At 47.0% G+C, this 41,025-nt stretch carries 31 protein-coding genes; 27 read left to right on the top strand and 4 right to left on the bottom strand.

Features of this window, described 5'->3' with window-relative positions; all coding sequences use genetic code 11:
• Positions 1 to 521 precede the first annotated feature (521 nt).
• The 10 genes from ACQSGY_RS29310 (at position 522) to ACQSGY_RS29355 (ending at position 13,890) form a co-directional block, all read left to right on the top strand.
• Positions 522 to 1,865, top strand: a complete 1,344-nt coding sequence (locus ACQSGY_RS29310; protein WP_427182098.1) for an ROK family transcriptional regulator — start codon at positions 522 to 524, stop codon at positions 1,863 to 1,865.
• Between the two features lie 123 nt (positions 1,866 to 1,988).
• Positions 1,989 to 3,011 carry an ROK family protein gene (locus tag ACQSGY_RS29315; protein ID WP_427182100.1) on the top strand — a complete coding sequence of 341 codons (1,023 nt, stop codon included), beginning with the start codon at positions 1,989 to 1,991 and terminating at the stop codon, positions 3,009 to 3,011.
• 43 nt (positions 3,012 to 3,054) lie between these two features.
• Positions 3,055 to 4,281, top strand: a complete 1,227-nt coding sequence (locus ACQSGY_RS29320; protein ID WP_427182102.1) for an MFS transporter — start codon at positions 3,055 to 3,057, stop codon at positions 4,279 to 4,281.
• Positions 4,282 to 4,371: 90 nt separating this feature from the next.
• Positions 4,372 to 6,615, top strand: coding sequence for a helix-turn-helix domain-containing protein (locus ACQSGY_RS29325; RefSeq protein WP_427182104.1), 2,244 nt, complete (start codon positions 4,372 to 4,374; stop codon positions 6,613 to 6,615).
• Positions 6,616 to 6,804: 189 nt separating this feature from the next.
• Positions 6,805 to 7,176 (top strand): hypothetical protein, encoded by a 372-nt coding sequence (locus ACQSGY_RS29330; RefSeq protein WP_427182106.1) that lies wholly within the window; start codon positions 6,805 to 6,807, stop codon positions 7,174 to 7,176.
• 410 nt (positions 7,177 to 7,586) lie between these two features.
• Positions 7,587 to 9,191, top strand: coding sequence for an extracellular solute-binding protein (locus ACQSGY_RS29335; RefSeq protein WP_427182108.1), 1,605 nt, complete (start codon positions 7,587 to 7,589; stop codon positions 9,189 to 9,191).
• Positions 9,192 to 9,298: 107 nt separating this feature from the next.
• Positions 9,299 to 10,201, top strand: coding sequence for an ABC transporter permease (locus tag ACQSGY_RS29340; RefSeq protein ID WP_111272472.1), 903 nt, complete (start codon positions 9,299 to 9,301; stop codon positions 10,199 to 10,201).
• A gap of 57 nt (positions 10,202 to 10,258) precedes the next feature.
• Positions 10,259 to 11,131 (top strand): carbohydrate ABC transporter permease, encoded by an 873-nt coding sequence (locus ACQSGY_RS29345; protein ID WP_216513693.1) that lies wholly within the window; start codon positions 10,259 to 10,261, stop codon positions 11,129 to 11,131.
• Positions 11,132 to 11,152: 21 nt separating this feature from the next.
• On the top strand, positions 11,153 to 12,844 hold the full coding sequence (locus ACQSGY_RS29350) for a hypothetical protein (protein WP_427182110.1): 1,692 nt from the start codon (positions 11,153 to 11,155) through the stop codon (positions 12,842 to 12,844).
• Positions 12,845 to 12,918: 74 nt separating this feature from the next.
• A complete protein-coding gene (locus ACQSGY_RS29355; protein ID WP_427182112.1) occupies positions 12,919 to 13,890 on the top strand; it encodes a sugar phosphate isomerase/epimerase family protein in 972 nt (323 codons plus the stop codon).
• A 1,003-nt stretch (positions 13,891 to 14,893) separates the two neighbouring features.
• Here the strand turns inward: ACQSGY_RS29355 and ACQSGY_RS29360 are convergent.
• Positions 14,894 to 15,484, bottom strand: coding sequence for an AAA family ATPase (locus ACQSGY_RS29360; RefSeq protein ID WP_427182114.1), 591 nt, complete (start codon positions 15,482 to 15,484; stop codon positions 14,894 to 14,896).
• A 200-nt stretch (positions 15,485 to 15,684) separates the two neighbouring features.
• Here ACQSGY_RS29360 and ACQSGY_RS29365 point away from each other — a divergent pair, with 200 nt between their 5' ends.
• Together ACQSGY_RS29365 and ACQSGY_RS29370 are read left to right on the top strand one after the other, a co-directional pair.
• Positions 15,685 to 16,014, top strand: a complete 330-nt coding sequence (locus tag ACQSGY_RS29365) for a PadR family transcriptional regulator (RefSeq protein WP_427182115.1) — start codon at positions 15,685 to 15,687, stop codon at positions 16,012 to 16,014.
• Positions 16,015 to 16,018: 4 nt separating this feature from the next.
• A complete protein-coding gene (locus tag ACQSGY_RS29370; protein WP_427182117.1) occupies positions 16,019 to 17,419 on the top strand; it encodes an FtsW/RodA/SpoVE family cell cycle protein in 1,401 nt (466 codons plus the stop codon).
• Positions 17,420 to 17,501: 82 nt separating this feature from the next.
• On the opposite strand, the gene ACQSGY_RS29375 is transcribed toward ACQSGY_RS29370, so the two are convergent.
• The gene (locus tag ACQSGY_RS29375) at positions 17,502 to 19,256 is read right to left on the bottom strand and encodes an ABC transporter substrate-binding protein (RefSeq protein ID WP_427182119.1); all 1,755 of its coding nucleotides are present in this window, start codon (positions 19,254 to 19,256) and stop codon (positions 17,502 to 17,504) included.
• A 129-nt stretch (positions 19,257 to 19,385) separates the two neighbouring features.
• Here ACQSGY_RS29375 and ACQSGY_RS29380 point away from each other — a divergent pair, with 129 nt between their 5' ends.
• From ACQSGY_RS29380 to yidC, 3 genes are all read left to right on the top strand, one after another.
• Positions 19,386 to 21,005 (top strand): DUF4153 domain-containing protein, encoded by a 1,620-nt coding sequence (locus ACQSGY_RS29380; RefSeq protein WP_427182120.1) that lies wholly within the window; start codon positions 19,386 to 19,388, stop codon positions 21,003 to 21,005.
• Positions 21,006 to 21,109: 104 nt separating this feature from the next.
• Complete coding sequence (locus tag ACQSGY_RS29385) at positions 21,110 to 21,460, top strand: hypothetical protein (protein ID WP_184190037.1); 351 nt, start codon at positions 21,110 to 21,112, stop codon at positions 21,458 to 21,460.
• Positions 21,397 to 22,329 (top strand): membrane protein insertase YidC, encoded by a 933-nt coding sequence (yidC, locus tag ACQSGY_RS29390; protein ID WP_427182122.1) that lies wholly within the window; start codon positions 21,397 to 21,399, stop codon positions 22,327 to 22,329. The genes ACQSGY_RS29385 and yidC overlap by 64 nt, the downstream gene beginning before the upstream one ends.
• Before the next feature lie 141 nt (positions 22,330 to 22,470).
• Here the strand turns inward: yidC and ACQSGY_RS29395 are convergent, their stop codons facing one another.
• The gene (locus ACQSGY_RS29395; RefSeq protein WP_427182124.1) at positions 22,471 to 23,679 is read right to left on the bottom strand and encodes a helix-turn-helix transcriptional regulator; all 1,209 of its coding nucleotides are present in this window, start codon (positions 23,677 to 23,679) and stop codon (positions 22,471 to 22,473) included.
• Positions 23,680 to 23,837: 158 nt separating this feature from the next.
• Here ACQSGY_RS29395 and ACQSGY_RS29400 point away from each other — a divergent pair, with 158 nt between their 5' ends.
• From ACQSGY_RS29400 to ACQSGY_RS29450, 11 genes are all read left to right on the top strand, one after another.
• Entirely contained in the window at positions 23,838 to 24,575 is a 738-nt protein-coding gene (locus ACQSGY_RS29400) for a class I SAM-dependent methyltransferase (protein ID WP_427182125.1), read from the top strand.
• A complete protein-coding gene (locus ACQSGY_RS29405) occupies positions 24,559 to 25,662 on the top strand; it encodes a saccharopine dehydrogenase family protein (protein WP_427182127.1) in 1,104 nt (367 codons plus the stop codon). The genes ACQSGY_RS29400 and ACQSGY_RS29405 overlap by 17 nt, the downstream gene beginning before the upstream one ends.
• A gap of 91 nt (positions 25,663 to 25,753) precedes the next feature.
• A complete protein-coding gene (locus tag ACQSGY_RS29410) occupies positions 25,754 to 26,047 on the top strand; it encodes a hypothetical protein (RefSeq protein WP_427182128.1) in 294 nt (97 codons plus the stop codon).
• A gap of 75 nt (positions 26,048 to 26,122) precedes the next feature.
• Positions 26,123 to 27,415, top strand: a complete 1,293-nt coding sequence (locus ACQSGY_RS29415; protein ID WP_427182129.1) for an amidohydrolase — start codon at positions 26,123 to 26,125, stop codon at positions 27,413 to 27,415.
• A 200-nt stretch (positions 27,416 to 27,615) separates the two neighbouring features.
• Complete coding sequence (locus ACQSGY_RS29420) at positions 27,616 to 28,659, top strand: hypothetical protein (protein ID WP_427182130.1); 1,044 nt, start codon at positions 27,616 to 27,618, stop codon at positions 28,657 to 28,659.
• 81 nt (positions 28,660 to 28,740) lie between these two features.
• Entirely contained in the window at positions 28,741 to 30,702 is a 1,962-nt protein-coding gene (locus tag ACQSGY_RS29425; protein WP_427182132.1) for an S-layer homology domain-containing protein, read from the top strand.
• Between the two features lie 200 nt (positions 30,703 to 30,902).
• Positions 30,903 to 32,864, top strand: coding sequence for an ATP-binding cassette domain-containing protein (locus ACQSGY_RS29430; RefSeq protein WP_427182133.1), 1,962 nt, complete (start codon positions 30,903 to 30,905; stop codon positions 32,862 to 32,864).
• Between the two features lie 28 nt (positions 32,865 to 32,892).
• Positions 32,893 to 33,561: a response regulator transcription factor gene (locus tag ACQSGY_RS29435; RefSeq protein WP_427182135.1), complete on the top strand. Its 669-nt coding sequence runs from the start codon at positions 32,893 to 32,895 to the stop codon at positions 33,559 to 33,561.
• Positions 33,558 to 34,892: an ATP-binding protein gene (locus ACQSGY_RS29440; protein WP_427182136.1), complete on the top strand. Its 1,335-nt coding sequence runs from the start codon at positions 33,558 to 33,560 to the stop codon at positions 34,890 to 34,892. Before ACQSGY_RS29435 ends, ACQSGY_RS29440 begins: the two co-directional genes overlap by 4 nt.
• Before the next feature lie 351 nt (positions 34,893 to 35,243).
• Entirely contained in the window at positions 35,244 to 37,079 is a 1,836-nt protein-coding gene (locus tag ACQSGY_RS29445; protein ID WP_427182137.1) for a UbiD family decarboxylase, read from the top strand.
• A gap of 315 nt (positions 37,080 to 37,394) precedes the next feature.
• Positions 37,395 to 38,501 carry an HD-GYP domain-containing protein gene (locus tag ACQSGY_RS29450; RefSeq protein WP_427182138.1) on the top strand — a complete coding sequence of 369 codons (1,107 nt, stop codon included), beginning with the start codon at positions 37,395 to 37,397 and terminating at the stop codon, positions 38,499 to 38,501.
• A 142-nt stretch (positions 38,502 to 38,643) separates the two neighbouring features.
• On the opposite strand, the gene ACQSGY_RS29455 is transcribed toward ACQSGY_RS29450, so the two are convergent.
• On the bottom strand, positions 38,644 to 39,858 hold the full coding sequence (locus ACQSGY_RS29455) for an MFS transporter (RefSeq protein ID WP_427182139.1): 1,215 nt from the start codon (positions 39,856 to 39,858) through the stop codon (positions 38,644 to 38,646).
• A gap of 436 nt (positions 39,859 to 40,294) precedes the next feature.
• Here ACQSGY_RS29455 and ACQSGY_RS29460 point away from each other — a divergent pair, with 436 nt between their 5' ends.
• The gene (locus ACQSGY_RS29460) at positions 40,295 to 40,876 is read left to right on the top strand and encodes a TetR/AcrR family transcriptional regulator (RefSeq protein WP_427182141.1); all 582 of its coding nucleotides are present in this window, start codon (positions 40,295 to 40,297) and stop codon (positions 40,874 to 40,876) included.
• The last annotated feature ends 149 nt before the right edge of the window (positions 40,877 to 41,025 follow it).

A 41,025-nucleotide genomic window follows, 5' to 3' on the forward strand; every position in this document is an offset into this window, starting at 1 on the left:
GATTTTTTTATGGTTTGGAAGTCTAAATTCACTTTTTTTTGCTGATTATTCATGTCAGGTTTAACGCATGACTAGTGATCACAGAGACGTTATATGGCTGATTTTGCAATTATGGAGGTTATTTTCTCGTTTTTTTCCTATAATAAGGTTCCTGGGAATCGTTAGAATTCGGATAACCTGATTTGAGAGCGAATAAGGCTTCTGGGAATCGTTAGCCTTTCAGGCCGGGAGATAACGGACCAAAAAGCTTTCGGAAGAAAGCTGCATAAGAAGCATAACTCCATAAACTTCACCTGTATCAACGGAATTTCTCCCCTTAGCAAAATAAAACCAAAAAAATCTGAAGAACAATGATCTTCAGGTTAATAATATTATTCTGTCATCGGATTAACCTGTGTCAAATCTTTCGTTCAACTTATATAGGTGCTGACGGAAAATATGCTGTACACGCAGCAAGCTGAATGATATATTGATAACAATTCGTTAAGAAACTTAACTAACTATAAAAAGGAGGTGATATGATGGCTGGCACACCGCAATATATCCGCAATCTGAATGAAAATCTGATTATGGATGCCTTGATTACTCAAGGTGCCATGTCAAGAGCGGATATCAGCCGTCAGACAGGACTTAGCAAACCAACAGTATCGTCCGCAGTAGAGCATCTGATTGAACGCAACCTGGTCAAGGAAACGGGGCGCGCGGATAACGCCCAAGGTCGGAAGGCAACGTTGATTCAATTTAACGAGACAGCGTATTATGTCTGCGGTGTTGATATCGGGGCCACGCGAATTCGGGTTGCTTTGGGAGACCTGAACGGGCAGATCGTGGCTTATGCTGCCTATCCGCCAATTATCCGAGACATGCACCAAGAGCAGGAATCACAAGAATCGAATGAATCATCTGAACGGTCTGTGCTGCTGCTGTTACAAGGCTATGTTAACCAGATGCTGCAGAAGAACGGGCTGGAGTGGAGTAATATACGTTGCATCGGATTCGGGATTCCGGGGGTTGTCCTGCCCGGGTCAGGCAAGATCAGGCGTATTGTTGAACCACTCACAGGAATGGAGAGCGCATTCTCTCGAGATGCGTTAGCTCGTGCTTTTCCGTGTAATGTCATTCTCGACAATGATGTGAATCTGGCTGCACTTGGCGAGTACCGAAGCGGTGCTGCGGTGGATTCCCCATTGTTTGTTTTTTTCTCCATTGGCGCAGGTACGGGAGCCGGCATTATGGTTCAGGGTCAATTACTGCACGGATTGGGCGGAATGACTGGTGAAGTGGCCGAGATGCTGCTGGAGAATGGAAGCCGGCTCGAAGATGTGCTGTCTGCTGACGGACTTCTACATCTGGCAAAGCAACAAGGGTTGGCGCTTGGTTTGAAGACTTCAAATGAATTGAAGAATTCGAATGAATTGAAAGAATCGAATGAAGTGAAAAATCCGAAACATTCAGATGCCCTTCCTTTCAGTGCAGAAGAAGTTACAGGTGACAATACAGATGACAACATAGATGCGGCTGCAGATGGGATGCAGGCTCTGACTCCCGAGATGATTTTCGAAGCTGCACGCAGCGGAGAGGTTCAGGCCATGAGCGTTATCAAGCAGTACAGCCAGATGATTGCCTCGGCGCTGCGTCAGATCAGCACGGTGCTTGCTCCTGAACTAATCGTGCTGGGAGGCGGTATTGGCGGGAACGGTGATGTGTTATTGCCCCTATTAAGGCAGATCGCTGCCGAGCAATTTCCGGTGAAGCCGCAGCTGATCTGTTCCGCTCTTGGGGAACGGGCCGTCGTTACAGGTGCTGTACAGGTTGCATTGCAGCGAACCTTGCTGAATCTCCAGCAAGGAGAATCAGAAGAGTAGATTAACAGTATCGACAATACTGCAACAGGCAAAAACAGAGACAGCTTTTGTGAAGCTCCAGATGAGCGTATAAAGGTCAAGACATGCATTTCATGGTGTTAAGTCGAATAAGGAGGACATTTTATGAGTGAAACGGTTCAAGGTGAGATGCGGGAGAAGGCTTCCTGGGTCGCTGGCATTGACATTGGCGGTACCAAAATATTGATGTTATTATGCACCCGAAATGGGGATGGGCAAGTTTACGAATGCAGATTACCGACACAAGCCGCTGATCAGCCCGAATCCTTTTTTCGCTGGCTGTTTACCGAATTAAAAACATTTTGCGAGGAATCAGGGTGTCAGTGGCAGCAACTGGCTGGTGTAGGACTGGGATTCCCTGGTGTTATCCTGCAGGATGAGGGAGTATTGCGAAATGCGCCTGCCTTCCAGTGGCCTGAAGAAGATATCCGGCCGATCATTGCCCAGTTTTACAGCGGAAATATCGTTCTGGACAATGATGTCAATATGGCAGCGATGGGAGAAGTGGATCAGGGTGCGGCTCGTGGACATCGCCATAGTGTCATGGTCACCGTGGGCACGGGCATCGGCGCTGCTCTGGTACTTAATGGAGAATTATACAGTGGACAGCACGGAGCCGCGGGTGAGATAGGACATTTTGTTGCAGGTGATGAAGGGCTTGACCCTAGATATGCAGCAGATGCAGATGCGTTCGGGGTGTTTGAGCAGGTCACGTCAGGCACGGGCATTACCGAGCGGGCAAGGAACTATTTTACAGCTGGAAAAGGGAGTGAGCTTTCCTTGATCTGGAGCCTTGCCGGAGGGCAAGCAGAGCAGATTGAAGCAAGGCATGTATTCAAAGCCGCGGAATCAGGTGATGTGGCTGCACTTGAAATTCTGGATCTGCCCCTGCGTTATATGGCCAGAGGGCTCGCTAATATTACGGCACTGCTTAACCCATCGATCATCGTGCTGGGAGGGGGCGTTGCCGCATCCAATCCAACCTATTATCTCAACGAGGTTCAGACCCGGTTGAAGCGTTACGTCGTACTTCCGGTACAAATTGTTATTGCCGAGCTTGGCAATAAAGCAGGAGCTATCGGAGCACTGGCATCTATCAGACGTAACCTTCAACGTACGGAGCGGTAGAACCAATACACAGAGACTAAAGTAAAAAAGGATGGAGATCCGGATGAGAGATAGACATATGATGGCTGATACAAAAAATAGAACAGCCGATTCTTCTTCTGAAGCAAGACGTGTGTTAATTAAACTGCAGGGCTTGTACCTGTTTATGGGACTTGCGGGAGGTATTTTTAACCCTTACATTAACCCCATATTGGTTGCACAGGGTTTTTCAAGTAAAGATACCGGATTTATAATGGCTTTCGGTACATTAATATCCATCATTCTCCAGCCGGTATGGGGAATTCTGGTGGATAAATTCAGGAAAACACGCCTGGTGCTTGTGATTAGCCTGATGATTCCGGCGCTGCTGGCGTACTTTTATAATATTCAGGTGTACATTATATTAATTTTGATTTATACTTTATGCACTATATTTCAAGTGACACAGATACCTGTAGCTGATTCCTACGCGGTAACAGCAGCAAGAGCGGCGAACACCTCTTATGGCATGATTCGGCTCTTCGGAAGCCTGGGGACAGGACTTGGCGGATTCGCTGCAGGGATGTATCTTTCCCAGTTTTCCATTCATATGTTATGGCTGCCTTTCCTCTTCTTTAACATGTTGAGCGCAATACTGGCGGGCACACTCCCCAAGCAGACGAGCATCTCCTCGTCCTCGGTAACCTTCTCCGTAGGTTTGGCAAGATTGCTTCGAAATCGTACGTTCCTTCTCTTTCTCACCGGTTGTTTTCTGGTGAATCAAACGCTGACGGCGTTTAACTCCTTTTTCGTTATTTCGTTTCAGATGGCTGGCGGTTCTGTCGCTCTGACAGGTACAGCGCTTTTGCTTGCATCGATCACAAACGTTCCATCCATGCTGGCAGCTGCTTACGTGCTTCGCAAGTGGGGGCATGAGCGTACCATGCTGCTTGCGGCGGGGGCATATATGCTGCGCTGGGGAATTCAGTGGCTGTGGCCTACCCCGGAAGTAATGCTCGGTGTTCAGGTGTTACATGGATTATCCTTTGGATTTTTCTATATTGCGGCGGTGGAATACGTGGCTTCCGTGACAGGGCGTGAGATGCAGGCGACAGGCCAGAGCTTGTTTAACATGGTGTTTGCCGGACTTGGCGGCATTGTGGGCAACATGCTGAACGGGTACCTGCTGGATACGGGTGGACCCTCCGTAATGTATTTATCCTGTACAATTAGTGCTGCATTGGGCGCAGTCATTTTGTATATCGTCAGCAGACAAGCGAGAGAGCAGAGAAGGGCTTACTCACTGGAATAGCATTATGAAGGAGATATTCTGTCATCGAAGTCGACATTGTAAAATCTTTAGTTCAAATTATATAGATTTGATAGGAAGGAGCTGAGGCCCATGAAGGTGAATCTGAAGCGGAGCTGGCACACCAAGTTGATTTATTCGTATTTTCCCCTCTTTCTGCTTACGATCTCCATTCTGATTTTTCTCTCCTTCCTGATTGTGAACGAACTGTCACGGAATGAAACCAAGAAAGCGGATATGATCTCCACACGTTATATTGTAAGTACACTGGAGCGTTCATTAGGTGATATTGAGATGAGACTGCTCGATGATATCGGCACCAACAAAATGTACAGTCGATTTCTCGAAGCCCAGGAAGGACAGCTATCCAGTGCGTTTCTCTATGATGCAGCGAGTGGTTTGGGACGAATGCTGGATCAGCAGGGCACGGTGCAGTCCATTTATCTATATCGGCTCGCAGACTCCCGTATTCTGACGCCCAGAGGTATGGTGAATCTGGAGGAATTCGAAGACCGGGCTTATATTGAGCAGGCTTTGAAAAACAGACAAAATCTGGGCTGGAATCAGCCCAGATCCTATAAAGAGCGTTCCTTTGATGTGCCTTCACAGGTCATCAGCATGAACAAATGGCTGCCGCTCCCTTGGGGCGGGGAGGGCCTGCTTGTCATCTCTATCCGGGTGTATGCGTTGGAGAGACAGATCGACAATATGACGGATGCCAATCTTTCCTTTTTGCAGGTGAAGGACAGTCATAACCAGCTTGTCTATTCGGCTCATCAGATTGCGTCAGGCGATGGAAATATACTGAATCGTGTGCAGTCCGAGAAGCTGGGACTTACCTTCGAAAGCGGCATTCAGACGGGACATTTATATTCATGGGTGTCGCTTGTTTCGTATGTATGGATTGGTATTGGTATTCTGACGATTGCGGGTGCCGTTGCGGGTCTGATCTATATTACACGACGAAATGTGCGGCCTATACAGCTCATGATGAATCGCATTCAGGAGCTGCAGCCTCGTGTACAAGAGGAGGAGGCGGCACCGTCTGTCAAAGATGAGCTGGCCTTGATTGACCGTGCACTTGAACATCTCATCGCTCAAACGGTGGACTATGAGAAGCAGCATCATGAGAATCTGCTCATTCATCGCAGGCAGCTGCTGGTGGATCTGATGGAAGGGGAGCGTATGGATTCATTCCGTCAGCGCCTTCGTCATTTGCTTCCGCTGGAGGAGCGATTTCTGGAGCCGAAAAGCGCAGCGGTACTGGTGGCGGAGATGAATGGAACAGATCTGCCCGGCAATCAGAATATTTTGAAAATGGCGTTGATGAATGTATTCAAGGAACTGGTACAGCGGGAGAACGGGCTCGGCGCGTGGGCAGAATGGTTCGGTTATCGTCGTCTCATCATTGTGGTTGCTTCGGATGAAAAGGAAGGACTCAGCCGCGAGCTGCTGATCGAATTGTCCAAACAGATGCATATGTGGATCGCTGAGCATTTCCGCATTCGATTTACGTTTGGCATCGGACAAACGGTTAGTGGATGGGACGATATTACCCGATCTTATGCGAGTGCTGATGCGGGATTGCAGCACCGGCTGACACTCGGTCAGGATGCGATTGTACTTAGTGAGCAATTGCCTGATCAGACCGAGCTGCATTCCTACAAATATCTTCAGATGCTTGCAGACATCGTTCGTGAATTCAGATTGACCGGAGATGAATGGCGAACGCAGCTGGATCAGATGTTTATTGCGTTCAGCGAGGATCAGATGAATGACAAGGATATTCGTATGCTTGTTCAGTCGCTTATTCAGATGTTAGCACGTGAATTTGGCGAACTCTCTGAACGTTTGCAGCATCAGTTCGATGAATCCACTCTGGCAAGGCTTCGTGCACAAATTCAGGAAGCCGACACACTCGAGTGCATCCGTGAGATTTTGCTGGAGTGGCTGAAGGAGGTCTATCGCAATTACGTAGCGGTGAACGAAACCAAGAGTCATCGTGCGATGATTAATGAACTTCGCGTATATATCGAAGAACACTTCGATGATCCGGACCTTTCGCTGAAACATCTGAGTGATCGATTCCAGATATCGGGTAAATACGCAAGTTATCTCTTCAAGGAAGAGTTCGATATGAAGTTTGTTGACTTTCTGGTGAAGCTGAGAGTAGAAAAGGCCTGCCGAATGCTGGCCACATCCGATACAGCGATTCAGGATATTGCCCAGCAGGTCGGTTATGCGAATGCAATCTCTTTTGGCAGAGTGTTTAAACGTGTCATGAATGTGACACCAGGAGATTATCGGAAGCAATTTGGCAGACCGGAAGAGAAATAAACGTTGAATGTGAACATTTGTGAGTTGAATCTAAGTCTCCTATGAAAGCATAAGGTGTAATCCTGCTGCTTGACATAGGGGATTTTTTTGTTATGAAATGATCGAAATGTATTCATGGAATATCGTTAGAAAAATAAGGACATGCACTATACTACACACATATATAAAAACGCAAGGGGGATTTACATTATGAGTCGATATGGGCAACAAGTTTGGGGTTCAGTGGAGCTTGGAAGTGAGACTAATGTTACAGTAGATAACAATTTATTTGATTTCAATGTGGATGGTTCGTCATTTTCGCTGGCCATTCCACCAGGGAACTACAATACCAGTAGAGAGCGACATGAATCGGAGCTTGTAGAAGTCATGACAAAGACAGCAGCGAATCTGAATCTGCCTGTACAGTTCAAGTTAGGCGGTATGCACTATGATCAGAAATATAATGTTTTAATTGTAGAACATCTCGATAATCGCCAGGAGCATGTGGTGGATGGATTCAAGGGAAATGCGGCAGATCTGCTATTTGGAGACGTGCGCTTTAATCTTTTACCGAGGGACTAAACTGCTGTGACAAATCCGTAATAATGATCATTACAAACGGAATCGACCACCAATAGCGTGGTCTTTTTTTATTTTATGGGGAGAGGATCATCGGGAAAATGGATTAACACTGTCGTTTTTTGTCGATCCGAGGACAGATTACCATTGAAAAACAGTGAAAACAATCAAAATATGTGTTAGTTTATATAACATTGAACGGTTGAAAACAGTTTATCAACGGGAAAATGGTTTATAAGTTCATTTTTTTGACGTAAATTCAACGTTTTATTCATTTTGAAAATAGTTTATTGTCGGTTTTCAGAAAACAATGTAATAATTAGTGACATTCACAGGTGCAGCAACATGGGCAACCATAACGGAGTGGCGATCATGTGAATCATTCAGAAGGTGTACGAAAGGGGAAAGGTCAAATGAGATTATTTCAAAGACGCAAGACAGGCAAGGCAAGTTCGGTTCTCGCAGTGGTAACAGCGTTCACTCTATTATTATCCGCGTGTTCATCCGGGAGTGATTCAGCAGCTTCATCATCCGGTGGAGCGGGTGCGGGGAACAGAACAACTTTGAAAGTAGAAATTTTTGACCGGGGCAATACACCGGCAGGATACACCATCTCGGACAGCTATTTGACTCGCTTCATTCAGAAGCAGTTTGGTGATCCCAACAACATTGATGTTCAATTTGTACCGGTGCCACGCTCGGAAGAAGTGCAGAAGCTTAATGTACTGATGGCAAGTGGCTCAGAGGTGCCTGATATCGTCTTTACCTATGATTCCGGTACATTCAACCGCTACGCTGAACAAGGAGGTCTGACCGAACTGACCGACCTCATTAATAAAGACGGCACAAACCTGAAAAAGCTGCTGGGTGATCAAACGCTGGCATACGGTCAGTATGACGGACAGCAGCTCGCCATTCCGGGAAAACGTCTGGTGCTAGGGAAATATGCTTCATATGTACGGCAGGACTGGCTTGATGCTCTTGGCTTGCCGGTACCACAAACAGCTGAAGAATTGCACACAACATTGAAAGCATTCAAAGACAAAGACCCCGGCAAGGTGGGCTCAGCGCTCATTCCAATGGGCATGTCCATTGCTCCTGCACAATATGAGCCGCTGATCTGGTCCTTCATTCAGCCGCTGACGGAAGAACAAAAATACACACTGACACAGCAGCTTGGTTCCAATGACTATCCGACACTCTTGCCTGGGTTCAAGGATGCTCTGAAATACATGAACACCTTGTATAACGAGGGATTAATGAGCAAGGACTTTGGCCTGGATAAAGACAAGAAAAAGCTGTGGGAAGATGTATCTAACGGCAAAGTCGGTTTCTATACGGAAGATGCAGGTGAGATTTATATTTCCGGTACGTATAAAAACTTGCAAACGAATAAGCCGGGTGCTGTCATGACACCGATTGATGCGTTCAAAAACTCCGAAGGCAAATTCGCCAAACCGGCTTATGCTCCAAATGCCATGTATGTCATGATTCCGAAGACCAGCAAAAACGCTGAAGCAGCGATGAAATATCTGGACTGGATGGCATCTGGAAACAATCTGTTTGACCTGCAATTCGGCGTAAAAGACGAGAACTATGAACTGGTGGACGGCGTACCTCAGATCAAAGAGGATGCTTCTCCTGAAATTGCCGGTCGGATCTACAACTCTGGTGACATCGCTATTATCGTGAACGGTAAATATGTTGGTGATGACAAGAAAAATGAAGAGGCATATGTCGTTCAGGTTGAATCGAAATACCGGGATGATATGCGTAAATCGGTAGCGATCTCGAATACAGATACAATTCAGCCTGTACGTTTCTCCAAACCTATTGAAGCTGAGGCGCGTTATGGAAATGGTTTGCAGGACAAATTCATGGAGTTCATTGTGAAAACAACGATCTCCAAGCCATCTGATTTTGAAGCAGTCTATGACAGCATGATGAAGGATTATATGGCAAGCGGAGGTCAAGCCATCCTCGATGAGCGTACAGAAGCTTACAAAGCAATGAAGTAAGCCGGACTGAAAGCAGGTGCATGGGTACAGCATAGAACAGGATTTCATGGGGGCGATGGTTGGATCGTCCTCCATGGTACATCCTGCATGACTTGGGGGGAACATTTATGAAGACGAGCACCTATTTCCGCAGAAACTGGCAAATGTATGCTTTGCTCGTGCTGCCAATGATCTATTTTATCATTTTCAAGTATGGTCCGATGTATGGTGTACAGATTGCGTTTAAGGATTTTAACTTCTTCCAGGGCATCTCCGGCAGCAAGTGGATCGGGTTCGATGCCTTCAAAGAAGTGTTCGAAAATCAAGGGTTCTACACGGCACTGCGCAACACTATCGTTCTGAATTTCCTGGATTTGCTCGTATCGTTTCCGGCACCATTGATTCTGGCAATCCTGCTTTTTGAATTACGAGTGGCCTGGTTTAAAAAGATGGCGCAGACGCTGCTGTACATTCCGCATTTCATCTCATGGGTCATCATTGGCGGGATCGTGTTACAGGTGTTCGGCACACAGTCTGGCTTCATTAACAATATGTTAATGAGCATCGGGCTTGATCCGCTTCCATTCCTCACGGATAAAAACTATTGGCTCTTCACATATCTTGCTGTAGGGGTATGGCAAAGTGCAGGCTGGGGCACCATTCTCTATCTGGCGTCTCTTACGGGTATCAACCGCGAGCTGTATGAAGCTGCCGAGGTGGATGGAGCAAGCCGCTTGCGCAGAATCTGGCACATCTCTCTGCCAGGAATCAAAACAACGATTGTTACCCTGCTGATCATCAATGTCGGCAACATGATCTCCATCAGCTTCGACCGTCCATTCATTATCGGCAACGTAGCGGTTCGTGAATATTCGGATGTTCTCAGTACATTTGTATACCGCATGGGTTTGCAATCCGGTCAAGTGACGCTGGCAACCGCAGTAGGTTTATTCCAGGCTGTTGTTGGACTGATCTTCATCCTTGGTGCAAACTATGCATCGAAAAAATTAACAGACGAGAGCATTATGTAACGGACGGAATGCTTGATCAACACGGAGTTCATCTATGATCTGTAAGGAGTGAGTGAGATGTCGGAAAACACGGCGAATCGAATATTCAACACGGTAAATGTCATTCTGATTGTGATTGCAATGGTGCTGTGCCTTGCACCGTTTATCCATATCATTTCCATCTCGCTAAGCTCGAACCGGGCGATCGGTTCGGGAGAGGTCTCCTTTTTCCCGAAAGAGATTACCTGGGAGGCCTACGGCAAAGTATTTGGTGATGGTTCCATGATTCGATCCCTGTTCTATACCATCTGGCTGACCGTTCTTAGCACAGTGCTGAGTATGGTTATGACGATTGCGGCAGCATATCCTCTTGCCAAAAGCAGTCTCAGAGGGCGCAAATGGTTTATGATGGTGATCGTAGTTACGATGTTTTTCAGCGGAGGTATTATCCCGGAGTATATTTTGATCAAAAACTTGCATCTGCTTGACAGCACATGGGGATTGATTCTGCCCGGACTGATCAGCCCGTTTTATATGATTATTCTGATCACCTTCTTCCGCGGAATTCCCGAAAGTCTGGAGGAGGCTGCGGATATTGACGGCAGTACACAGATTGGCACGTTAATTCGAATTATTTTGCCGCTGTCACTCCCGGTGATGGCAACACTCAGCCTGTTCTACGCCGTCGGCCGCTGGAATGGCTTCCAGGATGCGTTAATGTATATTACCAAACCGGAGTTGTATCCGTTACAATTGAAGTTATATCAGATGATACAGCAGAATCAGATCACAGAGCTGATGCAAAATGAAGGCATTGGTGCAGTACATGTGTTGCCTGAAAGCTTGAAAGCAGCCAGTGTTATATTCTCGACGTTGCCGATCCTGCTTGTATACCCTTGGCTGCAGCGGTACTTCATCAGCGGTGTAATGGTTGGTGCTGTTAAAGGTTAACGTCTCAGGAGGTCTTGTGGCATGACACAACCCATGGTAAAACAAATGTCAAATGAACAGCAATACCTGGTGAACCAATCTATGGTGATGATGGATCGTTTGTATGATGAAGAGCTTGGCTTGCTCCGCAGCGCTGAAGAGAATGCAGCGGAGCACGAGACACGAGGCAGTGCGCATTATGCACTCGGCTTGCTGATTCGTCAGGAGCCTGGTGATGTGGAGCGAGCGGCTCGGGTGCTGGATAAGGTGCTGGACTATCAATATGATGCGCCGGAAGAAATCTATCATGGAACCTTCATGACCCAGTCAAATGATGTGCATCCACCCGCGGGTCATTATGCATGGAAATCATTTGCGCCAGGCACGGCATATTTCCTGGAACGCACCTTTGAGAAGGTGTCTGCGCAGTTTATTCATAATCTGCAGCAAGAGCATGATGTATTAAAGGAAGGTGCGGATGCCAAGCGGTTAAAGCAGCTGTTCCACGAAGCGGTTAACGCTATACTGCCACCGGTCTGGATCAGTTATGATCCAAACTGGCGGGAGTTTATCGCATGTGTCTGTGCGATTGCCACAGCGGAGTTTCATGAGCTGCTGCCTGTTTCTCTTGTCCGGCGAATGGATGAGGCAATGGAGCGAGCTGTTCTGGGCTCTGTGGAACGCAGGCTGTCCGATGTGATTCCGATGAACACCAACATCGAGCTGATGCATATTTTTATTACCCATTATTATGGTCACCGGTTCAAGCGGGCCGACTGGATTCGGCATGCGGAGAAGCAGGCCGAAGGGCTGCTGAAGGAATTTGATCAATATGACGGTACGTTTGCGGAGTTTAATACAACCACCTATTACGGTGTTGATCTCGCGGTACTGGGAATGTTCAGACGGTATGCGCTCACGGGACAGATGAAACATTTTGCTCATCGGATTGAGCATGGACTTTGGAACAATATTGCCCTGTATTACAATGCAAATCTGGAAAATCTGTCAGGCCCGTTCGCGCGGGCATATGATATGGAGATGAGGGAGCACAGCTCCATCGGAGTGTTTCTTTATCTTTTGCTTGGAGAGGGCTACGAGTATTTAACGGGTATAAACTGTGAGTCCGGGCATGACCCGATGATTGCACTGCTCGGCATTGATGTGCCAGCTGAGGCTGTACCTTATTTTAAAGCACATCAGGGTGATCGTTTGGTGCAGAAACAGTTCCTGGAGCTGTGCGAGCGTAATGATCCCAAAGCGAATCGTAATCTGTGCACGGCTTCGGCCTGGATCGGTGAGAAACGAATGATGGGTGCAATGTCGGGCAGCCGCAATACCAACGGCCAGATGCACCCCGCAACCATTCATTGGCAGACAGAGGCGGGAGAGCGGTATTATCTGCGTCTGGTGCGCCGCGAGACGGGCGGGGACTGGAACAGTCATCTGCGGGGCATTACCTTTGAAGCAAAGGTGACCCCGGAATCGTTGTGTATTGATGTGCAGCTGGATACTGAGGATGAGATCGAGGTTTATTTTGAGATCAAGGGACCGGCCCTTCGTCTTCAGCAGTTACAGCCAGAGCGCTGGAATCTTCCGGGACTGACCTGCTCGGTAAAGGCCGAAGCACCTGATCCTACAGTCCTGATGTATACCGATTATGCGGAGATTATATATCGTTATGTTCCAGGTGTGAGCGAGAATCGGATGAGATTTGAACTTGGAATTTGGTGAATAAAGAGATGAGATTGTATGACATGAGATTAAGAGACTATGACAGGGCAGCGGAACGGAAGGAGGCAGAAAGAGTGCAGTATACAGATAAAAAGGAATACTCATTCTCGACTTGCTGGAATATCAAGCGGCATACGACGGGACAGGGCATGATCGAAGAAATTTTGTCAATTGGATTCAAACAGGTGGAGCTAAACTACAATGTAACTGACGAGCTATTACAGACGATTGAACCGATGATTGAACGTGGGCAAGTTGGCATATCGAGTGTGCATAACACATTTCCGCATGTAGCTGACCCGGATTATGGTACAGACTCGGTACTGCTTGGATTCGACGATGAGCCGCGGCGCAAGCGGGCGATTGAACTGCTGCTGCGTTCTGCCGAATATGCTCATCGCTATGGTGCGAAGGCGGTTGTTGTTCATCCGGGCGAGGTGCCTTTCACGTACAACATTGATGAATCCTTGAAAAAAATCTATCACGACGAGGGCAAGGATTCACCGGCCTATCGGGCCTTGTGGCAGGAGATGCTGGAGAAGCGTGAGGCGGGAAGTCAACACTATCTCAAGCGGATTCAAGAGAGTCTGGAAGAGGTCTGTAATGTGTCGGAGCAGCGCGGATACGGTGTGAGCTTTGGCATCGAAACCCGTTCGCGCTGTTATCAGATGCCTACGCTGCAGGAAGCAGGTACGATTATTGGTCAGATGAAGGGGGCTCCCCTTGGACTGTGGTACGATATCGGCCATGGCATGATGATGGACCGAATGGGGCTCTATGACAACGTACGCGAGGCCAATGCGCTGATCGATCACGTTGTAGGTGTGCACATTCATGAAACAGTTGGATTGTCCGATCACTGGTGTCCGTATATTCATAGCAAAGATATGAACTTCTTTGATTCATTTCTGGATATTATCGACCGATCTCCTGTGAAGGTGTATGAGCTGAAAGCTGCCTGTACACCTGAGGAGATTGATGAAAGTCACAACCTCATTGTAACTCGCATTGCTGAGCGCCAGAAGGCGAGGCAGAAAGCGGAATGAGGGTGAAAGGTTGGATAATGGGTGTGGAAAAAGAAAAGTAAATGAGAGGAAGAGAAGAAAAGTAAACAGGTGAAAGAAAAGTAAATGGAGAGTAACAGATAGAGAGTAAGAAGTAGAGAGTAATAGTATAGCTATAAGTCCGTGTGTGTGATAAGCCGGAGGTAGAACGGGATCGGTATCGTCAACCTTGCAGGTTGGATGAAACGGGTCCTTTTCTATCGCAGCTTTTCACTGAATTTATTAGCGTTTTGAAGACATTTTCGCCAACAACGACTTGAGTTTGAGCCGCTCGAATAATTTGCAAGCCACAGACCTCGCCTCCGAATTCTAACGATCCCCAGAAGGCTTATTTACAGCATATTCACGAAAAAGAAAACCTAACGATTCTCACAGACCTTATTTCGTTGTCACAGTGACTTTTTGAGCGTATTTTGGCCTTTTTTTGAGGAATAGCGTCATTTGAATTCGTTAGAATTTTAAATGTGCCCAAAAGGCTTGAATAAGGTTTCTACGAATCGTTAGAGTTAAGACAGTCTGCACACCAGATCCAGGCTGCGTAAACTGAGAAGGAAAGCGTATCTTGCAGATGTTCAGGCGCCAAAACGCTCAACCAACCAATAACCCATCATCAACGAGTCACCGACCGATCATAACCGAGTCACCAATCCATCATCTGTGAACCTTCTCTCCTACGTTCCCGGACCAAATTACATCACCAAACGCATCCAAAATTACGACCCACGCATCTCGCCAGCATTTCCCATAGAGGGGCGTATCTCACACGACTCACCGTCACAGATTCACTCTACCTCGCAAAACGACGTTACAAGGACAAATCTCCCATCTAACCTCGCTACTAACCCACCAACCTACTAACCTACCTGTTTGCTCACTTCCTCACGCCTACTCGCAAAACAACACACGGAGCTTCCTCCAACATCTGAATTTATACCAGCGTCCCCCTTCTAATATGCATCTCTGTCTTAAAAAGGAACCCTGTACTTTACTTATACATCCGCCGTTCCAGTTCAGCAAAGGCGATGGCAGCATCGTCGCTGGAATTGTCGATATACGCCACAGCTTCGGCGGGAAGCGGCCAGGCTACGTTTTTCCGAGCAAGAGATGCGCGGAACGCTTCCCAATTTGCCAGCTTCCATGCATCGAGTGGAGATTGTCTTCCGGCAATACGCTGATGATAGAGCGATTCGTCCCGTAAATAGATGTAAGCAACCCGAACGTCGGTATCATCCAGAGAGCGTCCGATCCGAGCCAGTTCCTGCCCGATCCAATCGGGATTTTCAATCTCTTTGGTGAAGGGGCCAATGACAAGTGTATCCACGCCAAGCTGCACGTTATCCAAAGCTGCGTCCATCGTAATTCGATATCCGAGGTCGCGGCATAACTGTTTGTACTCAGGTGAGTCGCGGTCTGACGGGTCAAGCCCCTGTAATGTCATAATGGCTTCAGCGGCAGGGCGAAGCAGAATATCCATATCCAGAAAGGCGGCTTTATATTTGCGGGAAAGCGCTTTGGCAAGAGTAGTTTTGCCGCTTCCCGCACCGCCGAGGAAGAAAATCAGTTTACTTTTGCTCATGAGCGGGTGTCTCCTTCATTAGTGATATCAATCAATTCTGTTGCCAATGTTGCTAATCAAATGAAAACAAGATATGAGTAGTATTCTATCATAAATAGCTCAAACAAGGACTGGACATAAAAGGAATAAAAAGGTAAAATAACACCTAGTTTAACAATGCATAGATTTCCGATGTATGAACATATGAAGGAGGCCTACGTTTGCAGATCAATAAACAGATGATTAAAGGAAGCACAGAAACGTTAATATTAACGCTGCTTCATACCCAGCCCATGTATGGTTATGAATTGATTAAAGAACTGCATCGCCAGTCAGAGGGCGTGTTCAGTCTTAAGGAAGGTACACTGTATCCGATACTCCATGCGATGGAGATAGAAGGATGGGTGGAGGCTTATTGGGCTGAAGTAGATGGTCGAAAGCGGAAATATTACTCTATTCGGGAGCAAGGAATACAGGCATTGCAGCACAAGAAAGCAGAATGGTCTTTATTTCGTGGCGCTGTAGATCGTGTACTTGGGGAGGGGGGGTGAGCTGATGAATAGGAAAACTGAGAATGAAGAGATTGAATGGAAGGAACAGATAGAACATCAAGAACAGAGAGTGAGGAATGAGAAGGTTGACATCTATCTGGATCAAATCTGTGGACAAGTCAAAGCGCGTGAAGTACATAACGATCTGCGTGAAGAGCTGGAAAATCATTTACATGAGATCATATGTGATAAGGAACAGGAAGGTTATAGTCCGGAACAAGCGGCTGCGTATGCCATCGAACAGATGGGTGATCCAACCGAGTTAGGCAAAAGCATGCACAAACTTCACCGTCATCGTATGCACTGGGGATTGCTGGTTGGAATCATTGGACTGGCTATGGTGGGAGTAATATTAACGTTCATTTACACCATTACCTCGCCAGACGCCCCAAAACAATATTCAGCTTCCCATTTAATCTATACAGGTCTTGGTGTAGTGGCAATGTTGTTCTGTACTTTTTTTGACTATCGTAAATGGATCAGGTTTGCATGGTGGATATATATATCGATCAATGCCCTTTTATATATTAACCCGATGTTATCAGAGTCATATGGCAGCATGAATAGATTTCTGCATTTACCTTTTGGAATTGCCCTCGATGTAACTACATTTGCAATATCGATACTTCCAATTGCCATCGGCGGCATCATGTCTGACAGACTTCGTGTGGGCTTGAGTCTACAATCCATATGTATTTATGCTGCATTAGTCGTTTTACCCATGGTGCTCTTATATCAGATTTCGGATTGGGTTAGATTATCATTATTTGCATGTGTAGCCGTGCTGCTATTCGGATGGATGACAAAAAAATGGTGGTATACGGTGATTACCGGCTTCTCATGTGGCGTTGCGGCAGTCCTGTTATTGCTGGTAACAGATAAGTATAGTCGATGGGAAAGATTATCGATTGTGTTTCATTTGGATAAGGACCCTCAAGGCAATGGTTTTACCTATAATTCTATCATCGATATCGTCAAAACAGCAGGGTGGTGGGGGAATGGGTTAGGTACCCCAATGGATTCGCTTTTTAAATATTTTTACCTCAGTTTCCCCGGGGTTATGCTGGTTGATATGTTTGGATGGTCGGCATGTGTGCTGCTCATTGTAGGTGTTGTATGGTTAATTCGTACAATGACAAAAATGCTACCGCGTATAAAAGATACATTTGGAGCAATTATTGCAGTCTATGTAACGATAACGCTTGCACTACAGATGCTATACTCTCTGGCGGCCATGACTGGAAGGGTTCCAATCTTGAGCATTTCATTCCCCCTCCTCGGTTATGGCTCGCATGTGATACTTGAATACGCCATGTTCGGACTGCTTCTCGGTGTCTATCGCCGTAAGGACACGGTTTCTATTAACGGTAACAGAAACCGTACCCGGATACAGGGCAGAGCATAACAGTACCAAGCTCCAGTCATTCTATCGTTCAGTCTATTAATACTGTTACTCCATCTTCATATCATTTTCACTCTAGTTCCTTCTATGGGAACCAGATGTGCCGCAGATTAACCCAGCCCTGGCTGTTGAATGACAACCCGCGCACCGTCGGTAGATACGCTGTTTCAACAGGTTTGTGAGACAAACTGAACATGAGATGTTCAGTAATAAGGAAGCGTTCCACTTCATCCAGAACCTGCTTGCGATCCCCGATATGTGGTGATACCGCGATGCTTTGCATCATTTGTCTCACCTTAGCTTTGGAAAAGGGATCCAGATGCTCCGACATGGTGGCGTACATATCATATCTGCGAAGCTCCTCGTCACGATCCTTGATCAGGGAGAAGAGAATCAGATCGGACTCAAGCCGCCAATCGCCCTTGAACTGTTCCATGCCGCCTGTATAGATGGCGCAGGAGAAGCCGTATGGATGCAGAGCCAGTGCAAGCTGTTCTGCGTCCAGTCGGTATTGAGGAATGGTCGCAATGTTCAGCACGATCTCTTGCTTGTCCGTTGAGCGTGCGAAGGAATTCATCATGTCAGTTGTGCCAACGAGTGAAGCCGAGATTACATCAATGCACTGCTGTAAATATGCTCGTACACCCGGATCGTTTAACGGTCCGGGTTTTTGGGTGTTACACGTAAGCAGCTTTGTCACGGTTACACCTGAGCTGGCTTGTGTCCAGTCTGTGCCGGATGTGCTGGACGGATTGTGCATAAGATGGAAGAAGGGTGACTCTACCGCTTCGTTTGTGCTGTAATGCAGGTCCTGATTTTCCCCACGTTTATCTGCAGTGATCCACGGAATTTGCAAAATATCCACCCGATCAATGAGAGCTCTGCCTTGAAAATACATGGGATAAGCCTCCAGCCTGCACATATGGTTATCCCAAAATGTTACCTTGAAGGGTCCGGTGCCAACGGGGATTTGTCTTGACTGTATGCGTTCACGTTCAGACTGACTCGCAGCTGTATGGGCGCTCAGGCCTGAAGGCACGATGACTGCACGGCTGGTCGTCAAGAAGGACAGAAACAATTCATGCGGTTTATTCAATTGAAACCGTACAGTTAGAGGGGCGACTGCTTCAACCGAAAGAATATGTTTACTGACCTCGCGATATAATGTCCGGCGTTCTGTGGTTTGCAATCGTTCAAATGTAAAAACTACATCCGAAGCAGAAAGTGGTTTGCCACTGTGAAAATAAACCCCTTTCCGCAAATGGAAAATCCATGTTAGCCGATTGTCTGACACATCCCACGTATGTGCTAATGCAGGCAAAATCTGTCCGTGTTCGTCCCGCTGCACAAGGCCATCATAGACATGGCTGGTCACAAATGACTCGGCAAGCAGGTTAATATACAGCGGGTCGAGTGCGTGAAGCTGCTGGCGAATGGGAAGACGGAGCGTATCAATGGATTCATTGTTGGTCCCGGACTCGGTATGATGACCTGAATAACCAAGCAGCCACTGGTTGAGATAATGCTGCATTGACGGTGAGCTGGAGAACGCTCTGACCTGATCGGCAGCCTCCTGTAACTCCCGGCGATTCATCGCCTGCATCATATATTCAGCGGCAATCTGATCGGCTGGAGCCAGCAGAGACAGAGCCGAACGCCGTCCGCGTCCCCGCTGTGCATGCCAATGTATCCAGCCAAGGGCCGCCATTTTTTTTACAATCGTCAAGGTGTTCCGATGGGTGCAGTCCAGCAGCTCGGCGAGATCCGCCAGCGTCAGTGTATGCTCTGTTGTATCCCCGAGCTGGCTGTGAAGCAGCAAATACTGCTGATGAAGTTTCAACGAAACCGTCCTCCTCCGCATTTTCAGCAACATGTCTAAAATAAGAAGTTATATTCATCCATCTTTCTATTTATCTTCCTATTTTATCACCTAAAATAAAAAGTAGATAGAATAATGGAGGTATTTCCCATGATTGAGAGAATAAAGTCTTCACCACACCGTGCTTTAATCACGCTGCTCGTGGCTGTTTTACTTGCTGTTATTCATCAGTATTTGTTTTACGGTCATGAAATCGGGCTGTCTTATCCGCTTTTTGTGACTGTTTTCTACAGCTTTATGTACATATTCGCCCAGGATCGTATGAGAGCATTAACCCTTTTCGATGCCTGGATCGCTGGTGTTGTACTGTTATTATCACTGACCTATCTGTTATTTGATAACTTTCTGTTTCAGGTGCTTAATTTTCTGATTATTCCTGTGCTTATTATGCTGCATTTAACATATGTGATGGGGAGAAAGCAAAGACACTGGTGGGAGATCGGTTTGATTGGCACAGCGTTAGATCATCTGCTCCCGCAGACGATTCGCCACATCGGAACGGCTGCTTCCATAATGGTTCGGGCAGGAGCACGCAAAATGCATAAATCGCAAAAAGCTGTCGTTTTCAAAATTTCAATAGGTCTCCTTGTTTCGATACCTATTCTGTTCGTGGTGCTCACTTTATTGACTTCCGCGGATGGTGTGTTTCATGAATTTTTGTCAGGTTTTCCGGCTTGGCTGGATCAGTTGGCGTTCATGCCCATGCTTCCGAGAATAATCTGGATCGGGGCGGCCGGTTTATTGTTTTTCGGATACGTGTGGGGATTTGTGCAGCCGATGCAATATGAGGCAGAGAAGCGAGAGAACGCGCATTGGAAAAGCAGTGCACTGCCTCCGTCCGTTTCACAGCATCCCGATTCTGCCCAATCGGTTGCTGAGCCGGAGACAAAAGCCAGGATTACTCCCGCCTTCACTCCGGTAACTCCCCGCACGCAGGCTCAAGCACTATCGGATCAGGAGCCGATCCGGCTCGATCCGGTCATTGCCGGCACGATATTAACCGTCATCAACATGGTTTACATTTTGTTTGTGCTTGTGCAGTTCTCATACCTGTTTGGAGCAGGGAAGGGAGGACTGCCGAACGATTTATCCTATGCTGAATATGCAAGAAGCGGATTTACCGAGCTGATTCTGGTTACAGGGCTAAACTTTCTGATGTTAATTATTGCACTTGAGTACACCCGGCCGATGCAAAGAAGGGGCACAATCGTACAGCGAGTACTGCTTCTTATTCTGATAAGCTGTTCAGGAATTATGTTATGTTCGGCCTTTGTGCGATTGAATCTGTATGAGCAGGCATATGGATATACCTATATCCGGTTCCTTGTGCATGCATTTATGATCTTCCTGGCCTTGCTGTTAGTGATTGCGGCACTTCGTCTTCGTTATACTCGCTTGCCGCTGCTTCGTTGTTACATCGTGCTGGGCATTACAGCATATACGGCCATTAACTACGCAGGTATGGACACGCGAATAGCAGAGCTGAACATTGAACGTTATCACCAGACAGGCCAGATTGATACCGCTTATCTGGCAAGCTTATCTACGGATGCAATGCCATTGTTGGTACAGTTTGCCGATCAAGAGTACCCTGAGCTGAAAGAGAATTTAATGGATCGTAAAGCCCATTTGGATAAGTTTGCAGCCGACTTGGAATGGCCTTCCTTTAATCTGGCGAGGTATCGAGCGCAGCTGGAATTGTCCAAATGATGAACGGAATAGACCAGCGTTTGTTTTTGCCAGCAGTTCCTTTATGCAAACCTCATATGTAAGTGCTATAATGTAAAAACAAACGTATGAAGGGGGTGAATCTCTTGTTTGAATTACATGAACTGCTGCCGTATATATTCTCGATTGGGCTCATCTTCACAGTCAGTTACGCTTACATTGCCCACCTTCACTGCGGCATGACAGAGTACTGGATGGAAGGCGGCGCCGGGGATGGCATTGAACCGGTATTTCCAGCGTTGGGCTTGAACAGACAGCACAGGTCGGAAGACTGGAGTCGCATGGTCAGACGAAAAGAAGCACCGGATGAAGATGAACCAGACTGTTATTCCTCGTTGAGACGTGAATCAACCCATCAACGAGGAGGATATATATGGAACATAAGACAAGCAAGGGGTTCACTTTTACAGCTGGCAAGGGACGGATCTATGGCCTGATCGCGATGGTATTCGCGGTCATGCTGCTTGCCGGCTGCAGTAATAACGTATCGGAGATTAATTCATCGACACCGGGTTTCTTTAATCACTACATCGTATTTCCGCTGTCCTATCTGATTCAGCATATTGCCAGCGCATTTAACGGCAGCTACGGGGTAGCGATAATTATTATAACACTGGTCATTCGACTTGCGTTGTTGCCGTTGATGATGCGTCAAGCGAAGTCCCAGCAGGGGACACGAGTGATTATGAACGCAATGAAACCCGAACTGGATGCGCTCAAGAAAAAATATGAAGGCAAAAATGATGCAGCCGATCGGCAGAAGCTGTCCGAAGAGACGATGGCTTTATACAAAAAACACAAGTTTAACCCGCTTAATATTGGCTGTCTGCCCTTGTTAATTCAACTGCCGATTTTGTCAGGTATTTATACCGCGATCCGGCTTACGCCAGAACTGTCGTCCCATTCCTTTTTATGGTTCAAGCTGGGCGCACCAGACTATGTGCTGGCCGTTGTTGTGGCGGTGATCTATCTGATTCAGGCCAAAATATCACAAGCCAACATGGCACCAGAGCAGCGTAAGCAGTTTGCGATTATGGGGTACATTTCACCGCTAATGATGGCGTTTTTCTCCTTGTCTGCACCGGCAGCGATGCCGCTGTACTGGACTGTAGGCGGATCATTCCTTGTACTCCAGACACTGCTGTTCCGTAAGCTGTATCCAGTGGAGCATCCGCAGGAAGCGGCGGTGGTGAGCCAGACTACGGCAAAGAAGGATCATAAACCAGTTTCTAAATCAAAGAAAAATGCCAGCAGTGACAAAAATGCCACTTCCTCCAAACGAGCTGCTAAACCAGCCAAGTCCTAGAGAGGAAGCCCTATGTTTCAAGATGGTAAGGCAGGAGAAGGGAACATAAAGCTTCCGCTCCTCTTAGTAAAATAAATTGATCCAAACAAAAAACCTGTCCTTCGGGACAGGTTTTTTGTTTAAACTCCTATAGTTTCGCCGCTACAGCTCCCCCGATAATTGGAAGCGGGAAACAAAATGCCAGATCAATTCTCGGCGAGAGGACACCTCTGTTTTGGCAAAGATGGACTTGAGATGATCCTGAACAGTGTATACCGAAATATGCATAGCCGCGGCGATTTCCTTTGAGGAGAAACTGCGCAGTACGTAAGCGAGCAGTTCACGCTCCCGTGCAGATAATCCGTAACGTTCGCACAGGAGGGGCAGTACGTCCTGAGGCATAGCCTGCTCCAGCCAAACCGCGATATGATCCGGTTGAACGCAGGTTTGAATGTCTTCTGGCTGCTGCATTCGACTTGCATGAAGCATGAGATATCGTCCGTCTGACAGCTGAACACAGACTTTGGACAAAGGATGAGCTGCATGATCAGGTGCGGAAATAGCACTGGCAATCGTTTTATTATCTTTTTCAGCACCGTTCTCGGCAAAGCTTTCCGCACTAGCTTCAGTAACAGTCCTCGTTCTCGTGTGAGTCGATTGCAGCAGATGAGAGCATACCGCTCGAATGGGCCTTGGCAGCACATCATGTCCCACTTGTTCCAGTCTGTGAAGCTCAGATATCCAGTAACGTGCGGCAGCATTGTTCATCACAGGTTCAAATGACGTATCCAGAAGCATAATACCCGGTTCATCTGGACTTTTACCTGTCAGCTCATCCGTAAGGGACAGGCGGGTGGTGCGAAGCATAAAGGCGATTGAAGCTGTCCAGTGCTGCATAAGCAAACGCTCTTCTTCCGTGAATGCAGGGGAATCCTGTTTGCGATACAACGTAAGGTGTCCCCAGCAAGCATCCTGATCTACGAAAACAGTGCGTAGCTCATCATGAATTCCGGCAGGCAGCAAAATGTTTGCATAACGAGAACTGATCTCAGGTTGTGAATGAAGAGGTAGCGAAGCCTGTAAAATCGCTGTATATTGGCCGGATTGAATTAAATCTGCATATTTATGAACATCATCTTCCATATATTCATTGAGAAACAGCTGCTTGTGAATGGCTTCGATGCCATCCTCCGTAACTGCACCTGTTGAGAGAAGCGTTGAAGGGTCTACGGTGTTGAAGCAGTAGGCATCGTAAGCGATGAGCGTCCTGATTTGTTTCAAAACAGCTTCCCGGTAGGTGCGGGAGGTCCAGCTTCCTTTTTCAAGTGAAGTCATTCGGTTTAGATTCTGGTAAGTAAGCAGGGTTGACAAGCGGATACGCTCCTTCCCGAGTTCTTATGTATCGCAATTCCCACAAGATCGTATATATCCCATACTTCTGGGATGGTGGTCTGTCGGCTTCCTTTTATAATGAAATTAGACGAATGTACAGTCAAGTCTAACTTCAAATTCAGAGGAGTGCAGAAGCGATGGAAGAACATATATATGATAAAGCTACACAGGTGAACGGAAGCCCGGCTATGAGCTGGGATACGGCAGATTTATGTCGATATGAACAATCTATTTCCCTCAAAATTCCGGGTTACGACCATATGCACCATATGATGGAAAAGCTGCTTGCAGCTTCGATTACGGATAACAACGATATTCATATCCTTGTAACAGGTGCCGGGGGCGGCAAGGAACTTACGCTGCTTGGTGCAAGTCATCGGGAGTGGCAGCTGACAGGCATGGATACGTCTATTCAGATGTTAAAGCTGGCACAGCAAAAGGCAGAGGAAGCAGGTATCACAGCCCGCACTACACTGCTCCAGGGTACAATCGAAAATTTGCCTGAGGCAGCTTTGTATGATGGTGCAACGTGTATGCTCATGCTGCATTTCATCCAGGGTATGGAGGCCAAAAAAACATTTTTGAAGCATCTGTCCCAAAAGCTCAAGCCCGGCGCACCTCTGATCATTGCGGCTGTTAATGCGGACCTTGCATCTCCGGTCTATCCGGTTATGATGCAGGCGTGGAGGGAGCATATGCTGCAAGCAGGTATTTTTGCTGAGGAATGGGATCGATTTGCGGCTTCACTCGGTGAACAGTCTGACCCAGTATCGGGTGAGCTTATGGTGCAGCTGCTTGCAGAATGCGGTTTTTCCCGGATGAAACGCTTTTTCGGAGCGTTCTGGGTGGAGGCATATTATGCGATCAGAGACTGAACAACAATTCATGAGTATGAAAGATCAGATTTGGGTCATCGGGGGGTACGGCCAGGTTGGACAGATGATCTGCAAACAGCTTGCACATGCATTTCCAGGAAAGGTGTGGGCAGCAGGGACCAGGTGGGAACGAGCTGAGCAATTCAGCCGCCAAACGGGCGGAGCTGTTAAACCGCTGCAGCTGGATATTACGAAACCGGTGGACTCTGGCATGCTTCGAAACGTTAAACTGGTCATCATGTGTGTGGATCAGCACGATACCCGGTTTGTTGAAAGCTGCGCCAAGGCCGGAACGGATTATATGGATATATCTGCGAAGGTTGATTTTTTGACGCAGGTAGAAGGATTGAATTCGATGCTGCACGCTTCCGGCTCCATGGCTATTCTCAGTGTTGGATTATCTCCGGGGATAACGAATTTGCTTGTGCGAGAAGCGGCAAGTCATATGGATCAGATGCAGGAAGCGAATATCTCGGTACTGCTAGGTCTGGGAGAAAAACATGGCAAGGCGGCGATTGAATGGACTGTGGATCAGATGAACACGACGTTTGACGTCATGCAGAATGGGCAGCTTGCAAGAGTGCAGAGTCTGAGCGGCGGTAAATGGATTGATTTTGGCGAGAAGCTTGGACGGCGAATGGCATATCGGTTTCCTTTTTCTGATCAACAGGCAGTAGCTCGAACGCTAAACATTCCCAGCGTATCCACTAGAATTTGTCTGGATTCCCGTTGGATTACACGAGCATTGTCGGTTTCTAGACGAGCAGGACTACTAACGCTTTTACGTTGGAAGTGGATTCGAAATGCGGCGGTTAAGGCTTTTGCCTGGATGCCGGGTGGTGAGCCGATGTTTGCGGTAAAGGTGGATGCTAAAGGATTGAAAAATGGGAAGCACATCTATGTAGAGCAACGTATCATGGGTAAGAAGGAAGCGGTGATCACTGCGGAAGTGGCTGCAGCTGTGGCGAAAAAAGTGTACACCAACCCTCTCCGGCCTGGGGTACATCATGTCGAGCAGTGTTTCACTTTACAGGATATTCAGAATGAACTAGCTCATAAGCTGAAGGTTATTACGAAAATTACGTAAAGCGAGCCTTACAATAATAAAGGCATTTTTGCCAGCGGACTCCAATCTGCTATGATGGGACTATAACATCTTGCACGATTGGAGGGGGAATATGGAGCATATCGCCGTATTGCCTTATTACAGAGTACAGCGAGAAGTGACTGGCCTTACACAAGAGATTGAGATGAACGCCCGTACCATGACCCTTTATTCGGATCGAATCGTGACCAGGTACAGGGAGTTCCTGATTACCGAAGTGTTTGATATGTCTTTTCGTCGCATGGGAGATAAGGGTGGCTTTTTCTATTTGCATACAAGCACCGGGGTTTACCCGTATATGGTCGAGATTGATCCAGGGCCGTTTATGCAAACTTTTCACCAAGTGGCGATTGCCCGTTTAAAATGATTGACCTTACCGCTGCGTCAAGCCTTACGCTGGATTAGGAATAAATACAACCAATCCAGAGGAGCTGTATGTGATATGAGTATTTTGATTCAGCAAGCTACAATTCTAACGATGCAAGATAACGAATCCCCCTTTATGGGGGATATTCGTATTGAAGGAGATCGCATTGTGGAGATCGCAAGTCATGTTGATCCGCAGCCGGGGGATGATGTGCTGGATGGGCGGAGTAAACTTGCCATGCCCGGTCTGGTTAACGCGCATCAGCACTCACCGATGAGCTTGCTTCGCGGTTTTTCCGATGATCTCAAGCTGATGGACTGGCTGGACCGCAAGATGCTTCCCGCGGAAGCAAGAATGACATCCGAAGATATTTATTGGGGCGCCAAATTAGGCATAGCGGAGATGATTCGTTCGGGAACAACTGCATTTGCGGACATGTACATTCACATGAATGAAATTGCAGAAGCCGTTACGGAAACAGGCATTCGTGCATCGTTGACGCGTGGTATGGTCTTTATGGAGGAAGATGGGGGACGCAGACTGCAGGAAGCGGTTGACCTGGTGCAGCGCTGGTCAGGCAAAGCGAATGGTCGAATTACTACGATGTATGGGCCGCACTCTCCTTATACTTGTCCAATGGAGCCGCTTCGTGACGTGATTGCGATGGCGGTTCGGGACGATATTCCCCTGCATATTCATCTGGCGGAAACGATAGAAGAAGTGCAGAAGATCCACAGCCGTTACGGGTTGACACCAACGGAGTATTTGGTTGAAGCGGGCATGTTTGACCATGCACATGTGCTACTGGCTCACGCGGTTCATCTTAATGAAAATGATGTGAGCAAATTGAAGGGCATGCGCGGCGGTGTGGCACATAATCCGGTGAGTAATCTCAAGCTGGGTTGCGGCATTGCACCGATTGAAGCGATGAGAACCGAAGGAATTACTGTGGGGCTTGGCACAGATGGAGCAGGAAGCGCAACGACACTCGACATGTTTGAGGAGATCAAGGCGGCATGCTGGCTGCAAAAGCTGGACTACGGTGATCCAACCCGGATCCCGGCGCGTGAAGTGCTCAATATGGCAACCCGCGGAAGTGCAAAGCTGCTGTCGCTTCACGATGAAGTAGGAGTGCTGGCGCCTGGATATAAAGCCGACCTCATTCTGATTGACCTTGCTAAACCTCATCTCCAGCCCATTCATAATATGGAGTCGCTGCTGGCTTATAGTGTGAATGGAGCGGATGTGCACACCACCATTGTGGATGGACGGATTCTGATGCGTGATCGAAAGCTGCTTACGCTGGATGAGGATGAGCTGTATCGTGAGGTAAATGTGCGTGCGAAGCGGATTGTTGAGGGCATTTAAAAATATATTTTTCGACAAATGAATATAAAATGGGAATTTTTTGATGATGAAAACGCCATGGGAGCTTATACCATGGCGTTTTTTGTCGATTCGGAACTGGGAATAGTTCGTTAGACCTGTTCAGAATCGGTTCAGAATACATCGTTATACTCAGTGCATAGTCTTTTCAAATTTTAGATATACACGAGGAGGAACATGAATTGAAGGGGAAAAACAAACGTAATACATTAAAGCCGATTATGAAAAAAAGCATGTTGGCCGCACTCGGACTCGGCATAGCCTTGCCGGTAGCAGGTTCACTTCCTCAAGCCAATGCATCACTGCCTGAGTCCAACATTGTGATTTCAGAACCTGTACTTAGTTCGGGAATCCCTTGGTTAGATTCCTCATCAAAGCAGCCTAATATGAATTTAGTACCAATCGCAGTTGGAGATGACAACAGAATAACGGTTGATTTAAGCACGCATTTCCCATCCGAAATTTTTAGTGGAATTGATGCAAATTCCAGTAGTGATATCGCCAATGTAGTTGTGATTGATAATAAACTGGTCGTTACTCCTTATCGTAGTGGCACCATTAATATTGAATTAACAGCGCAGTACAATGCTTCGCAAGAACCGAATTCCCAATCAGAAACGATTACAGACAACATCGAGCTTTACATCAGCAAAAAAGGGGATTTCAATAATGACGGCTATGTGGATTCTGCCGATGCAGTCGAATTATTCAGTTACCTTCGTAACATACAGTTCGGTAGAGGTATCTCCTTTTCTTTAGTAGAGATGAACAAAGCGGATATCGACCGAAACGGTGTACCTGATAAGACTAATGACATGAGTGCTTTCATGCAAGGATATATTGGAGGGACGCTTGGCGCGAAGGATAACAGTTATGTGCTGACGTTTAAGCAAGTGGATGATGCTCCTTATGCGTTGAATGGCAAGTTAAATGGAACAATGCAAGTTGGACAAACGATTACTGGATCATTTACACAATTAGATGTAGATGGTGATTCTCTGGCTACTGCCAAATATCAATGGTATACGGCTGCAGATGTGAACGGAACAGACGAATTAGCAATTGATCAACCCAATCCTGATCAATATACGATTCAAAATGCTGATGTGGGTAGATATCTCATACTTAAAATAACACCAGTGTCCATTTCGAGTCAGTATCCTGAAGGAAAAGCTGTAGTTATTCGTGGAATGCAAGCGATGGAGGGACCGCCTCCCCCACCTTGATCATAATTTAATAATTTCATTTTTCTGATGAATTAATCATTGAGTCTCAAAACATTTGAATTATGACATGGAGGTTATACCATGCTTCAACCGAAAAAGAAACGTGCAAAAATGAGAAAAACGATGTCAGGCATGATCATGTTAACATTATTATCTTCGCTTATCTTACCTGGTGTGGCTGGGGCCAGACCAGCTGTTACATCTCAAATCGAATTCAGCAATGTTAGTGTGCAGGCTGGACAATCCGTTAAGGTTCCTGTCAAATTGACACAGAATGAGTATCCGGTTAACGCTTATAATATGCAGATTGATTATGATAAATCGACGTTGGAAGTGGTACGTATTACACCAGCAGCGTCCGGCATTATAGCCTCTTCTGCAACGGAGACAGGTGTGCCTGACTTCCAATACCAAATTAATAACGCCGAAGGCTGGGTACGCATCATCTGGGTGAATTCGAAAGACCGTTCTCAAGAAGATTCAGGTCTGATTGATGCAGGTCAGTCACTATTCGAGATGGAGATTAAAGCGAAAAGCAGTGCCGCTCCAGGCACGACACACCTCACTGTTGATCAGAATGATACAGAACATTGGCGCTTCAATAATCTGGAGTACAGTCCGCCTGCCGAGTTGTCAGGTGGATCGATTACGATTACAGCAGCCAGTTCAGGAGGGAATTCCAGTTCACCTTCAACACCGGACTCTGGCAGTTCATCAGGCGGGGGCACCTCTGTGTCATCACCAGTGTCGTCTCCTGTATCATCTGCACCTTCAATTCCAGCCGCGACTAAAGGCGTTGACATCTATGTGAATGGGCAAAAACAGGAGCAGTCTGCAACGGCCTCTACTTCTACAGCAGGCAATAAGGTGACAACAACAATTCATGTGGATAACAACAAAGTGATTAATCAGGTGGGTAACGGGCTTCGTACGCTATTACTCCCGGTTACGGGCACAGGCACGAACACAGTTGTGGGTGAATTAAACGCTAAGCTGGTTAAAACGATGGAAGGCAGCAACGCTGAGGTGGTTATTCAGACAGATACGGGTACATACACCTTGCCAGCGAGCCAAATCAAAGTAGATCAGGTTGTGAAACAGCTGGGCGGTACAGCACCACTGGAAGACGTAACCATCCAGATTGCCATTGCACCGAGCAATGAAACCAAGAAAGCTGCAATTGAAGCAGCAGCAAGCAAAATCGGAAATACCACGGTAGTTGCGGCTCCGGTCGATTTCGAAGTGAAGGCTGTATACAACGGCCAGCAGGTTGATGTGAATCGTTTCAACGCCTATGTAGAACGTTCGATTACGCTGCCTGAAGGCGTAGACGGCTCCAAGATTACAACAGGGGTTGTGCTTCAAGCGGACGGAACGATGCTGCATGTGCCGACCAAAGTCATCAAGGGCACAGTAAATGATTCAGCCGTCATTAACAGTTTGACGAACAGCACGTACGCTTTGATCTACCATCCAACGACCTTTAACGATATTTCCAGTCACTGGAGCCGTGCGGATGTGGAGGATCTGGCTTCCCGTCTCGTTGTCGAGGGTGAGGGGGATCAACAATTTGCACCGGATCGCAGTATTACGCGTGCGGAGTTCACGGCTGTGCTGCTCAGAGGTCTGGGTTTGCATTCACCCGAGAATGACGTAACAACCGCATTTACTGATGTGAAGGCAGACAGCTGGTATGAAAATGAAGTTCAAACCGCGGTATCTTACGGATTAATCTCCGGTTATACCGATAATAGCTTCCGTCCGAACAGCGAAATATCTCGCGCTGAAGCGATGACAATCGTTTCCCGTGCTATGAAGCTGGTGGAGCTGGCACAGGCAGATGCTTCCGAAACTGCGAATCTGCTTGGCACATACAGTGACGGCAACAAAGTTCAGCCGTGGGCGGCTGAATCTGTAGCATCGGCAATCAAACAAGGTTTGGTACAAGGTGATGAGGGCAGGCTGATGACGGATGCAGACGTTAGCCGCGCACAGACAGCAGCGATTGTGAAACGTTTGCTGGCCAAGGCGGGATTGATTTAATTTTCCTGAATAACAAATAAGCTTTTACTTTCTTGATTCTGTAATCCATGCACCTGTGGTGACTTGAAGATGTACTTCAAGCCGCTGCGGGTGCTTTTTTGTGCTCAGATGGGGCAGTTCATAATCAGTTCACAAATGAGTGATAGGATGTGTTCACAAGATTATGATTTTATTTTACAGAAACAGGAGTGGAAGAATAAATGAAAATACTGGAAGTGGAAAATGTACGTAAATCATACACGTTATATGGCAAAGAAAAGGTGCCCGTTCTTCATGGCTTGAACCTGAGTTTCCAGACGGGAGAATTTGTGTCTATTCTTGGTGAATCGGGATGTGGGAAATCCACGCTGATGAATATCATTGGGGGAATGGACTCCGATTATGAAGGAAATGTTGTAGTTCGCGGGCAAAACTTGAGTGAAATGACCGAGAAAGAGATGGATGATTATCGCAAAAATAATGTAGGATTTGTTTTTCAAAATTTCAATCTGATTCCCCATCTGTCTGTGCTCGAAAATGTAACCATTGCGATGCAGATGACAGATACCGAGGTTAAGGAGCGGACCCGGCGAGCCATTGATATTCTGACTGAGGTCGGGTTGAAAGAACATCTGCATAAACGTCCAAACCAGCTGTCCGGGGGACAGAAGCAGAGAGTATCGATTGCCCGCGCTCTGTCCAATAATCCTGATATTATTCTTGCTGATGAGCCCACAGGGGCGCTGGATCGGGAGAATGGAGATCAGATTCTGAAGCTGCTGGATAACATTGCTCAAAAAGGGGTGCTGGTTCTGGCGGTAACACACTCCCAGAAGGTCGCTGATTCCGGCACAAGAATCGTGAGAATGGAGGAAGGCAGAGTAGCAGATGATATTCAGTTGAGGGAACGCTCCAGCGCAGTTAATGAGCCGGATCGGGCCACTTCACGCAGTCTTGGTCTCTTAGCATCATTTCGCATGGCGCTGCAAAATATGAAGCTTAACATGAAACGAAATGTTTTGGTTGCTTTAGGCGGCTCCATCGGCATATTAAGTGTGCTTCTCATGTTGTCCCTCGGTAACGGCATCACAACATATATGAACGATGAGATCAATGCAAGCATGGACCCCTTACTTGTGGATATGACTAAACCAAGCGCGGCGTCCAAGGACTTGCAGGGACCGCAGGCTTTAATGGCGCCGGGAGAATCGTTTACCAAAGACGACATCGAAAAGATACGTCATTTCCCGAATGTAGATCATATTGAAACAATCACTTCTATTACAGGAAAATCAACCATGGTGTATGATGAGCAAAGCATGGCACTTTCACAGCTTACAACACTTACTGATTCGTTCGACTCTGCCTTGATTGAGAAGGGCGCAATGCCCGCTGATAATCAAATATTGCTGCCGAAAACTGCTGCAGATCAGTTAAGCGGGAACCAGGCTGAATCCATGATCGGCAAGACGATCACTTTGTATATCAACGAAATGGATGCCAATCATAAACCGGTTACTTTAGAGAAAAAATTGACCGTTTCCGGGTTGTATGAAGCTGAGGAGCCAAGATCACCTATGCAGCAGACACCGGGATATATCCCCGCTCAGACACTTGAGAGCTTGTATTCGGGTCATGATATTACGATAGGGCCCATTCAGGTGAACGCTTATGCCACCGATATGAAATATGTCAACGATATTAATAAAGCTGCAGCAGATGCAGGGTTTACAGGCTCACAGAAGGCCAAAATCATGGAGAATATTACAACATACGTGAGCATGGCGACGATCGTACTGGCAGGCATTGCAGGCATTTCTCTGATTGTATCCGGCATTATGATCCTGGTTGTGTTATACATCAGTGTGGTGGAACGCACCAAAGAGATTGGAATTTTACGAGCGATCGGTGCAAGGAAAAAAGATATTCGGCGAATCTTCTTCTCCGAGTCTGCCCTGTTAGGTGCATTTAGTGGTATCATTGCCGTAATCGCGGCGCTTGGCCTCAGTTACGTGCTTAACATTTTGCTGGAACAGGCGTTTGGGGCAGAATTGATTCATCTATCGGGCAACTATATGCTGTTTGGTTTTGCTGTAAGCACAGGAATAAGTGTAATTGCTGGCCTGATGCCATCTTCCAAGGCAGCAAAGCTGGACCCGATGGAATCTCTGCGGTACGAATAAAGCTTATATCGGGAAGGAAAATGTACAGATGAACACCGTACTTGTCGTGGATGATGACCCGCATATCCGCAAATTGATGCGAATCTATCTGGAGAAAAATCAGTTAGCCGTGCTGGAAGCCTCTGATGGGGAAGAGGCACTGGACCTCCTTTCCACTACCAAGGTTGATCTTGTGATCGTGGATGTGATGATGCCCCGGATGGACGGAATTGAATTGACTCAGGACATTCGTTCCTATACGGATATTCCGATTCTGATGGTGACGGCCAAGGGAGAATCCAAAGACAAGGTTAAAGGCTTCCATGTTGGTACGGATGACTATGTAGTTAAACCGTTTGATCCCGTGGAGCTGGTTCTGCGGGTACAATCGTTATTGAAAAGATATAACAAAAGTCTGTCGCATATCATTCAGATTGGCGGAGTGACGATTGATCTGGATCGTCTGATCGTGGAAGCGGAGGGAAGAACAATCGATCTGAAAAAGAAGGAATGTGAGCTTCTGTTTTCGCTCGCCAGCAAGCCTGGTAAAATATGCACGCGTCATCAGCTCATCTATGATATCTGGGGTATGGATTACGAAGGGGATGAGCGCACCGTAGATGTGCATATCAAACGTCTCAGGGAAAGGCTGGAATCCGTCTCGCAATTTACGATTTCGACCGTCCGCGGACTTGGATATCGTCTGGAGCTGACATGAAGTTTATCAGGAACAGTTTACGTTTTCGCATTGTGGTTACGTTTATCGGTATTGTGATTGTGAGTCTGGTATTAACTTTTATTTTGCAGAATGATGCTGGGAAAAACACCCCAAATGACGCCATGGCAGCAGTAGCTGAAGACGTTGCGACTTTGATCCATCTCATAGATGATCCTGAAAAATTGCAATCGAGCTTGCAAATTTTTGAAAAGTACGGTATGAACATTACGCTGGTGAACAAGCAAAGTGAGGTGCTTGCGGCTTTACCTAAGGAGCAGGTGCAGGCGTTGTTCGAACCTGGCAGGACGAAGGCAGTCATTTTTAATAACAAAAATGGTACAGCTGCAGTGGGAGTTCCGGGGGGGACAGGTATGGATGCCGTATTGATGCAAAATGATTTCGCACCCCTGTTTCATACGTTAAGGGAGAGGCTGCTCACTTCACTGTTAACCGTACTGATCATTGGTAGTTTATTGATTCTGCTGATGTCCAGATTTATTGTAAAGCCGATTAAACAGCTGACGGCAGCGGCACAGAAAATGTCCTCAGGAGATTTGACCGTGCGTCTGAAGTACAGAAATCATGATGAATTCGGAGAATTGATGGAGAGCTTCAACCAGATGGCAAGAGAACTGCAGAAGATTGATTCCATACGCGAGGACTTTGTCAGTAACGTTTCGCACGAGATGCAGTCTCCGCTGACGTCGATCCGGGGCTTCACCAAGGCGCTTCAGGACGGGCTGATCCCTCCGGAAGAACAGAAGGAGCACCTTGAAATCATCTACGAAGAGACACTGCGTTTATCGAGATTGAGCGATAATCTGCTTCGCCTGGCGTCCCTCGATTCTGAGCATCATCCCACGAGCTTCAGCTCGTTCCAGCTGGATGAGCAATTGCGAAAAATAATTGTGTTGGCAGAGCCGCAATGGTCCAGGAAAAATTTAAATATGGAACTGGAGCTGCTGCCCTGCACCATGCAGGCGGATGAGGATTTATTCGATCAGGTCTGGCAAAATATAATAGGCAATGCCATCAAATATACGGATGCGGGCGGAAGCATTTATGTTGATATGAGGGAGGGGCCGTCCGGTGTGAGCGTACACATTCGGGATACGGGAAAAGGCATTCCGCAGGAGGCGCTGCCGCATATCTTTGATCGTTTTTATATGGTGGATAAAGCGCGAAGCAGCTCTCTCAAGGGCAATGGACTAGGCTTATCTATTGTCATCAAAATTTTGAAACTGCATGAGTGCATCATTGATGTCACAAGTACTGTGGGTGAAGGCACAGAAATGGTGGTAACGATCCCGCGAAAACGATTGACTTCATGATGTCTTGTGGGAATGAGCAATAACCATGAAATGAGAGGTACCGCTTTTTTATGATGCAGAATCGCAGGTTCCGATAAACCGGTACCGAGCTTGGTTCTGCATTTTCTATGCTTTATTTAGCAGAATGGCGCATCCTTAAGGATTATTTAATGGAAGAATAGTTTTCTTTGTTTAGCGGCAGATCATTTGATAAAATAGAAGAGACGTGCAGTGCATAGTTTAATAGACTTGGCATAGAAGAAAAATTAAAACCTTGTGATCATAGGCGTTCTTGTCCTATCATACTGCATGTGTATGTGAATATATGAACATAATCAAGCGATTTTATTATATACAGAATGGAGCCATCCGATGAAATATCATAATATGGAAGATTGCATTAATGATCTGGAGCAGCATGGACATCTGATCAGGGTGAAGGAGCAGGTCGATCCGAATCTGGAGATGGCTGCCATCCACATGAAGGTACATGAAGCCAAGGGCCCGGCGTTGTTATTTGAAAATGTAAAAGGTTCCAGGTTCAAAGCCGTCTCCAATCTGTTCGGCACAGTTGAACGCAGCAAGTTCATGTTCCGGGATACACTTGAAGGTGTACAGCGTGTTATGGCCGTTCGGGACGATCCAATGAAGGCGCTCAAAACGCCGTTAAAACATATCCGTACGGGTCTTGCGGCCTGGCAGGCTCTGCCTAAGGAGAAATCGATCAGCCTTCCCGTGTCAGCTCAGGAGATTCAAATCTCCGATCTGCCGCTCATCAAGCATTGGCCCATGGATGGAGGGGCGTTTGTGACGCTGCCGCAGGTGTATTCGGAAGACCCGGACAAACCGGGTATTATGAATTCCAATCTGGGCATGTATCGTGTTCAGCTGAGTGGTAATGATTACGAGATGAACAAGGAGATTGGCTTGCACTACCAGATTCATCGGGGAATCGGTATCCATCAGGCCAAAGCGGTGAAAAAAGGCGAGCCGCTCAAGGTCAGCATTTTCATCGGTGGGCCGCCTGCGCATACGCTGTCTGCGGTGATGCCGCTGCCTGAAGGGCTGAGTGAGATGACCTTTGCAGGTCTGCTGGCTGGACGCCGTTTCCGTTACAGTTATAAAGATGGGTACTGCATCAGTAATGACGCGGATTTTGTCATCACGGGTGAGATTTACCCAGGGGAGACAAAGCCGGAAGGACCGTTCGGGGACCATCTGGGGTATTACAGCCTGACCCATGAATTCCCGCTGATGCGTGTGCATAAAGTGTATGCCAAACCAAATGCGATCTGGCCGTTTACAGTTGTAGGTCGCCCGCCGCAGGAGGATACCGCATTTGGTGATCTGATTCATGAAATTACCGGAGATGCGATCAAACAGGAAATTCCGGGTGTAAAAGAAGTTCACGCTGTAGATGCTGCGGGTGTTCATCCACTGTTGTTTGCGATCGGCAGTGAACGCTATACCCCGTACACAGATGTGAAGCAGCCTACAGAGCTGCTGACCATTGCCAATCGCATTCTGGGTACAGGCCAGCTGAGCCTGGCAAAATATCTCTTCATCACAGCTGAGGACAAGCAGCCTTTGGATACACATCGAGAAGTCGAGTTTCTAACCTATATACTGGAGCGTATGGATTTGCAGCGTGATATTCATTTCTATACCCATACGACCATTGATACGCTGGATTATTCGGGGACGGGACTGAATAGCGGCAGTAAAGTAGTAATGGCGGCATATGGAGACAAAATTCGTGAGTTATGCAGGGAAGTGCCGGAAGCCTTACGGGATGTGCGCGGTTACGAAAATCCACAGCTGATTATGCCAGGGGTCGTTGCCGTTCAGACCTCGGCCTTCACCTCATATGAGCACACAGCACAAGAAATGAAAGAGTTCGCTGCTGCTCTCCAAGAACGTGGCGGGCTGGAGCGTTGTCCGATGATTATCGTATGTGACGACAGTTCATTTATGAGTGCAAGCCTCAGCAATTTTCTGTGGGCTACCTTCACACGCAGCAATCCATCCCATGATATGTATGGGGTTAACAGCAGTTATGCTCACAAGCACTGGGGCTGTGACCAGGTCATTATTGATGCGCGAGTGAAGCCGCATCAGGCCCCACCACTTGTTCCCGATCCTTCTGTGGAGAAGGGTATTGAACGCTTTTTCGCAAAGGGTGCAAGTCTTGAATCGATTAAACTGTAATTTTATATATCAGGCAGTGCAGTGCATTTACAGAGGAGTCCAAACCAGGTTTGGGCTTCCTTTTTTATGGATTTATGCCGCAGAGAAGCTTGAAAATGAGAAGAAACCTCCTTCTTTGTGTAAATAACCGGGATAAAACGACGTTTTACCTATAAGGATAAAGTCTTAGTTATTCATATTTGCCTATATGATTAAGGTCGTTTGGACTATGTAAAAAAGCTGGAATTTAAACGATATTAAGAAGTATAGGTATGTCTTGGCCCCGTTCCATCCGGGAGCTGTTAACTATAATCATGTGTTCAGGGGGAGTTCCGATTGAGAATCCATATTATGAACCTGCAGGACGGGGACCGTCTGACAGCAGATACGTTCAGCGATGCAGGGTTGCACATTCTCGGAAAGGGGACTGTCATTCGCAGCGAGGATATTACCTTGCTTATGCAGCATCGGGTAGATTACGTAGATATCGAACTGCGCGATGAAGAGATCAGCGAAGCAGAATTTTTCGCAGCTTCATTGAAACATGCAGCTGGATCAAGCAGTACAAGCACCAGCACCAGCAGTAAAGAGCAACCTCCTGAAGAGGAAATGAAGCCCCAATTCCTTCAGACTGTACATAATTATCAAAATGCGTTTCTGGAAGCGCTGACTGTAGGCAAGTTTAACGCAACAATGGTTGATGATGCATTGCAGCCAATGGTTGAAGGACTTGATGAGCAAAAGGACGTCGTGCATCTCCTGATGATGCTGGAGCGGGATGACGTGAACAACTACACCCATTCCATTCAGGTAGGTCTGTTATCCTTTTATATCGCAAACTGGATGGGGTATTCCCAGGCCGAAAGCTATAAGATCAGCCGCGGGGGTTATTTGCATGACATCGGAAAATGTAAAGTCTCCCATCGGATTCGCAATAAAACAGAGCCTTTGACGCCAGAGGAGCAGCTTGAACTGCAGCGTCACACAATATATGGCCATGAGATTATCAAAAACTCCATGACAGATGAAGCGACTGCTTTGGTAGCTTTGCAGCATCATGAGCGGGAGGACGGCTCAGGATATCCGATGCAGCTTGGAAAAGGAGAGATTCATCCGTATACTCAAATCGTCTCCGTAGCAGATATTTATATTGGCATGCGTTCCGGCAATCATGGAGCAAGCAATCCGAACCTGATTAACAATCTTAGAGATATTTACGCAATGGGCTTTGGTAAATTAAACGAGAAGGCGGTTCAGGCGTTGATGCAGCATTTGCTGCCTAACTTTATCGGCAAACAGGTGCTGCTTAGCAATGGAGAAAAAGGTGTCATTGTCATGAACAATGCTTCCGACATTTTCAAACCGCTGATCAAAGTGGAGTCGGAGGAGTACCGCGATCTGTCTAAAGAACGTTCTCTATCCATCAATGAGCTGTTGATCTAATTACCGCTTCAATAGCGTGTTCCGTAACGGTCTTCAAAGACGTGTTTAATCAAATAAGTAATGCAAACAAACCTCTTGTCATCCGATAAGAGGTTTGTTTGGTCTGTTTTGTTATTCATTATTCATCCAATCCATGTGAGGGTCATGCAAGGTGATCCGACTTTCGATCGACAAGCCATACCAGCAGAGCTATTGCGCTAATGCCTGCACCTAACCAGCATACACCTGTCCAGCCTGCACGTGCATATACTTGAGTGGATGCGATGGAACCTGCCGCACTGCCGATAGAATAAAAGATCATATAGGAAGCAGTCAAACGGCTTTGGGCTTCGGGTCTCACCCGGTAGATCATGCTCTGATTGGTGACATGCACTGCCTGAACAGCAAGGTCGAGTAAAATAATGCCAACGATGAGGAACCACAATGAAGTGTGTAACAATCCGATACATGCCCAAGACAATACTAAAATAACGAGTGAGATGCCTGTTGTTCTCTGACCATATCCACGATCGGCATGTTTCCCTGCACTCGCGGCAGCGAGTGCGCCAGCAATACCAGCAAAACCCAAGGCTCCTATAGAGGTGTGTGATAACGATAACGGAGGTGCGCTGAGCGGCAGCACGATGGAAGTCCATAAAATGCTGAACGCCGCAAATATGAACATGGCAAGCAGTCCGCGCATGCGAAGGATACGTAATTCTGCATACAGTCGCAGGGTGGAACGAAGCAGCTGCAAGTAGCTGAGCTTGGGCTGGCTGAAGGATTGCCGAGGGAGCATGCGAAACAATACGACAACACTGATTAAAGTCAAACTGGCTGACAATAAATAAACGGATCTCCAGCCAAGCCAGTCATTCATTACACCTGCCACGGTTCTTGCCAGCAAAATGCCGATAACTATGCCGCTGGTCACCCGGCCGACAATAGCTCCCCGCTCAGATTCGGCCGACAGATGGGCTGCATACGCAACAAATGTCTGGGTAATAACGGCGAATAAACCAACCGCGGCAAGCGCTGTAAACAGAACAGAATGTGAAGCAGCAGTGCCTGCGCCCAATAATGCAGCGGCCGAAAGAGACATTTGCACAATGATCAGTTTGCGGCGATGAATGAGGTCGCCAAGCGGTACAAGCAGCAGCAGACCGAGGGCATAACATATCTGGGTAACCGTAATTACGATGCCGATCACTCCAGTAGACAGATCAAACTCCTGGGCGATGGAATCCAGCAAGGGCTGCGCATAATAGATATTGGCTACGGACAGACCGCTGCAGACAGCAAATACCCAAGCAAGTGTGTTGGTTATGCCCTGTTTCTTCGGTGTGGACAATTGTGAATTCTGAAGCGAGGTGTGCATTCGAACAACCTGCCTTTCTATTATGTACTGATCAGTATATTATAATCGGGATTAACAATATATTTTTTCGCCAAAAATGTCAATGAAGGAATTACTAGAGCATGGTGTTAGACAGAATTTTCAGAGGTAATAAATGGGGTGCGGAGGTGGGAAACATGAGAAGACATGAGAGAAAATGAGAAGAATGAGAAAAATGATTTGAGATGAGCAAACATGAGTAGAAATTAGAGAATGTCAGAAAACAATGAGTGAAGATGAGTGAATATGAGGTTGAACGAGAAAAACAGTGTGGAAGAGTTATTACATAAGGATGAACGAGTTTATTTGGAGTAGAAGGGACATTTCAGCATGGGGTGATGCAGGCCTTCCATTTTGATTTTTGCGGAGGTTGAGTTAAAATGGTATTGTACTGTTCGATAAATAAAGGGGCGGTGTTATGGTTAGAAAACGGGAATTCGACACAGATAAGGCGCTTGACGCTGCTATGCACGTATTCTGGGTTAAAGGGTTCGAAGCGACGTCACTTACAGATTTAACTACGGCGATGGGGATTCAGCGGCCCAGCTTGTATGCGGCGTTTGGAGATAAAAAGGAGTTGTTTGAACGTGTACTCCGTAGATATACAACCTTTCATGCCGCAGAGATTAGAGCGCGGCTGGGTCAGGGGGACTCCGTCAGAGAAGCTATGCAAGAGATTTTTGAGTGGATTGCAGCAAAAGGAGGGGCGGGTGATCCTGCTTACGGGTGTTTTTGTATCAACACGATGGTGGAACTGGCTCCTCATGATCCCAAATTTGCGGTGTTAACACGAGAGCATCAGATGTACCTGGCAGTTATTTTCAGAGAGGTTATCGAAAGAGGGCAGCGAAGCGGAGAGCTGGCAGGGCACATCAATGCAGGTCTTGCGGCGCAATCACTGGTGGTGTCGATGATTGGATTAACGGTATTGATGAAATCAGGCCCGGATCGTCAATTTGTAGAGCAAAGCATTCAGGCAGCATTATCTGTGCTGCAATAGCTTGTTGAACAGACTGCATGGAACTAGAATAAAAAGTGGACACCCGTTAACGGACGGAAGGATAATAAGGCTAACGGAGGTGTGTCCACATGGGAGAACAGCGGCAACGATACAATGAAGAATTTAAGAAACAAACGGTAAAATTTATC

The sequence above is a fragment of the Paenibacillus sp. TC-CSREp1 genome, from assembly GCF_050171015.1.
Lineage (GTDB): Bacteria > Bacillota > Bacilli > Paenibacillales > Paenibacillaceae > Paenibacillus > Paenibacillus silvae.

Excerpts from the sequence above, each read along its gene's own strand:
- ACQSGY_RS29320 (WP_427182102.1), top strand. The coding sequence starts at position 3,055 with ATGAGAGATAGACATATGATGGCTGATACAAAAAATAGAACAGCCGAT.
- ACQSGY_RS29370 (WP_427182117.1), top strand. The coding sequence starts at position 16,019 with ATGAATAGGAAAACTGAGAATGAAGAGATTGAATGGAAGGAACAGATA.
- ACQSGY_RS29430 (WP_427182133.1), top strand. The coding sequence starts at position 30,903 with ATGAAAATACTGGAAGTGGAAAATGTACGTAAATCATACACGTTATAT.
- ACQSGY_RS29440 (WP_427182136.1), top strand. The coding sequence starts at position 33,558 with ATGAAGTTTATCAGGAACAGTTTACGTTTTCGCATTGTGGTTACGTTT.
- ACQSGY_RS29340 (WP_111272472.1), top strand. The coding sequence starts at position 9,299 with ATGAAGACGAGCACCTATTTCCGCAGAAACTGGCAAATGTATGCTTTG.
- ACQSGY_RS29405 (WP_427182127.1), top strand. The coding sequence starts at position 24,559 with ATGCGATCAGAGACTGAACAACAATTCATGAGTATGAAAGATCAGATT.
- ACQSGY_RS29455 (WP_427182139.1), bottom strand. The coding sequence starts at position 39,858 with ATGCACACCTCGCTTCAGAATTCACAATTGTCCACACCGAAGAAACAG.
- ACQSGY_RS29360 (WP_427182114.1), bottom strand. The coding sequence starts at position 15,484 with ATGAGCAAAAGTAAACTGATTTTCTTCCTCGGCGGTGCGGGAAGCGGC.
- ACQSGY_RS29445 (WP_427182137.1), top strand. The coding sequence starts at position 35,244 with ATGAAATATCATAATATGGAAGATTGCATTAATGATCTGGAGCAGCAT.
- ACQSGY_RS29345 (WP_216513693.1), top strand. The coding sequence starts at position 10,259 with ATGTCGGAAAACACGGCGAATCGAATATTCAACACGGTAAATGTCATT.
- ACQSGY_RS29335 (WP_427182108.1), top strand. The coding sequence starts at position 7,587 with ATGAGATTATTTCAAAGACGCAAGACAGGCAAGGCAAGTTCGGTTCTC.
- yidC (WP_427182122.1), top strand. The coding sequence starts at position 21,397 with ATGGAACATAAGACAAGCAAGGGGTTCACTTTTACAGCTGGCAAGGGA.
- ACQSGY_RS29400 (WP_427182125.1), top strand. The coding sequence starts at position 23,838 with ATGGAAGAACATATATATGATAAAGCTACACAGGTGAACGGAAGCCCG.
- ACQSGY_RS29410 (WP_427182128.1), top strand. The coding sequence starts at position 25,754 with ATGGAGCATATCGCCGTATTGCCTTATTACAGAGTACAGCGAGAAGTG.
- ACQSGY_RS29380 (WP_427182120.1), top strand. The coding sequence starts at position 19,386 with ATGATTGAGAGAATAAAGTCTTCACCACACCGTGCTTTAATCACGCTG.
- ACQSGY_RS29435 (WP_427182135.1), top strand. The coding sequence starts at position 32,893 with ATGAACACCGTACTTGTCGTGGATGATGACCCGCATATCCGCAAATTG.
- ACQSGY_RS29325 (WP_427182104.1), top strand. The coding sequence starts at position 4,372 with ATGAAGGTGAATCTGAAGCGGAGCTGGCACACCAAGTTGATTTATTCG.
- ACQSGY_RS29310 (WP_427182098.1), top strand. The coding sequence starts at position 522 with ATGGCTGGCACACCGCAATATATCCGCAATCTGAATGAAAATCTGATT.
- ACQSGY_RS29350 (WP_427182110.1), top strand. The coding sequence starts at position 11,153 with ATGACACAACCCATGGTAAAACAAATGTCAAATGAACAGCAATACCTG.
- ACQSGY_RS29315 (WP_427182100.1), top strand. The coding sequence starts at position 1,989 with ATGAGTGAAACGGTTCAAGGTGAGATGCGGGAGAAGGCTTCCTGGGTC.
- ACQSGY_RS29425 (WP_427182132.1), top strand. The coding sequence starts at position 28,741 with ATGCTTCAACCGAAAAAGAAACGTGCAAAAATGAGAAAAACGATGTCA.
- ACQSGY_RS29460 (WP_427182141.1), top strand. The coding sequence starts at position 40,295 with ATGGTTAGAAAACGGGAATTCGACACAGATAAGGCGCTTGACGCTGCT.
- ACQSGY_RS29415 (WP_427182129.1), top strand. The coding sequence starts at position 26,123 with ATGAGTATTTTGATTCAGCAAGCTACAATTCTAACGATGCAAGATAAC.
- ACQSGY_RS29330 (WP_427182106.1), top strand. The coding sequence starts at position 6,805 with ATGAGTCGATATGGGCAACAAGTTTGGGGTTCAGTGGAGCTTGGAAGT.